The organism is Oscillospiraceae bacterium (assembly GCA_025758045.1).
In the GTDB taxonomy this organism is placed as follows: Bacteria; Bacillota; Clostridia; order Oscillospirales; family Ruminococcaceae; genus Gemmiger.
In genome coordinates, this window is sequence record CP107208.1 from 2,357,861 (window position 1) to 2,415,531 (window position 57,671).

General features: G+C 51.0%; 53 protein-coding genes (2 of these 53 running past the window's edge). 30 read left to right on the top strand and 23 right to left on the bottom strand.

Annotation, left to right across the window (positions count from 1 at the left end; all coding sequences use genetic code 11):
• The 7 genes from OGM81_11010 to OGM81_11040 all read right to left on the bottom strand — a co-directional run.
• Window positions 1–94, bottom strand: the beginning of a protein-coding gene (locus tag OGM81_11010; protein UYJ42862.1) for a hypothetical protein. It extends 290 nt beyond the left edge of the window; only the first 94 of its 384 coding nucleotides appear in the window; it begins with the start codon at window positions 92–94; its stop codon lies off the left edge, out of view.
• Between the two features lie 51 nt (window positions 95–145).
• Window positions 146–7,228 (bottom strand): SpaA isopeptide-forming pilin-related protein, encoded by a 7,083-nt coding sequence (locus OGM81_11015; protein ID UYJ42863.1) that lies wholly within the window; start codon window positions 7,226–7,228, stop codon window positions 146–148.
• 47 nt (window positions 7,229–7,275) lie between these two features.
• On the bottom strand, window positions 7,276–7,908 hold the full coding sequence (locus OGM81_11020; GenBank protein ID UYJ42864.1) for a class B sortase: 633 nt from the start codon (window positions 7,906–7,908) through the stop codon (window positions 7,276–7,278).
• A 131-nt stretch (window positions 7,909–8,039) separates the two neighbouring features.
• A complete protein-coding gene (locus tag OGM81_11025; protein UYJ42865.1) occupies window positions 8,040–8,441 on the bottom strand; it encodes a recombinase family protein in 402 nt (133 codons plus the stop codon).
• A gap of 11 nt (window positions 8,442–8,452) precedes the next feature.
• Window positions 8,453–8,593, bottom strand: coding sequence for a hypothetical protein (locus tag OGM81_11030; GenBank protein UYJ42866.1), 141 nt, complete (start codon window positions 8,591–8,593; stop codon window positions 8,453–8,455).
• The gene (locus tag OGM81_11035; protein UYJ42867.1) at window positions 8,577–9,374 is read right to left on the bottom strand and encodes a hypothetical protein; all 798 of its coding nucleotides are present in this window, start codon (window positions 9,372–9,374) and stop codon (window positions 8,577–8,579) included. The genes OGM81_11030 and OGM81_11035 overlap by 17 nt, the downstream gene beginning before the upstream one ends.
• Window positions 9,374–12,283, bottom strand: coding sequence for a PrgI family protein (locus OGM81_11040; GenBank protein UYJ44998.1), 2,910 nt, complete (start codon window positions 12,281–12,283; stop codon window positions 9,374–9,376). The genes OGM81_11035 and OGM81_11040 overlap by 1 nt, the downstream gene beginning before the upstream one ends.
• 257 nt (window positions 12,284–12,540) lie before the next feature.
• On the opposite strand from OGM81_11040, the gene OGM81_11045 reads away from it, so the two are divergent.
• Together OGM81_11045 and OGM81_11050 are read left to right on the top strand one after the other, a co-directional pair.
• Entirely contained in the window at window positions 12,541–12,843 is a 303-nt protein-coding gene (locus OGM81_11045; protein UYJ42868.1) for a type II toxin-antitoxin system RelB/DinJ family antitoxin, read from the top strand.
• On the top strand, window positions 12,840–13,151 hold the full coding sequence (locus OGM81_11050) for a type II toxin-antitoxin system RelE/ParE family toxin (protein ID UYJ42869.1): 312 nt from the start codon (window positions 12,840–12,842) through the stop codon (window positions 13,149–13,151). Before OGM81_11045 ends, OGM81_11050 begins: the two co-directional genes overlap by 4 nt.
• Window positions 13,152–13,203: 52 nt before the next feature.
• Here the strand turns inward: OGM81_11050 and OGM81_11055 are convergent, their stop codons facing one another.
• The 5 genes from OGM81_11055 to OGM81_11075 form a co-directional block, all read right to left on the bottom strand.
• The gene (locus OGM81_11055; protein ID UYJ42870.1) at window positions 13,204–14,424 is read right to left on the bottom strand and encodes a M23 family metallopeptidase; all 1,221 of its coding nucleotides are present in this window, start codon (window positions 14,422–14,424) and stop codon (window positions 13,204–13,206) included.
• Window positions 14,425–15,579, bottom strand: coding sequence for a hypothetical protein (locus OGM81_11060; protein UYJ42871.1), 1,155 nt, complete (start codon window positions 15,577–15,579; stop codon window positions 14,425–14,427). It abuts the gene before it with no gap.
• A gap of 12 nt (window positions 15,580–15,591) precedes the next feature.
• Window positions 15,592–16,302, bottom strand: a complete 711-nt coding sequence (locus OGM81_11065; protein ID UYJ42872.1) for a hypothetical protein — start codon at window positions 16,300–16,302, stop codon at window positions 15,592–15,594.
• A gap of 35 nt (window positions 16,303–16,337) precedes the next feature.
• The gene (locus OGM81_11070; GenBank protein UYJ44999.1) at window positions 16,338–16,643 is read right to left on the bottom strand and encodes a hypothetical protein; all 306 of its coding nucleotides are present in this window, start codon (window positions 16,641–16,643) and stop codon (window positions 16,338–16,340) included.
• Between the two features lie 611 nt (window positions 16,644–17,254).
• Window positions 17,255–18,097: an AraC family transcriptional regulator gene (locus OGM81_11075; GenBank protein UYJ42873.1), complete on the bottom strand. Its 843-nt coding sequence runs from the start codon at window positions 18,095–18,097 to the stop codon at window positions 17,255–17,257.
• A 305-nt stretch (window positions 18,098–18,402) separates the two neighbouring features.
• Between OGM81_11075 and OGM81_11080 the strand changes: the two genes are divergently transcribed.
• From OGM81_11080 to OGM81_11120, 9 genes are all read left to right on the top strand, one after another.
• Window positions 18,403–19,695, top strand: a complete 1,293-nt coding sequence (locus OGM81_11080; protein UYJ42874.1) for an ABC transporter substrate-binding protein — start codon at window positions 18,403–18,405, stop codon at window positions 19,693–19,695.
• Between the two features lie 139 nt (window positions 19,696–19,834).
• Window positions 19,835–20,728 carry a sugar ABC transporter permease gene (locus OGM81_11085; protein ID UYJ42875.1) on the top strand — a complete coding sequence of 298 codons (894 nt, stop codon included), beginning with the start codon at window positions 19,835–19,837 and terminating at the stop codon, window positions 20,726–20,728.
• A 15-nt stretch (window positions 20,729–20,743) separates the two neighbouring features.
• A complete protein-coding gene (locus tag OGM81_11090; GenBank protein ID UYJ42876.1) occupies window positions 20,744–21,601 on the top strand; it encodes a carbohydrate ABC transporter permease in 858 nt (285 codons plus the stop codon).
• 48 nt (window positions 21,602–21,649) lie between these two features.
• The gene (gene gnpA, locus OGM81_11095) at window positions 21,650–23,821 is read left to right on the top strand and encodes a 1,3-beta-galactosyl-N-acetylhexosamine phosphorylase (GenBank protein UYJ42877.1); all 2,172 of its coding nucleotides are present in this window, start codon (window positions 21,650–21,652) and stop codon (window positions 23,819–23,821) included.
• Between the two features lie 69 nt (window positions 23,822–23,890).
• Window positions 23,891–25,324, top strand: a complete 1,434-nt coding sequence (locus OGM81_11100) for an arylsulfatase (GenBank protein ID UYJ42878.1) — start codon at window positions 23,891–23,893, stop codon at window positions 25,322–25,324.
• Window positions 25,321–26,442: an anaerobic sulfatase maturase gene (locus OGM81_11105; GenBank protein ID UYJ42879.1), complete on the top strand. Its 1,122-nt coding sequence runs from the start codon at window positions 25,321–25,323 to the stop codon at window positions 26,440–26,442. The genes OGM81_11100 and OGM81_11105 overlap by 4 nt, the downstream gene beginning before the upstream one ends.
• A gap of 17 nt (window positions 26,443–26,459) precedes the next feature.
• Complete coding sequence (locus tag OGM81_11110; GenBank protein UYJ42880.1) at window positions 26,460–27,026, top strand: chromate transporter; 567 nt, start codon at window positions 26,460–26,462, stop codon at window positions 27,024–27,026.
• On the top strand, window positions 27,023–27,589 hold the full coding sequence (locus tag OGM81_11115; GenBank protein UYJ42881.1) for a chromate transporter: 567 nt from the start codon (window positions 27,023–27,025) through the stop codon (window positions 27,587–27,589). Before OGM81_11110 ends, OGM81_11115 begins: the two co-directional genes overlap by 4 nt.
• 22 nt (window positions 27,590–27,611) lie before the next feature.
• Window positions 27,612–28,700, top strand: coding sequence for an aminoglycoside phosphotransferase family protein (locus tag OGM81_11120; protein ID UYJ42882.1), 1,089 nt, complete (start codon window positions 27,612–27,614; stop codon window positions 28,698–28,700).
• 168 nt (window positions 28,701–28,868) lie between these two features.
• Here the strand turns inward: OGM81_11120 and OGM81_11125 are convergent, their stop codons facing one another.
• The 11 genes from OGM81_11125 to OGM81_11175 all read right to left on the bottom strand — a co-directional run bounded on the left by OGM81_11125 (window position 28,869) and on the right by OGM81_11175 (window position 39,969).
• Window positions 28,869–29,378 carry a hypothetical protein gene (locus OGM81_11125; protein UYJ42883.1) on the bottom strand — a complete coding sequence of 170 codons (510 nt, stop codon included), beginning with the start codon at window positions 29,376–29,378 and terminating at the stop codon, window positions 28,869–28,871.
• A 194-nt stretch (window positions 29,379–29,572) separates the two neighbouring features.
• Window positions 29,573–29,884: a hypothetical protein gene (locus tag OGM81_11130; GenBank protein UYJ42884.1), complete on the bottom strand. Its 312-nt coding sequence runs from the start codon at window positions 29,882–29,884 to the stop codon at window positions 29,573–29,575.
• 37 nt (window positions 29,885–29,921) lie between these two features.
• Complete coding sequence (locus OGM81_11135) at window positions 29,922–30,239, bottom strand: winged helix-turn-helix domain-containing protein (protein ID UYJ42885.1); 318 nt, start codon at window positions 30,237–30,239, stop codon at window positions 29,922–29,924.
• Window positions 30,226–32,628, bottom strand: coding sequence for a hypothetical protein (locus tag OGM81_11140; GenBank protein ID UYJ42886.1), 2,403 nt, complete (start codon window positions 32,626–32,628; stop codon window positions 30,226–30,228). Before OGM81_11140 ends, OGM81_11135 begins: the two co-directional genes overlap by 14 nt.
• Complete coding sequence (locus OGM81_11145; GenBank protein UYJ42887.1) at window positions 32,625–33,389, bottom strand: ATP-binding cassette domain-containing protein; 765 nt, start codon at window positions 33,387–33,389, stop codon at window positions 32,625–32,627. Before OGM81_11145 ends, OGM81_11140 begins: the two co-directional genes overlap by 4 nt.
• 55 nt (window positions 33,390–33,444) lie before the next feature.
• Window positions 33,445–34,785, bottom strand: coding sequence for a hypothetical protein (locus OGM81_11150; protein ID UYJ42888.1), 1,341 nt, complete (start codon window positions 34,783–34,785; stop codon window positions 33,445–33,447).
• A gap of 320 nt (window positions 34,786–35,105) precedes the next feature.
• Window positions 35,106–35,687 (bottom strand): hypothetical protein, encoded by a 582-nt coding sequence (locus tag OGM81_11155; protein UYJ42889.1) that lies wholly within the window; start codon window positions 35,685–35,687, stop codon window positions 35,106–35,108.
• A 178-nt stretch (window positions 35,688–35,865) separates the two neighbouring features.
• Window positions 35,866–36,207: a winged helix-turn-helix domain-containing protein gene (locus tag OGM81_11160; GenBank protein UYJ42890.1), complete on the bottom strand. Its 342-nt coding sequence runs from the start codon at window positions 36,205–36,207 to the stop codon at window positions 35,866–35,868.
• 612 nt (window positions 36,208–36,819) lie between these two features.
• A complete protein-coding gene (locus OGM81_11165) occupies window positions 36,820–37,686 on the bottom strand; it encodes a hypothetical protein (GenBank protein UYJ42891.1) in 867 nt (288 codons plus the stop codon).
• A 241-nt stretch (window positions 37,687–37,927) separates the two neighbouring features.
• On the bottom strand, window positions 37,928–39,274 hold the full coding sequence (locus OGM81_11170; protein ID UYJ42892.1) for a GHKL domain-containing protein: 1,347 nt from the start codon (window positions 39,272–39,274) through the stop codon (window positions 37,928–37,930).
• A complete protein-coding gene (locus OGM81_11175) occupies window positions 39,250–39,969 on the bottom strand; it encodes a LytTR family DNA-binding domain-containing protein (protein UYJ42893.1) in 720 nt (239 codons plus the stop codon). Before OGM81_11175 ends, OGM81_11170 begins: the two co-directional genes overlap by 25 nt.
• Window positions 39,970–40,160: 191 nt before the next feature.
• Between OGM81_11175 and OGM81_11180 the strand changes: the two genes are divergently transcribed.
• From OGM81_11180 to OGM81_11270, 19 genes are all read left to right on the top strand, one after another.
• Window positions 40,161–40,559, top strand: coding sequence for a helix-turn-helix domain-containing protein (locus tag OGM81_11180; protein ID UYJ42894.1), 399 nt, complete (start codon window positions 40,161–40,163; stop codon window positions 40,557–40,559).
• Between the two features lie 115 nt (window positions 40,560–40,674).
• Window positions 40,675–41,235 (top strand): accessory gene regulator B family protein, encoded by a 561-nt coding sequence (locus OGM81_11185; GenBank protein ID UYJ42895.1) that lies wholly within the window; start codon window positions 40,675–40,677, stop codon window positions 41,233–41,235.
• 51 nt (window positions 41,236–41,286) lie between these two features.
• Window positions 41,287–41,448, top strand: a complete 162-nt coding sequence (locus OGM81_11190) for a hypothetical protein (GenBank protein UYJ42896.1) — start codon at window positions 41,287–41,289, stop codon at window positions 41,446–41,448.
• A 452-nt stretch (window positions 41,449–41,900) separates the two neighbouring features.
• Window positions 41,901–42,278, top strand: a complete 378-nt coding sequence (locus OGM81_11195; GenBank protein ID UYJ42897.1) for a hypothetical protein — start codon at window positions 41,901–41,903, stop codon at window positions 42,276–42,278.
• 186 nt (window positions 42,279–42,464) lie between these two features.
• On the top strand, window positions 42,465–43,913 hold the full coding sequence (locus tag OGM81_11200; GenBank protein UYJ42898.1) for a ParB/RepB/Spo0J family partition protein: 1,449 nt from the start codon (window positions 42,465–42,467) through the stop codon (window positions 43,911–43,913).
• 282 nt (window positions 43,914–44,195) lie between these two features.
• Complete coding sequence (locus OGM81_11205; GenBank protein UYJ42899.1) at window positions 44,196–44,537, top strand: hypothetical protein; 342 nt, start codon at window positions 44,196–44,198, stop codon at window positions 44,535–44,537.
• Window positions 44,537–45,250, top strand: a complete 714-nt coding sequence (locus OGM81_11210) for an antirestriction protein ArdA (protein ID UYJ42900.1) — start codon at window positions 44,537–44,539, stop codon at window positions 45,248–45,250. Before OGM81_11205 ends, OGM81_11210 begins: the two co-directional genes overlap by 1 nt.
• A gap of 124 nt (window positions 45,251–45,374) precedes the next feature.
• Window positions 45,375–45,773: a PcfB family protein gene (locus tag OGM81_11215; protein UYJ42901.1), complete on the top strand. Its 399-nt coding sequence runs from the start codon at window positions 45,375–45,377 to the stop codon at window positions 45,771–45,773.
• Window positions 45,760–46,068, top strand: a complete 309-nt coding sequence (locus OGM81_11220; GenBank protein UYJ42902.1) for a conjugal transfer protein TraG — start codon at window positions 45,760–45,762, stop codon at window positions 46,066–46,068. Before OGM81_11215 ends, OGM81_11220 begins: the two co-directional genes overlap by 14 nt.
• Before the next feature lie 23 nt (window positions 46,069–46,091).
• Entirely contained in the window at window positions 46,092–47,966 is a 1,875-nt protein-coding gene (locus OGM81_11225; GenBank protein UYJ42903.1) for a recombinase family protein, read from the top strand.
• Between the two features lie 79 nt (window positions 47,967–48,045).
• Window positions 48,046–48,237 (top strand): transposon-encoded TnpW family protein, encoded by a 192-nt coding sequence (locus OGM81_11230; protein UYJ42904.1) that lies wholly within the window; start codon window positions 48,046–48,048, stop codon window positions 48,235–48,237.
• A gap of 133 nt (window positions 48,238–48,370) precedes the next feature.
• The gene (locus OGM81_11235; protein UYJ42905.1) at window positions 48,371–48,667 is read left to right on the top strand and encodes a hypothetical protein; all 297 of its coding nucleotides are present in this window, start codon (window positions 48,371–48,373) and stop codon (window positions 48,665–48,667) included.
• A 105-nt stretch (window positions 48,668–48,772) separates the two neighbouring features.
• A complete protein-coding gene (locus OGM81_11240; GenBank protein UYJ42906.1) occupies window positions 48,773–49,603 on the top strand; it encodes a hypothetical protein in 831 nt (276 codons plus the stop codon).
• An 82-nt stretch (window positions 49,604–49,685) separates the two neighbouring features.
• Window positions 49,686–49,979 carry a DUF3847 domain-containing protein gene (locus OGM81_11245; protein ID UYJ42907.1) on the top strand — a complete coding sequence of 98 codons (294 nt, stop codon included), beginning with the start codon at window positions 49,686–49,688 and terminating at the stop codon, window positions 49,977–49,979.
• Between the two features lie 242 nt (window positions 49,980–50,221).
• Window positions 50,222–51,727 carry a MobA/MobL family protein gene (locus OGM81_11250; GenBank protein ID UYJ45000.1) on the top strand — a complete coding sequence of 502 codons (1,506 nt, stop codon included), beginning with the start codon at window positions 50,222–50,224 and terminating at the stop codon, window positions 51,725–51,727.
• Window positions 51,728–51,743: 16 nt separating this feature from the next.
• Window positions 51,744–53,645, top strand: a complete 1,902-nt coding sequence (locus OGM81_11255; GenBank protein UYJ42908.1) for an AAA family ATPase — start codon at window positions 51,744–51,746, stop codon at window positions 53,643–53,645.
• A gap of 178 nt (window positions 53,646–53,823) precedes the next feature.
• A complete protein-coding gene (locus OGM81_11260; protein UYJ42909.1) occupies window positions 53,824–56,370 on the top strand; it encodes a DUF4368 domain-containing protein in 2,547 nt (848 codons plus the stop codon).
• The gene (locus OGM81_11265; protein ID UYJ42910.1) at window positions 56,367–56,711 is read left to right on the top strand and encodes a TnpV protein; all 345 of its coding nucleotides are present in this window, start codon (window positions 56,367–56,369) and stop codon (window positions 56,709–56,711) included. The genes OGM81_11260 and OGM81_11265 overlap by 4 nt, the downstream gene beginning before the upstream one ends.
• Window positions 56,712–56,846: 135 nt before the next feature.
• Window positions 56,847–57,671: the 5' portion of a conjugal transfer protein TraX gene (locus OGM81_11270; GenBank protein ID UYJ42911.1), read on the top strand. Its footprint extends 6 nt past the window's final position; 825 of the gene's 831 nt are visible here — the first part of the coding sequence; it begins with the start codon at window positions 56,847–56,849; its stop codon lies beyond the right edge, outside the window.

Consider the following 57,671-nt stretch of genomic DNA (forward strand, 5'->3'; position numbering starts at 1 on the left):
ACTCAATGTAGATGGTGTTGCGCCAATCGCGGCCTGTGGTGCGCAGGAACTTACAGAGGTGCGAATTGGTAGAAGTAAAACAGGAAACGGACAAAATATCACTCCATTCTTAAATTGTGCGCAGTGTAACAACTTGGCACAGTTTTTATAAAATGCTGCCGGTCTGCGGGAAAGTTTTCATAAGCGGCACGGGCGTATCGGTGCGCTCATCGTACATGGCAAGGTACCCCTCGGAAGATTTCTGCCAGCCGCCGTCCTGCCAGATGAATACAACAAGGGCATCGTTCATCTGCATGACTTTGAACGTGATACTCTCGGCAACCAGATAGCCGTCCGGGGCCAGTTCTTCCACCATCGTGTAGACGTGTTCGCTGGTGTCATCGGACAAAAGCAGCAGATTTTTGTGCGGGTCTTTGGCGGCGGAGCGCTCCGGCAGTACGCGAATGGCATGGTCGCCATCCGTGGTTGTCCAGCGATCAATGGTCGTGCCATAGGCATCGCGAATCGTCAGGCGGGCATCTGCCAGCTTTGCGTTGGTGACAATATCGCGTTTCGTGAGAATCAGCGAATGTGCCGGGGCATCGTACATTGTGACTTTCTGAATCTCTCCGGTCTCCCGCACGGTGAAGTGTACTTCCTCGCTGAGCAGATACCCGGCCGGGGCGGCAGTTTCGGTCAGCGTATACTCACCGGGCTTCAGGCGCTCGATACGGTGGGGCTGGCCGTTGGTCTCCCACTCGGCAATGGTGTTGCCGCTGGCATCGGTGATTTTCAGCTTTGCACCGGGCAGTTCGAGGCCGTCCGTCATGTCAGCCTTGGAAATTTCGACCTTAGTAAAGTCGTCTTTCATATCCACGCGCTGAATATCCCCGGTGGGGCCAACCTCAAAGGTAACGCTCTCGGCGCGGACATAGCCCTGCTCGGTGGGAGCCATCGTCTCGGTCAGGGTGTACGTACCCATCGGGATGCGCTCCATATAGTGAGGTGCGCCGTCCGTGACCCATTCAGCAACGATTTTGCCGTCTGCGTCCGTGATTTTCAGCTTTGCACCGCTGATCTCCTTGCCAGTGGCAATGTCGGTCTTAGAAATCTGCACTTTCGTGTAGTCGTCCTGCATGAAAACGTGCTGAACCTCGCCGTCATCCTCGACCGTGAACTGAACGGCATTGGCAGGCACATACCCGGAATTATCGGGTACGAGCGTTTCCTCCAGCGTATAGGTTTCGCCCGCAACCAGCACAGCCTCTATGTAGTGCGGTGTGTTTTCGGATACCCATTCGTCTACAACATTGCCGTTCTTGTCCAGAACGCGCAGCGTGGCACCGGGGATTTCTTCGTGAGTCGTAATGTCGGCTTTGCTGATTTTTACGCGGGTCGGGGCATCCAGCATTGTAACGGTCTGGCTGAACCCATCGGAATCCTTCAGCAGAATCCAACTTGCAGAGTAGGTGATTTCGGCATCGGTAGGTTTGTCGGCAACCTGCTTATCGGCAAAGAATGCAGGAGCCGCCGCGCCAGTCAAGTAGACCTTATCAAACGTCAAATCGGAGAAATCGCTCTCCCGCAGGCACTTGGCAATGGCGCGGTCATTGGCGGCATCGGTGAAATTCACCACCAGCATGCCGTTCACGCAGTACCAGTTGGCAATGACAACGCCGTCTGCATCGGGATTCTTGCCCAGCAACTTATCCCAGAAAGCACGCAGCTTGGCGGGAATCGTAGCCACGGAATCATCGGAGAATGCAGTGGGGGAGATAATACTGCCGGACTGGTACTCGGCATCTTCGGATTCATGCAGTACCCAGACCGTCGTTTCCTGCAAGTAGCTGTTATCGCCCGTGGCCTGCTCCAAGCGGAACTGAATCGAGCGGGCGGTGGTATAGCCGTCTGCCGGGCGGGTCTCGGACAGCGTATAGATTTTGGTGGTATCGCGGTTCCCGGCAAAGTCGTGGGAAAGATGCAGTCCACGAATCACATGAGCCGTGTCGCTGCTTTCCCAGCTATCCACCACATTGCCGTTCCAATCGGTCACGGTCAAGGTGGCACCGGGCAGGGCAAAGGTGGTATCAGAATCAGAGGCGAAAGCACGCTTGTCGATCTCCACGGTGGTCTGCTTGTCGGAGTGCAGGCAGTCAACGATCTGCCATGCAATAAACTGGTTTTCGTAGGTGAACTCCACCGGAATTACGCTCTGCTCAATCAGGTAGCCGTCCGGCACACTGATCTCGCGCAGGTAGTAGCGGCCACTGTTTGTCGTCCAGTCGTGGGCATCGCTGCTGCCGTAATGTTCGCCGCGCAGGGGAACATCCACGTCAAAATAGGCAAGGCCGTTTTGATCGGTGGTGGCTGTGCCTAGCAGCGTATCGGCGGCGGCCAGAAGCTCACCTGAGATGCTGTAAATGTCGTCTGCGGTGTACAGTTCATAGATGGATCCCGCAACCATCTTGGCATCAGCCGGGATATCGGCACGGTTGCTGCCGCCATTCAAAAGGGAAGCGCGGGTCTTACAGCCGTCCGAATAGGGCGCTTCATCGGTCAAATCGCAGGTGTCGCGGTCCAGCTTATACAGCCCGACACCGACTTTGCCCTCCTCAACGACCGGCAGCACACGGGCGTTCTCAAAGACGAGAATCTGCTTTTCCATCTGCTCGGCGCTGGCATTGCCTACATTTATAATAGAGTAATCGTAGATAACATCGCCATCCTGCGTGTGGTCAGTGACGGCTTTTGCAAGAACCAAGTCGTTGTACTGGTTATCCCAGTCCAGCACCACGGTGTAGGTGTGGTCGGTATGGACAAAACCGTAAGGAGCCTGCACCTCAGAAATTGTGTAGGTGCCCAGCGGCAGTGTGATGGTGACTTCGCCCTTGGTGCCATCGTGGGTTACTTTCAGAAAATCGTAGGTTGCAGTGGTTCGCGTGGGGCTGAACCGGACTTCGTCCACCTGTCCATCTTCGGCAGTGGTAACGGTGGCGACAAGGTCGCAATCTGCGTACCAGAGTGTGCCTTGATTGTCCGGCGTGGGAATATCGCCCTGCGCGTGGATCTCATAGGTGGCATTGGCAAGGTTATCGGACTCGTACACGAACTGTCCGTTCTCGTACCCGGTCAGCACGTTACCAATTTTGCGGATTTTGATTTGCCCCAGTGTCTCGTGGTTATAGTAGTTTTCGGTGATGACGTAGTCGTCCATGCCGTCGGCGCTGCCGCCGCTGACCTGATACACACGGTCCGAGGTCAGCTCAAACACGACATTGTACTGGCGGTCGTTGAAATACCCGCGTGGACCTTCGATCTCGACGATGCGGTACCTGCCCAGCGGCAGTTTTTCCGGGGTCTTCATTTCGCCGTTGGAATCGGTATAGAAAGTGCTGGTCTTTGCCCAGGCATTGCCGGATTTCGGGTCGTTCATCTCAACAAGGGTCTCACGACCGTCCTCGGCAATATAGTAAAGGTTGAACGCAGTGTCGGCAATTTTGACAGGCTTGCCCGTCTCAATGTCGATTTTGACAAGCTGCAAGTAGCCCTCTAATTCTTCGTCCAGAATGTTGTAGGTTATGTAGCTGCCGCTGGGCGTTGTGATGCTGCCGGCAGGCACAGTAAAGCTGCTCTGCGGGCTGGATGCATTGACATTGATAAGGAACGGTTCAGCCTGAAAAACATCCTTCGGTACGGTGGTTTCCACGACGATGTACTGGCCGTAAGGAAGCCCCTGCACACGCAGGATGCCTTCCTCGTTCGTGAAGATCTCGGATAAGCGATATTCTTGCGCATTGTTGGTCGGCACCCAGCCAAGACCCTGCCCGTTGGCAAAATCGCCGTCTGCGGTCAAGGTTGCGTTATAGCGGGTGACGACGGCGGTGTCACTCTCGTACATCGTTGCAACAGCCTGTTCTTCGTCAGAAAAATCAAATTTCAGCGTGTCCTGATCGTAGCTGGATTTACGGTAGACATCCAGAATGCGGGCGGTATCGTAACTGCCATCGGCGTTTTGGGCAAACTGGTCTGCCTTGCTCAGCAGCGATACACGGTACACTTTGAACCCGGCACCGCCCAGCTTAATGGCAGGGGAGGGCTGACCGGTGGTGGACACCAGCTTTTGCAGACTGAACCCGGATTTCAGTACTTCGTCCTGCGTCTGATCTTCAGCGCGGACAACGTAAGTGGATTCATCTGCATAAGTAAGGGATTGATAGTGGTTGACTTCATCACAGAGATAGCCTTTCGCAAAGGACAGGTAGTAGCCGTCATAGGTCTTGCTGCCGTCTAAGGCGCGACTCTCGGCAACAGCAGAATATTGGTTGCGGTAGACATAGTCGATGTATTCTGTGCCATTGCTGGCGAGGGCGGCATAGCTGCCGGTAGGCTCCAGCTTTTTGTTGAGCAGGGGATACTTGCCGGAAAGATAATACTGCCCGTTGGAATCCACGGGGATCACGATGCCGGTGGCGCGCTCCACAAGGTAGTAACGACCTAAGTAGAGATTAGAAAACGCCAGCTTGCCGTCCTTGATGGCGGCGGAGGCTACAAGGTAATCCTTTTTCAGCACCGGGAGATAGTCGGACTTCCATGCGCCGTTGGTAAGCACGGTGGTATGCCAGATGGGGTTGCCGCTGGAATCGGTGATCTTGGAGTAATCGACAATGCCGGAAACGCCGTTCGGATGAAGAATGTCCTCGGCGGCATACAGGTCGTACACGGCACCTTCAAGCGTTGAGTCGCCATTACTGCCTGCGGCCAGATACCGGGCGGCATCAAAGTCTGCTTTGGAGAGAGTGATGCTGCCGAGAGTGCGGTCGTTCTGCATGGTGTCGACATCGGCGTGCATGGTGTAGGAATCCTCGTTGCTGGCAATACCTGTAGGATCGGTGGTATAGGTCTTATCCGCATTGCGACTGCCAAATGTAATTGTGACGATGCCCTCGCCGGTGTCGATGAGCGTACCACCGCTGTTGGCCGTGGTAATGTCGGCGTTATAGTCCGCGTTGCCCAGCCAAATCGTCTGACCGTCTAATGCTTTCGTGATTTCAAAGGCATACGCCCGCTTACCCAGCACAGAGCCTGCCGTGCCGGGTTTGGTTACATCCGTCCAATCGCCATAGTACCCGCTGGGAGCATGGCTTTCCACGATGACGAACTTACCCTCGTTTCGCTGGGTGTAATAGATATTGTCAGAACCGTTGGCATAATTGCTGTGGTTGATGACTTTGTAAGTTCCATCTGCTTGGCGCTCAACCTTGTACTGGTTGTACCCACCATTGGGGATGTAGCACTGCCGGACGGTATCCCACTCGAAAATCTTAAACTCGGCATCGCCCTTGATGCGCTGCTTGGTTTCGCTGTCGATTTTGTCAATACTGACTTTGACCGACCACTCATCGTTTTTCATCTGGTAATAGTTCGAGCTGTTGGCAGGAACAGTAATCGTCTGGTGGCTGCTCAGAGCACCAGACGTGGTATCGAAGCCGTGCGGAATGGTGATTTCATCGTAGCTAAACGTAATATTTGCAAGCTGTGCCCGCGCCGAGGCGATGGCAGCATCTACCATACCTTGTGCTTCGTTTTTCAGTTGGTTGATGGCTGCATTTTTGGCAGCCTCGGCAGCGGCATCCGCTTCAGCCTGGCTGGTGAACGGTCCTTCCTGCCCGCTGAGTGTGCTTGTGCTGGTCTTGGACACCTCATAATGTACTGTCCATGTGGCAGAACCATCGCCGCCATTCAAATGGTAGTTGTCGTCCTGCGTGTGACCGCTGGTGGTAATGGTCTGCGCTCCGGCAGGAGTCATCTTCCAACTACCGCCGTCCACACTGCCGCTGGTCTGGCTTGGAGTGACGGTAATGACTGCACCATCCACTTTCTCCAGCGTATTCAGCTGATACTTATCGGTGTTGACGGTGAACGTCAGATCAAAGCTGCCTCTGGCGCTCTGTGCAGGAGCGGTCCATGAAGCAGAATAATACTGCGGCTCAGGAGCACTCGGCACGTCCGGAATTTCGGTGCCGCCAGCAATTTCCTCACCAACCAGCGCCACAATCTGCCATGCGTAGCCTGCGGGCGGATTATAAATGTAAGTGTAATAACCGTTCTCACCAGACTGCACCGCCGTGCCGTCTGCCAATTCTTCGGCGGCAGCAACATAGGCCTGCGCAGCATAACTATCAGGATAGTTGGTAATGATCCACTGCTGGGTTTCATCGTAGATCTCACTGATGAGGTCGGGCTGCTCTGTATCCGCGCTCATAACAACGGGCTTGCTGTCCAGCATATCGAGACTCAACTGACCGAGGCCGCCCCAAATGTTGATTTGGTTCGCGTAATGGTTGCCGGGGGTGTACTGGCCGGGCTCAAGGCGAGACACATGGTCAAAAGTGTAGGTCGGGCAGCCATTGGGCTGACCGTTCAGACCATGACTGCAACAGTAGGCTTCTTGTCCGTTGAACCAAATAAGCCAAGTGCCGCCCTCTTTGGCAATGCTGGTGATTTTGCCGGTGGCATAGGGCGGGGTAGGACCTGCTGCGAGTGTTGCAACACCGTTATCGGCATAAAGCTGTGCAGGGGCTGCATCATCCGACAATTGTACATGAATAGATTTCTGTAAAGTGGTGCCGTCCGGGCTGGCGTAAACAAACTGCGCAGTGAAGTCAGAAAAAGCCTTCACATAAAAGCCTGTTGCAGCCGCAGATTGCTCGGCGTAAGTCTGATGTAGGATTTTGGCTTGCTCGGCATCATCGGCAGAAATGAGGTCTGCATCAGTAGATGCGTAGCTGAGAACCTCCACCCCTTTCGGAAGTACAACTTCTGCTGTTGCACTGTTTGCGGGGTATTCGGTTTGTACCAACAGAGGAACTACCGCATAATCTGCATCGGGATTGCGGCCAACGATGACGGTGCTTTCATTTCCGTTCAGCGCATCGGCGTCCATGTGGGCATCGGTACCATCATACAGGTCAGATACCCATGCCGAGATGCTGATTTTCGTCTCACCGATTGCCACAGGCAGCCCCATGCTGCCGAGATAACTACCAGTAGGTGCATCGGGCAAATCGTTGTACAGATTTTCGGTAATCTGAGAAAGGTCTGGGGTTACGCTGTCCGTAATTTCGGGAACAAATGTATCTGCTATCTCTGGCGTGGAAATCTCCTCGGCCGAGGCAGCAGGAATCATCGTACAGCACATGGCACCCGCCATGAGCGCCGCAGATAAGCGGTGTTTGAGTTTATATTGCATTGCATATCTCCTTGTGTGGTTTTATACGTCAAAAGAGTGCGTGCGATTTAGGATTTTACATCTGCACCACCTCCATCAATCAGCTTGGCAACGACCAACAGGCGGCTGTTAGGGTCTGCCGTGCAGGTGGAAAGCGTCAGAATATGGTCATCAGTCGTCACGTCCACACCGTAGTCGAACGCACAGCCGGCAACAGCCTTGTCCAGAATTTGCTGAAATGCTGCATCGTCCGGGTCAGCCTGAATACAATCGGTATCATCGTTTGCATCGCAGACCCACACACTGAAAATCTGGTACGCCAACTTTTCATCTGCCAGCGAAACATAAATGTACGGGTTTTCCTGCCCGAACTCGAACACGCGGTATTTGTGCAGATCCTCAAACCCGCCGGTATAATCTTCGTCGGTAAACGTATGCCCGTAAAAAATCAGATTGCGAGAAACTTTTACGCTGCTGTCCATGCGGCAGGCATAGTCGGCGTAGATGCAGCCGTGGTAATCCTCGGACCCATTCTCGTCACGGCGCAGATAATAGTCATTGTCGCCGTACTGCTGCACAGGCGCGTCAATGTTTGTGCCGGGAATCGTGATCCACGCCACGGTGTCCGGGTTTTCTTTCTGCGCGGCGGCAAGTCGTTCATCGGGTGGCTCAACATGTTCGGCCTGTTCCCACGCGGGCATCACTGAATTTTCATTACCGGAACGCCCGAAAAGCAAGAACCCAGCCAACAGCAGCCCGACCAAAACAAAAATAATGACGAGTCGCAGCAAATCGGGATTGGCGGTATCGCAGAAGCGTTTGAATTTTTCTCTCACTGCGGCACCTCCGCAACATCATCTTCCTGCCACGGCAGGCGGGGCAGGGGCGCGTAGTGGCGGCCGTTCGGCTCGACCCAACTGCCCTGGCCGCCGGCAAAAATGTGGATGTTGAACGAGTTCAGCACGGTCAAAAAACTCTCCATGTCGGCGGCATCACAGCAGAGTGAATCCCGGTTGCCGATCAGCAGCACATCGAAGCGATGCTGCTCGGCATCCTGCAAAATCTCCTTGACGGCGGGGCGCATGAGCAGCGGCACAGGCTCGTTTGTCTCGGAAATGCGTTCTTTCTGTACGCCCCACTGCAATTTGCGGGCGGCGCGCTGGCAGGCAAGGCGCTGTCTGCCCATGCTGGCAAGATTCTTCGGGTCGGACTGGTAAAGGCATTGTGCAATCATTGTTTTCCTCCTTAATACTTCGGCTTGTGGTAAACTTCTTTATGCAGTGCCACCGCATGGCGGCGATCATACCATAGGAGCAGGTAGTGCAGCACCAGTCCGCTGCCGACCAGCGGCAGAAGGACTTTTGCCCAATCAGAGATTTTCTTCATCTTCATCCTCGTTTCTGCCGCCGAGGACAATATCCCCAGACGGCACATAGACTTTCGGCGCAGGTGCGGGCTTTGCAGGCTCAGCCGTATGGGTAGGTTCTTTGCGCAGCAGGTGGGTAATAATCAGCAGCACCGCGATAAAGAGCAGCGCGCAGGCGATACCCGTAATCAGCAGGGCAGGGGTAATGCCGCTTTCCGCCGCAGCAACCACCACAGGTGCAGAAATCGGCGCGTACAGCAGCGTGTAATGCACCGTTCCGGCCTCGGTGCGGGTGACCGTTCCAGCGTAATGCGCTGTTGCCATATAGGTACTGTCGGCCTGCAAAGTTTCGCCAATCGTAATGTCCTGCAAGGTCAGCGTGCCGGAAAAACCGTACTCGTCATCGTAGGCAACAGACTCTTTCACATCATTGCGGGCGGTTTCGGCATCGGCGCTGCGCACAGACAATTCAAAATCCTGCGTGACCTCTTTCTCCTCGGTCACACCGCCCTCCACAGACTGCGTAACGCCCCATAAGGTGTAATCGACGCCGTTCCACTGCATAGTGCTTTCGGTCAGGTCGGCAACGGTTGTGCCATACGGTACGCTGTACTGCTTGACGACAAGCAGCTGCCCGCCGTTTTCCTGCCACGAGATGCTGTCCGGGTAGAACAGCGACGCCGTATCTTCCGGCGGCAATCCCACCAACTCCGGGGCAGGGGTGGGTTCCTCGGCAAAGGCTGCGGTGGCGGTGCCCAGTGACAGCAGGCAGCACAGGGCAGTGATAACAGGTTTCTTCATTAGGATTCCTCCGTTTCGGGTTGATTTTGCATTTTGCGTTCTACAATACGGCGCAGCTCGTCCCGGTCTGTGGTGATCAGGTCTTTTTCCTCCTCGCTGCACCGCATATCAACGGTGACATTGTTGGAGTTTGTGACGATTAGCGCGCTGCCGCGCTCGAAGCGGGTGATGTTGTCGATTTCGGCATCTGTCAGCTTCAAAACACTTTGCACGCGCTGGGCTTCCTCTTCCTCCAAATTCAGAATGATTTTGATTTTGCAGTTGTTCAGGATGCCGCGACCGTATTTTCCATCTTCCAAGGAAAAGAAGTCGTTCAAATCCTGCGTGGCAACCAGAACCCCGCCGCCGTAGCCGCGAATGGTTTTGACAGCCTCGAATACATAGTTGGCCACCAAAGCGTTGGACGATGCGCCGATGATTTGCCATACCTCATCTATGAAAATCTGCTTGCGGCGGGTCAAATCCTCTTTCGCCTTATCCCACATATAATCCAGCCCGATGTACATGCCCACGGTTAGCAGGTCGCCGGACAGCTCGCTGATGTCGATGACGACATAGCTGTTGTCGAGGTTCACGTTTGTCTGGCGGTTGAAGCTGGATGCCGAACCGTGTACAAGGCGGTTCAGAATATTGGCGATACGCCGCGTTTCCGGGGCAGCGGACAAAACAGTGTGCAGGTCGCCTAATATCGGCATTTCACGGTACTGACCGGGATGTGCCGGGTCGTCCAGACTGGCATTATCATAAGTGATGCCCTTATTGCGGTAGGTTGTGACGATGGCTTCATCCAATAGCTGGCGTTCCTCGTTGCTCAAATCGGGAATCAGCAGCGAGAAGAAAATGTGCAGCTTCTGGATTTTGGCAGCCAGTTCCGACTGCTCCGGCATAGGACCATCCAGCAGTTCGCTGCTGGTGTGGTCGATTTTGCGAATCTCCATGACGTTGATGCAATCCGGACTGCCCGGCACGATGCGGATGATGGTGCCGTTCAGCGCCTTGGCCTGCCGGTAAAACTCGTGACCCTTCAACGGAGCGATGATGTAAACCGGTGTTCCCGCCAGCCGCATACGCCGGGCGATCAGCTGCATAGTGAACGTCTTGCCCGCGCCGGAGGTGCCGAGAATCGCCATATTTGCGTTTTTGTAGATATGGGTGTTGAAGTTGTCGAGGCTGACGAGGGAGTTATTGTACTTATTCACGCCCAGCAGTACACCGTTGGTGTCGCACAGTTCAAAGCTGACGAACGGATAAAAGCTGGCCGCGGTTGAGGTAAGGATATTGCGGCGGTATTTTTTGAACAGCGCCGCATCCGGGGCGCACAGCGGCAGGGAAGAGAGAAAAGCTGCTTCCTGCCGGAAACTGCACAGCTGCAAATTCATATCCTGCGAGACCATGAGCTTGCGTATCTCCCCGATGCGCCACTCCAAATCCTTGACGCTGGCGGCTGTGACCGTTACGAGGATGGCGGCGTAGTAGAAATCCTCGTTGTTGGCAAGACCGTCTTTCAGGTAGTAGCCGGAACGAATGGCGTTGGAGAGGTCATCGAAATCCGAGTTTGTGTCGCTGGTGTCCTTGATTTTGCTGCGGTTGATGCGGATCTGCTGCCCGATTTTCTGCATCATGCGTTCTTTGGGCTGTCGTTCCAGAAACAGATCCACATCAATGCCTTCGCCGGCATTCACCAGCAATGCCATCCACCCGGCCGTGACCTGTGCGCGGTAGCCGTCTGCGGGAATCATCAGGTAGGCATGGTAGGTGCCGTCCATGTAGAGATAACGTCCATGCTTCAAATCCAGCGAGGGCGGGATCATAAAGGCGGCGGGAGGTATCTTATCCAGCGCTGTGGTATCGTTCTGGGCCAAATAGCTGGCAAGCACATCTTGGATTCGCTCCTGCAACGGCACCTGTACCGCTGTTCGCCTATTTAATAAGGTATAGAAAACGTCCGTGAGAAACTCGTCCTCGTTCTCGTGTTCCACGATGGCGTTGCCGCACTGCGCTAGATAGGTGCGGAAGCTGCGGGCGGTGGTTTCGAGCGTGGAGACGATTTCGGCATAGGAGATATTCCGCTCGTTCGTGGGGGCTTCGTACTGGAAAATCACGAAGAAGCGACGGCTAACAGCATCGCGGGAACCGAGCCGCTTGACAAAGCGGATATAGCTCATGTGGCGCTTACGCACCGCTGCGTCCGGTTCGTTGGCGGCATCCCGCCGCAGCTTGTCCAGATAGGCATTGACATCGGCCTTGCGGGAGAATGACTTAAATTGCAGCCGCACTGGGCTGACTTTCAAAAGGCTGGCGAACGAGTAGATGACGCTGCGCTGCTCCCGTGGGGAGCGCAGCAGGAAGTTGATGGGCTCGATCTCCAGAATCTTGATGTGGCGCTCATCTGTGGTGTGCAGGATGCCGTTCTCGATTTTCTCGATGGGGAGCAAGTCGTAGAGCGTCTGCCGTTTTACCAGCTTTCCGTGGCGATCCGCCTTACGTTGCAAGACCTGCGCGTTGTGGGGCAGGGTATCGGAATCATCATAGTAGACAACACGGCATCGCTTACTGATGAGCCGTAGATGTCGGTGTCGGTTGGCTTCGAGATTGCCCTGCTGTGTAGGTGTGACGATACGGCGGCGCTTCATAAAGCGGAACCAATGTGCCACAAACTGCGTCAGGCTGTCACCGCCAAAACCGACTACACCAAACACGGCCAGCGGCACCGACACCGCAATGACGATCATCAAGCGGATGTTGAATGCCAACGGCAGATAGAACAGCGGCACCGCACTGCCCACAGCAAGCACAGCCGCCTCCACCGCATTGCGCAGCTTGACCGTGCCGCCAAGAATCGTACCAGTGTCCACAAAATTCTGCGGGATAAGGTAAACATCCCGCTCTTCGCGTGAAATTTCGACCACCTCCAAACAAAAAAAGCGCCCTCGAAAAAAGGCGCTCTTGCGTTTCTGTTCAATTTTGACGATACTATTATAGCAGAGTCATATTGCAGCAAAAAAGACTTTTGCTGTGCGGATGTTGTGCTGATTTACTGCATTTCGGCAGATAAATTTTCAAATATGAGCTTGTGGCATCAATGTAGCTACATAGATTGACAATCGAATGCCGTGAACGTATAATAAGGATAAGAAGAAAACCACGGAACGAAGGGAGTTTTTTTATGGAAAACATTGTTTCGGCAGCTAAAACGGATGTGTTCCGCGTTCGCATCAACCCGGAAATTAAGCAGGAACTGGAATCTGTGTATGCAAAGAACGGTCTTACCCTGACCGATGCCATCAACGTGTTTTTCCAGCAGTCGCTGAACGCTGGCGGCTTTCCCTTTGCCGTAACAGAGGACAACGCGGAGATCATCAAGGCAAAGGCTCTCTCCCGGCTGACAAAGCAGTTGCAGGAAGCGCAGGATGATCCGGTTTCTTACTCCGAGGATGAAGTATACAAGATGTTCGGAGTAGAGAAATGAGGGTAATCTATAAAAGAACCGCCGTTAAGGATATGGAAGCAACCCGTGACTACATCGCCGGGCGGCTGAAGAACCCGAAAGCTGCCAAAAAGCTGATGACCGCGCTGCTGAAAGCTATATCTTTGCTGGTAGATAACCCGTATATGGGTGCAGCACTGGCAGAAAAGTTTGAAATCACCACGGATGTGCGCTACTTTGTGGTGTCAAAGCAGTTGATTTTCTACCATGTGGACGAGGAACACAGCACAATAGAGATACTTCGGGTATTGGACGGCCGGACAGATTATTTGTCAGTACTGTTCGGATAAATAAAAAATAGGAGGGCCGCTCCTGCGTATGGCAGAAGCAGCCCTCTTTGTTTTAGTGCAGATACCCTTTTGGGTTGACGTAGACCCCGTCGATAATGACGCAGATATGCAGATGATTTCCGGTCACATCGCCGGTAGCACCGACTTTGGCAATGGTGTCGTATTTGTTCACCGTATCGCCAACCTGAGCCAAAAGCTGGCTGCAATGGGCATAAAGGGTACAGTACCCGCCGCCGTGGTTGATGACCAGATAATTTCCATAACTGACGTGATACCCTGATTTAATGACCGTGCCGCCCTCCACTGCCAGAATTGGTGTGCCATAGGGATAGGCAATGTCCAAGCCATTGTGGTTGGTGGTATCCTTGCCGGGAATGCCGACATCCTCGCGTTTGCCGAAGAAAGAAGTAATGTGCTGTTCCCAGTTCGGGTCATTGAATGGATTGCCGAACCCGCCGCTCGGAGCAGGGGAGGTATCATCAATAAGTGCATCGTTGATTTGCCCCAAAATCGTAATACCCTCATGTTCTTCTATTTCGTGGAGATAGACAGTCAGGTTATGCGCATAGGCATCGGCACAGCTTTTCTGCTTGTCGTCAAGCTGCCAGACCGTGTCGGCAAAGTAGTCATCGCCCACATAGGAGAGTGTGAAAACGGTGTAAGTGTGATCCTCTTGAACGGTTATGGTTTGCCCACGCACCTCTTTCTGCACAGGTTCGGTGCGAACTTCCTCGGAAGTAGTGTAGGTATAATATTCTGTCCGGTGCGCTTGTACCTGTGCGGAAAGGTCAGCCAGGCTGATTTTGGTATAGTCGTCCTCTCCTTGGTAAGCGGAGTACATAGAAATGAGTTGAAAGGCATTGTAAGAAACATGACCGCCCACGGAATCATCAATGTCGCTGTAGGTGAGGCTTGCACGCTCGGATTCTATTTCGGCAAGGGTATCCTCGTATGCAACCTGCAAAATATCCGATACGGCATTGCGAAGCTGCATCACGTTGGCAGCAACTTCCAAATCATCATTGACCGCAGTGCTGGGCTGTGTCAGCGTACCGAAAATCGCACCGGGCAGCATGAGCAGAACCAGAACCGGCAGCAGCAAGACTGCAATGGCAACGACCAGTATTTCCTTGCAATACTGCACCGCAGCTTCAGTAGCAGCCCCGGCGGGACCGCCCTGCACTCCCGCTTGCGCGATTTTGGCAAGTTTGGGCGCATTGTGAAGTGCCGTTGAGGCGGCCTGCTGAGAATTTTGGGTATCGTTTTCCATCATTTAGTGTCTCCGTGCGGGGGCTTTTGGCATGGCGGCCACTTTACGCTCATCATACTGCATACGCCCGCGTTCGTCCTGAACGGTAGGCGTTTTTTCTACGCGGGTTGTGGCGTAGACCTTATACCACTTTTCGCCGTCGCGGGAAGTCTGTTCTGTGAAGTGGCCCTCCGGCTTCTCATACTGACGGGCGTTGTACATGGCAAACTGAATCTGCCCGCGGCCGGGGATGATCTCGCGCCCCTGAATCTTGCCGCCGCCGATTTCTACATCTGTGACGCTGTTGCCCATCTGCCCCAGCAGCACACGGTTCATAGCGGCCTGTTGGATAGAGGACGAAGTGGGAATGGAGGTCTGTTCTGTAACAGCAGGACTGCCACCGGCGCGCATGGCAATTTCACTGTCCCTTGTAGGGGAAACGTCAACCGTGCTATCGCCCTCCAGCGCCAGCGGTGTGGCGGGGATAGGTGCATCCAGCACGGCATCGTTTTCTGCCGTTGCCATTGCGGTGGGGATATTTTCGCCAGTGGCAGGAACGGGCATAGCCTCAGCATCGCTGGTACCGGCAAAATAGCCATTGAGTGCTTCCACGGCGCTGTCGCCTGTGATGCTGCCGCTGGTCTGACCGGTGGCAATAGACCCGATGACCTTGCTGGCGAAGCCGCCGTCTTTACCGAGGCTGTTGTGGTACATGGCACCGCCCAAGGACACACCGATACCGCCGGACTGCCCACTGATGGAGCTTGCCGTACTTTGCTGCACATGGCGGCTCACCATGCCGGAAAGCCCGCCTGCAAAGGTATTGCCGGGTGTGACTTTTGTGGTGGCTGTTGAAGCGGCGGCTTTGGCAGCGCCCAGCCCCATAAAGGCTTTGCCGATTTCAAAACCGCGAAAAGCCAGTAGCGCCTCAGACAACATCGAGCCGGGCGAGCGTGAAACGCCGATGCCCAATGAGTGCAGAATACCGTCCAGCTTGGTGCTGACTTTCAGAAAAGCGATAGCACACAGCAACCACAGGAACAGATTGCCGGAGACGGCATCCTTGCCATGCGCGTCTACGGCCGCAGCAGCTTCATCCTCGGTCAAAGCAAAAGCGGCCGGACAGTACAGAAGCGCAAGGTTGATGGCGGTGAATAGGGTAAACAGAGTTTTTTTCATGTAAAAAATCTCCTATAAGGACAGCGGATTGGCGAGAAACTCACCGACCATATTGACGAACAGTTTTAAGCACCATGCGTTCATAATCAGCAGCAGAAGCTGCCCACTGAACATTCGGCACCAGCTTTTGAAAATGTTGTTTGTGCCGCGCGCCGCGCCCATAGCAAAGGCAAGGGGTGCGGTGAAAACCAGAATTCCCAGTACAACGTATCGCTCGGCGGCTTCCAAAAGCAGCTTTAAGTAGTTCCAAGCCAGAATCACAACGAGAATCAGTGCAATCAAGGCCACAGAACCGTTGGCAATCACGCCAATGATGATGAGTAGCACGGAATTGAAGTCTCCAAACTGCACGCCGGGCAGGCTGCTGTCCAGAATCCAGGTGTAGGGCGTGCCGCCGATCTGCAAGGCAAGGTTGACGATGTCATCGCAATACCAAATCAGAAGCAGGAAAATTACAGAGCGCACCACCAGATTGATGGGATTCTCGGTGTCAATGTCAAACCCTGCGCCATAGCAGCGGTAAAGCTGCCACACAAGGTTTAGCAGCACCAGCCCAATGGCTGTCCAGATAAAAATCTCGTACATGGACGATGCGGCAGGAAAGTACCGCTTGAACGTATCCATATTGCAGCCCAGCGCGCCAAGTACTGATGTTGATGCCAAATCCAGCAAATTCATCACCTGCGTTGCCAGCCAATCCACAATGCCATCTAAAATGCCCAAAGGCGTTCACCTCCTTGCTGCAATTCCGCGCAGGTTTACGGATTCCAAGTGCCGCCCTGGAAGAACGGCGTAACGTAGGCCATGATGAAGCCGAGACCGTTCAGAATCGCCCAGGTGATGGCAATGCGCTTAAGCCATGCGCGGGAATCATCCACGGTCTTGCCGTTCTTGGAAAAGTTCATCAGCAGCAGGGCAACGGCGGCGCAGACTACAGCTGTGACGGTGGAGATAGAGATGATTTGCGAGTAGACATCCTGCATGATCTCGCTGGCTTTCGTCCAGACGGTTGTGCTGGCTGCGGCGGTGGGAGAATTATCCTTGCCGGTTGCAAAAGCGGGCATTGCGGTCAGTACACTGCATAGGACAGCGCAAAGGGCTGTCCTTATGCGCTTGTGGTAAAAAGAATACGTGTTTTTCTTGATCATTGAAACCTCCTGTGTGTAAAAATGCTTTATGAGTTGCCAAAAGTAGACCATTACCATAATAACAAATTGGCTGTGCAGGAAAAAAGGCTTTCGCTCTGCGGATGTATTGCGGATGTTGTGCAGGTTCAATCAGGGGTAAGGAGATTGGTGATTTTCTCGCAATTTTGTAGCATAGGACAGTGATGCCAGCAACAAAAGATATTCAAACGTAGAAATGAAAATAGAGCTGTCATGAGACGGCAGCCCTATTTTTATCACAAAACCAGTTCCTGTACAAAATTCCTTGTGCGGTTGATACTTGGAGAGGCAAGACAGTAATATAGATATTCCCATATAACGCAAAGCGCCGTTACCGCAGGTGAAGCGGTAACGGCGGGGAAGTGATTGACTATATTGGCAGCGCAGATAACATTGGGCACCATCATTTCCGGTTTCAACTGATACAAAATGGTATTGGCGCAGACCCGATGGCAGTCTTTTGTGAAATTTCGGCCATAAAGGGAAAACCTATTAAACGAAAACAAATGTTAAAATTTCACCTGGTTTGCTTTCCGGTACTCTGTTGGCGAGGTTCCTTCTGCATTGCGGAAAGTTTGGGAGAAGTAGCTGGAAGAAGAAAAGCCCAGAATAGCTGCGATCTGAGAGAGAGAAAGGTCCGTCTCGGCCAGGAGACGCTTTCCTTCTTTTATGCGGCAGTTGATGATATAATTGATGGGCGAAACACCGTATTCGCGCTTAAAGGCGTGTACCATATAATATTTGGTGATGCTGACCTTTTCTGCCAGCTGGTCCAGCGTGATATTTTCCTTATAATGGTGGTCAATGTAGCGCTTTACCGTTGCACACTGGCGGTTGGCAGGCAGGCGGGAGTGGATCGGCACAGCCGAAACACTGGCGTTGCGCATCAGCTGTACAACGATAATATCCATGTAGGCCTGGCAAAGTATCTGGAAACTCGACTCTCGGTTCTGCATTTCCCGCAGGATCTTGCGCATACAGACCAGCACATCGTTATCCTCTTTAAAGGTATAAATGCAAAAGCTGCCCTCGGCGGCATCGGAAATCGTAAATTCCAGCCCTTCGATGCCAAGCACAATATATTCCAACGGGTGTGATTCAAAGCTGACTTCGGTGTGGATGACGTTGGGATTGACCACGACCAGCTGGTGCGCCTGCACGGGGAACAGCTTGTCATTGATCTGAAACTGCCCCTCGCCATCGACAATATAAAATAGCTCTGCGTAGCTATGGGAATGTGGGATGGAGGGCCAATCGCCGCTGTATTTTGTAGAGGCTATATTGCGCAGCTTCATCTTGTCGCGGGGGAGTGCGTCATCCTCCGGGTTGAAAGCATAGTTGATGTGGCTCATGGCGAGGCCTCCGAACTTTTTGATATATTGTCATAATTCTATTATATGGCACACGTCCGAAAAATGCAACGAGTTTTTTGGGCGATTTTATCAATATGTTGCTTTGTTTCGAAATACAAACGTGTAAAGTGCACAATTTTCAGACGCGAAAGTCGGACGTTGTGCCGAAAAAACGGTGAATAACAATATTGCTAAAATGATGAGCAATATAATAATTGATAAATGATGTGAAAAGCACTACACTTAAGTCACCGCGAAAGGGATGAAATCCCGACATAGAAATTACACTTAGGAGGAAAATACAAATGAAGAAAATCGTTGCACTTTTGATGGCTTCTGCTATGGCAGCATCTCTGGCTGCTTGTGGTGGCAGCGCTCAAAGTTCGGAAGCTACCTCTACTGCTCCGGCTGAATCCACGGCTGCCGAGTCTACGGCTACTGATGGCAAGAAGTATGAGGGCGTTGAGTTGACCATGTGGTCTATGTGGTCTGCCGGTGAGGTTCAGGCAAATGCAATTCAGGCCGCCGCTGACGCTTTCGAGGCTGAAACTGGCGCACACGTCAACATCGAGTGGAAAGGCCGCGATGTCAACACCCTGATTTCTGCCGCGCTGGAATCTGGCGAAAAACTGGACATCTTCGAGGATGATTACAACCGTATCGGCCACGCTTACGCTCCCTACACCTACGACCTGACCGAGATGGCAGACGCTGTCGGTTATGATGACTTCAGCTACGCTTGCTTTAACGATCAGTCCAAAGAATGGGCTGGCTACCTGAACTCCATCGTAGAGCAGCCCCAGATTGGCGGTATCTTCTACAACAAGGACGCTTTCGATGCCTGTGGCATTACCGACACCCCCAAGACTTGGGATGAGTTCCTGACTGTCTGCCAGACCCTGAAAGACAACGGCTATGAGCCGCTGGCGCTGGACGGTGCTTACGCAAACTTCAACTTCTACAACCATCTGGTTCGTCATCTGGGTGAGGACGCCATTGCTGAACTGGGCAAGAACGGCGGCTGGGCTGATAATGAAGCTGCTGTGGCGGCTGCGCAGGAAATCATTGATTTCGTGAACGCTGGTTATCTGGCCGAAGGCGCACCTGATGCCTACCCCGCCAGCCAGACCAAGGTTGGCCTTGGCACGGCTGCTATGGTTGTTTGCGCAAACTATGTCACTTCTGAGGTTGACGCTGCGGTTGGCGAGCCTGTAAACTGGGGCTTCTTCAACTATCCCGAAGTCGAGGGCAATGTTGATGCTTCTGCTTACGCCGGTGCAAACTCTCTGGCCATCTCCTCTAACTGCGAGAACCCGCAGGCTGCATTTGACTTCATTATGACCATCGTTACCGGCACTTGCGGTCAGGAACTGGTTGACAACGGCGGCCAGATTCCCGCTGACACCCGCCTGAAAGAGTCTGTCCTGGCCGGTTCTGTTGAGACGCTGAAGAACACCACCACCCCGATGAGCTGGTGCGGTTCTCTGAACACGCTGGACGGCTGGTCCTCCATCAAGAGTTCCATGATTGAGCTGTTCGAAGGCAAGTACGCAACCGGCGCTGACTACTGCGCTTACTTGGATACCCTGTGCGGCTAATCCTATAATAAATCACGGTACGCCGTCAAGCGGTGCGGCTGTAATGGATTTATTCAGGATTCCCTCAATCTGAACAGAGGCGGCACCTGAATGGGGGCCGCCTTTGCTTATGACATTTCATTTTTGAGGTATTACCAGTATGAAAAAGAACAAGACAATGATTTTCCTATTCATTCTGCCCACCGTTCTTTGCCTGTTGTTCATGTATGTCTATCCGGTCGTTCGGACAGTTATCATGAGTTTCTTTAAGGTAGAGAGCCTTACGGCATCTACAAGCACATGGAGCTTCTATGGGCTGCAAAACTATTTCAAAATCCTGCGCAATGCCGGTTTTATCAGTTCCATAAAAAACATGGTGATGATTTGGCTGGTAGGCGGCATCATTACCATGTGCCTGTCCATGTTGATGGCCGTGATTTTGACCAGTGGCATCCGCGGCGCAAAATTCTTCAAGGCCGCCATTTATATGCCCAATATCATCAGCGCCGTGGCACTGGCCACCATGTGGATTCAGTATGTGTTCAACTATGATTATGGTCTGCTGAACCAGATCGTCAAAGCATTCGGCGGCGAGAATGTCCGCTGGCTGGGTACGGACCTGATTTTCTGGGCTATGATGATTGCTTTCATTTTTGGCAGTGTTGGTTACTATATGCTGATTTTCATCAGCGGCATCGAAGGTATCCCGCAGGATTTGTACGAAGCTGCCACTATCGACGGCGCGAATATCTTTGACCGCTTCTTCCAGATTACGCTGCCCCTGCTGAAAGGCGTCATCCGTACCTGCGTTACTTTCTGGAGCATCAATGCTACCACATTCTTCCTGTGGACGAAGATGTTCTCCCCCATTAACACGGAAACGGCCACCATTGTGCCCGTTGTGTACCTGTACGATACGGTGTTTGGCGGCAAGGGCGTTGTCGAGCGCGATGCTGGTGCAGGCGCAGCGATTGGCGTTGTGCTGACTTTGATTATCATTGTTGTGTACGTTATCACCAACCTGATCTTGAAAGACTCGGATCTGGAGTATTAAGGTAGGAGAGCAGTTATGGGAAAATATCACGATAGAATCAACTGGAAGAAAGAGCTTCAGCTTCTGCCCGGTTATATCATTGTTTGCGCGTGGGTCGCGCTTACGGCTGCCATCCTGTTCTGGATTGTCTGCGCCAGCCTTTCCTCAACAAAGGAAATTCTGACGGGCCGTGTTATGGACTTTTCCAATGGCCTGAAGTGGGATAACTACGTCACAGCTTGGAACACCCAAAATGTATCGCTGTATTTCTTCAACAGCTTGGTTTATGCTATTGTTTCCTGTGTGGGCGTATTGCTTATTTCCGCGCCCGGTGCTTATGTGCTTTCTCGCTGGAAGTTTGTCGGCGGTAAGGCCATCCGTATCGGCTTGGTCATTGCCATGAGTGTTCCCACCATTATGATCATCATGCCTCTCTACTCTTTGGCTGTGCAGTGGGGCATCAAGGGGCGCGTGCTGTTGGTTGTGCTGTACATTATGCTGCGCGTACCGTATACCACGATTTACCTACTGGATTTCTTCTCCTCACTGTCCCGGTCTTATGAGGAGGCGGCCTACATTGACGGATGCAGCCATTCTCGGACGTTCTGGCAGATTATGCTGCCGCTGGTTCAGCCCGCCATTATTACGGTTACGATTTTCAACTTCATGTCTGTGTGGAACGAGTTCTTCATGGCGTTGATTTTCACTACCAGCGATTCTATGACCCCTGTTGGTGTCGGTTTGTTGCAGATTGTCAACGCAATGAAATATTCCGGCCAGTACGGTGCTATGTTTGCCGCAGTTATCATTGTGTTCATGCCTACTTTCCTGCTGTATCTTTTCCTGTCTGAAAAGATTATTGTCGGTGCTACCAGTGGCGGCGTTAAGGGCTGATTTGACTTTCCTCCATTCAAAATATTACGTTTCAAGGAGAATCCTTATATGAATGATGTAAGAAAAATGGGCCGCGTGACGATTCCCACTGATACGGACGCAGTGTCTGAAACCCTCGACCTGTTGAAGCGCTGGGGCGCGGATGCCATCCGCGACTGCGATGGCACTGAGTTCCCGCAGGAGCTAAAGGACACCGGCGCAAAGATTTACGCCACCTATTACACTACCCGTAAGGACAACGCATGGGCAAAGGCCAACCCCGACGAAACCCAGCAGTGCTACATTATGACGCCGTTCTACACCGCTGAAGGCGGTGCGCTGACCATCCCCCTGATGACGGGCATCAGCCGTGAACTGATGAAAGTCAACGACCATGACGATATTGCCCGCTGGTGGGAGGTCATGGACCGCACGACGGGCGAGCCTGTCCCCACCGCCGACTGGCACTATGATGCCGCCCGCGAAAGCGTTGTCATCGACCCCCCCGCCGCCTACCACGAGTACACGGTCAGCTTTTTGGCGTACCTGATCTGGGACCCTGTTCATATGTACAACTCCGTCATCAATGACTGGAAGGATGTCGAACACCAGATCCCGTTCGATGTGCGCCAGCCCAAGACCCACGCCTACACCCTGCGCCGTCTGCGCGAGTATCTGGAAAGCCACCCCTATGTCAACGTTGTGCGCTTTACGACCTTCTTCCACCTGTTCACGCTGGTGTTTGACGAGCTGCGCCGCGAGAAGTACGTGGACTGGTACGGCTATTCGGCTTCTGTCTGCCCCTATATTTTGGAACAGTTTGAGAAGGAAGTCGGCTACAAGTTCCGCCCGGAGTTCATCATCGACCAGGGCTACTACAACAACCAGTACCGTGTGCCGAGCAAGGAATATAAGGATTTCCAGGCATTCCAGCGCCGCGAGGTCGCCGGGCTGATGAAGGAAATGACCGACATCGTCCACGCCTACGGCAAGGAAGCCATGATGTTCCTGGGTGACCACTGGATCGGCTGTGAGCCGTTTATGCCGGAATTTCAGCAGTCCGGCGTGGATGCCATTGTCGGCAGTGTCGGCAACGGCAGCACCCTGCGCCTGATTTCCGACATTCCCGGCGTCAAGTACACCGAGGGTCGCTTCCTGCCCTACTTCTTCCCCGATACCTTCCACGAGGGCGGCGACCCTGTGCGCGAAGCCAAGGAAAACTGGGTCACCGCACGCCGCGCCATCCTGCGCAAGCCCATTGACCGCATCGGCTACGGCGGCTATCTGAAACTTGCCTGCGAGTTCCCGGAGTTCCTCGACTATGTCGAGAGCGTCTGCAACGAGTTCCGCGAACTGTACGAGAACATCAAGGGCACCACGCCCTACTGCGTCAAGACTGTGGCTGTGCTGAACAGCTGGGGGCAGCAACGCGCGTGGGGCTGCCACATGGTCCACCATGCGCTGTACCAGAAGCAGAATTACAGCTATGCGGGCGTGATCGAAGCGTTGTCCGGCGCACCGTTTGATGTGAGGTTTATCAGCTTTGACGATATCAAAGCCGACCCGAAGGTGCTGGACGGCATCGACGTCCTCATCAACGTCGGCGACGGCGACACCGCCCACACCGGCGGCAAGGTCTGGGAGGACCCGGATGTTTCCTCCGCCGTCAAGGGCTTTGTCCATCGCGGCGGCGGTCTGATCGGTGTCGGCGAACCCGGCGGTCACCAGTATCAGGGGCGCTATTTGCAGCTGTCCGCACCGCTCGGCGTGGAGAAAGAAACCGGCTTCACGCTTAACTACGACAAGTACAACTGGGACGAGCACCGTGACCACTTTATTCTGACCGACTGCCCCGACCATGACGTGGACTTCGGCGAGGGGAAGAAGAGCATCTTTGCGCTGGAAGGCACCGAGATTCTGATTCAGCGCGACAAGGAAGTGCAGATGGCCGCGCACGAGTATGGCAAGGGCCGCGGCGTGTACATCAGCGGCCTGCCCTACAGCTTTGTGAACAACCGCGTGCTGTACCGCGCTATTCTGTGGGCTGCCCACGATGAGGCCGACCTGCACAAGTGGTTCAGCACGAACTACAATGTCGAAGTACATGCCTACGTCAAGAACGGCAAGTATTGCGTGGTAAACAACACCTACGAGCCGCAGGATACCACCGTTTATACCGGCGATGGCAGCAGCTTCGACCTGCACATGGACGCGAACGAGATCAAGTGGTATAATCTGTAAAACAGACAAAGGCGTGCCGTGTTTGTGCGGCACGCCTTTACCTGCAAAAACAATGATAAGGGGTTTATTATGGATAAACGTCCCAATATTATCCTGCTTATGGCAGACCAGATGCGCGGCGACTGCCTGGGTATTGCCGGGCATCCGGATGTGAAAACGCCGTTTTTGGATGCCCTGGCCGCCGAGGGTGTGCGCTATGAAAACGCCTATTCCGCCTGCCCGACCTGCGTTCCCGCCCGCGCCACGCTGTATACCGGCATGTCCCAGGAGCACACGGGCCGCGTTGGCTACGAAGATTTGATCCCGTGGGAGTACCCCCACACGCTGGCTGGGGAACTGAGCAAGGCGGGCTACTATACCCAGTGCGTCGGTAAAATGCACGTCCACCCGCTGCGCAACAACCTGGGCTTTAACGATGTGCGACTGCATGACGGCTATCTCCATGCCTACCGCCGCCCCACCACGCCCAGTTATGAAGACCAGCGCGTGGCCGATGATTATTATTGGTGGCTCAAACAGCAGCTTGGCGTGGATGCAGACCCCGTAGATACTGGCTTGGACTGCAACAGTTGGGTGGTCCGTCCGTGGATTTACGAAGAAAAGTACCATCCCACCAACTGGGTCGCCAGCGAGTGCAGGGATTTTCTGCGCCGCCGTGACCGTTCTAAACCGTTCTTCTTGATGGCCAGCTTCGTGCGGCCGCACCCGCCGCTGGATGCCCCGGAATACTACCTGAATTTGTACAAAGATAAGCCGCTGGCCGAGCCTTGGCGCGGCGACTGGAACGACTGCGTCCGCTGGGAGCGCGACGGCCACAGCTACCATGCCCAGACGGCACCCTCGGATGAGAGCTACATCCAGCAGCTGCGGGCGGGCTACTATGCGGCGATTACCCACATGGATCACCAAATCGGGCGCTTAGTCTCCGCGTTGGTGGAGGAACAGATTATGGACAATACGATTATTCTGTTTGTCTCCGACCACGGCGAGATGCTGGGTGACCACCTGATGTTCCAAAAAGCCAAGCCGTTTCAGGGCAGCATCCATGTGCCGCTGTTTATCTCCGGGCCGGAGCGTTATGTCGGCAAGCACGGCACGGTCCGCACCGATTTGGCCGAGCTGCGGGATGTTATGCCCACGCTGCTGGAACTGGCGGGCACACCGATCCCCGAAACCGTGGACGGCACGAGCCTGCTGCACCCTGTTGAGCGTGAATATCTGCACGGCGAGCATACGCTTGGCGAGGATTCCATGCATTTCATCCTGACAAAAGAGGATAAATACATCTGGTACTCCCAGACCGGGCGGGAGCTGTACTTTGATTTGCGCAACGACCCGCACGAGAACAAGAATGTGCTGGACGAACACCCAGCGCGCGTAGCCGAGCTGCGCGAACTTCTCATCAACGCACTGAAAAACCGCGAAGAGGGCTACACCGACGGCCACAGCCTGCTTGTGGGCAAAACACCCGTGACCGTATTGCAGCATACCGAGGTGCTATGAAGCAGCTTCAATTCCTGATAAAACCAGCCGCAGGCTACTGCAACATGCGCTGCCAATATTGCTTTTACCGGGATGAGCAGCAAAACCGCGTGAACCCCGAAGACTGCATGATGACGCGGGCGACTGCCGAGACGCTGATTCAGCGCTGCTTTGTGGAAATTGAGCAGGGCGGCTTTGTTTCGTTTGCCTTTCAGGGCGGGGAGCCAACCCTGGCCGGGCTGGATTTTTTCCGCTTCTTTACGCAGACGGTGCGAAAGTACAACCAGAAGCGCGTCACCGTACAGTACGCCATCCAGACAAACGGCCTTGCCATTACCGAGGAATGGGCTGAATTTTTCAGCAAAGACCATTTTCTCGTGGGCATCAGCTTGGATGGCACCCCGGATGTCCATGATGCCCTGCGCCCGGACGCACAGGGGAACGGGACATGGGATAAAATCACGCAGACGATCAAACTGCTGCGCCGCTGCGGCGTGGAGTGCAACCTTTTGTGTGTCGTCACCAAGCGGCTGGCCAAAAAGGCGGAGCGCGTGTATAAATCCATGAAAGCCACGGGGGTGCGCTATTTGCAGTTCATTCCCTGTCTGGACCCGTTGGATACGCCGCAAGGGCAGCAGAACTACTCCTTAACACCGGAGCTGTACGCGCAGTTCCTGTGTGCCATGTTTGATGCCTGGTATCGGGACTGGAAAACCAGCACCTATATCAGCATCCGTTTGTTTGAGGATTATATTCATCTGCTTATGGGCAGCCCTGCGGGGACCTGCTCCACGACCGGTACTTGCGGTGCCTATATGGTTGTGGAGGGTAGCGGTGCCGTGTACCCGTGCGACTTCTTCTGCCTGGATGCCTATAAACTTGGAACTGTGCAAAACGACACCCTGCAATCGCTGCTTACCGGCAAGAAAATGCAGACATTTATCACAGACGGCTGGCAGATCCCCGCAGAGTGCCGGCAGTGCAGATGGATCCGCCTGTGCCGCGGCGGCTGCAAGCGCGACCGCAATGCTACCGACACTGCGCAGCGCAGTTACTACTGCAAAGCCCTGCAAAAGTTTTTTGCCTATGCGGAACCGCGCCTGTGCGAGATGGTCCGCGCCGTTCAAATGTACCGCTGAAAAGGAGACAGATTCTATTGGACAAGAAAAATAAATACTGGCAGCTGTTTCTCTCTACCTTTAAGTTGAGCGCCTGCACCTTCGGCGGCGGCTTCGTCATTATCCCCCTGATGCGCGAGCGCTTCGTGAAAGAACTGCGCTGGATCGAGGAAGAAGAAATGCTGGACCTGACGGCGATTGCCCAATCCAGCCCCGGCTCTATTGCCATCAATGCCTCGATTCTGGTGGGCTACCATGTGGCAGGCATCCCCGGTGCGCTGATTACCGTGGTGGGGGCAGCCTTGCCGCCGCTTATCATCATTTCCATTATCTCCGCGTTTTATCAGGCGTTCCGCTCCAACAAGTATGTGAGTATGGCGATGGCCGGTATGCTGGCCGGTGTGGCGGCGGTTGTCTTTGATGTGGTCATCAATATGGCGTGGCCCATCCTGAAAAAGAAGCGCTGGCTGCCCATCGCGGTCATGCTGGCGGCTTTTTTGGCGACCCGTTTCTTCTCGGTGAATATCATTTTAATTATTTTGGTCTGCGGTGTCATCGGCGCACTGGATACTCTGTATCTGCAAAAGCGGGAGGACGACAAATGATCTACCTGGAACTGTTCTGGAGCTTTTTCCAAATCGGCCTGTTCAGCATCGGCGGCGGCTATGCGGCCATGCCCCTGATTCAAAACCAAGTCGTGGATATTCACCCCTGGCTGACGATGACGGGCTTCGCGGACATTATGGCCATTGCCGAAATGACCCCCGGCCCCATCGCCGTAAACGCTGCTACGTTTGTTGGTATTCAGGTGGCGGGTCTGCCGGGGGCACTGATTGCCACGATCGGCTGTATTTTCCCGTCCTGCGTCATCGTCATGACGCTGGCCTACGTGTATTACCGTTTCCGCGGTCTAAGCGTTATGCAGGGCATCCTGGCCGGGCTGCGGCCTGCTGTTATTGCCATGATCGCTTCCGCCGGCATCTCCCTGTTGTGCATGGCCCTGTACGGGCAGCGCACTTTCCCGGCTGATTTGGGCAGCATGGATCTGATTGCCCTGGCTGTTTTCCTTGTGGGCTTCTTTATTCTGCGTAAGTGGAAGCCCAGTCCCATCAAGGTCATGGCGGGGGCTGCCATGGCCGGTGTCGTGCTGTACAGCATCGCGGCATAAACAAAAACTGAGAGGATATTTTATGATGAATGAGATTTTAGCCGCCTGGCGGTGGAACGGTTCGGTGTCCGAGCCGGTTCCCTATGGCGAGGGGCATATCAACCAGACGTATGCCCTCACGGTAACGTCTGCGCAGGGCGCAAAGCGCTACATCCTGCAAAAGATCAACACCGATACCTTCAAGGACCCCGCCGGCTTGATGGAAAATATCTGCGGCGTAACGGATTTTCTGCGTGAAAAAGCTAAACAGCGCGGGGCTGACCCTGCGCGTGCCACGCTCCATGTAGTGCCTACTGCGGCAGAAAAGCCTTATTACCAAGCCGCCGATGGCAGCTGCTGGCGTGTCTATGATTTTGTGGAGAACACCGTCTGCTTGCAGCAGGTGCAATCTGCCGAGGATTTTTACCAAAGCGCCGTTGCGTTCGGCAATTTCCAGCATCAGCTTGCCGCTTATCCGGCCCACACCCTCCATGAGACGATCCCACACTTCCACGACACACCCAAGCGCTTCGCTGATTTCCAGCGCGCTGTAGCCGAGGACCGCATGGGCCGCGCCGCCCAGGTGCGGCGCGAGATCGAGTTTGTCTGCGCCCGCGAAGCTGATTATCATGTGATGGTGGATCTGCTGGCGGCGGGCAAGCTACCGCTGCGCGTCACCCACAACGATACCAAGCTGAACAATATCCTGCTCGACAAAACGACGGGGGAGGGCCTTTGCGTCATCGACCTTGACACCGTCATGCCGGGCCTTGCCGCCAATGACTTCGGCGATTCCATCCGCTTCGGTGCCAACCATTGCGCCGAGGATGAAGCTGACCTCTCGAAAGTGAATTTTAGCATGGAACTGTTTGAAATTTACACCAAGGGCTTCTTGCAGGCAGCAGGGGAGGCGTTCACGCCTTTAGAGAAACAGACCCTGCCCTGGGGCGCCAAGCTGATGACAATGGAATGCGGCATGCGCTTCCTCTCCGATTATCTCGAGGGAGACCACTACTTCCACATTAACTATGAACAGCAGAACCTTAACCGCGCCCGCACCCAGTTCAAGCTGACCTCCGGCATGGAAGAAAACTGGGATGCTATGCAGAAAGTAATTGAGAAATACTGCTGATAAAAACCTGATACCCCCTTCTCATTCTGCGTTTTGCGTAAAGCAAAATCGCGGTTTCTCCTTTTTATAACGCCCGCGCCTGACAAGCGCGGGCGTTTTCTGTTCTATACAGAATAAAGTCGTCGGCACAGCTTTGCAACGCAGATTTATTGCGAAGGTTGTGTAGGGTCAATCGGGTGTCAGCAAATTGGTGATTTTCTCGCAGTCCTGGGAAGTGTAGCCCCACAAAATCGAACTGAGAACCTCAATAGCTTCATCCCGGTGAACATAGTAGGTGCGCAGAGAAATGGAGATACCCTTGGTTTCGAGCAACTGCAAAATTGCACCCGCATTCTCGCACTGCTGCGGGGAGAGATAGGCATAGTACAAAATCCAGTAATAAAACTCGCCCTTTTTGTGTTTGCGGCGCATCAGGTCAATCGCGGTGTCGATGATCTGCATCATTTTTTTGCTGCGTTCCAAGGCGCGGGCATAGCTTTCCAGCCGGTTGCCGCCCTTGTTGACCTCGCTGTCAACAAACAGTGCGTCCGTGGACAGCCCATATTCGGCCTTGAATTCCTCTTGCAAATCGAGATCTGATACTTCCAAATTCCACATGACATCCCGGTACTTCCGCAAAAGCGTCCGTGTGTCGTGATAATGCGGGGATACATTGGATTTCTGTCTTTTGAATGGCATAAAAATACTCCCTGTTTTAGTTTGTCGAAAGAATTCTTTCAACTACTAAACAGAGAGAAATCAATGATTTTGACGCACAATTTGCAAAGAAAAAGAAAAAATCCGCATCGAAATCGCACATGTCGGCAATATCGATGCGGATTTTGGTTTTGTTTACAAGGGCATTGGTAAGTTGTGCAAGGACCAAGCTATTATTAGAACCCGTCAATCGCACGCTCAATCACGGTGGGAACAAAAATGGACATCACAACCAACCACACAGCTGCAATGGCTTGAATAAGGTTGTCGGGCATCCCAATAAGAATGTCAGGAAACCATACAAATGCAGGGGCAACAAGACTCCGTATAAGGTAACCGACAAATTCGCCGATGCTGAACACACCTAAATAATCAATTGGCTTATACGGATCGCGTTTGCGCCGTGTGTAGCCATCCACATACATACGTTGCTCAATATACCAGCCTATTGCAAAAATTACGACAGCACCCCAGTATAATTTATCCATCTTTACCTCCATATCGGCAATCAGAATAAAGCGACTCTCATAATGAGCGATTTGCTCTACAGCTTTCGTGCATAGAAAGTGCATACCCCCGTCCCATTACGGTTTTTAAATCATCCGGGCCTAGATTCAGTTTCTTCCGCAGCTTTGCGATATGCACATCAACCGTTCGCGTCTGAATCGGCACGGTGATATTCCATGCAGATGCCAGCAGAAAGTTTCGGGAGCAGATGTGCCCAGAATGGTCGAGCAGCGTAATGAATAGTTGATATTCTGTGGTTGTTAGGTGAATGCGGCAGCCTTGCCTTTGAACGGAGAAATTACTTTCATCGATGGACAGATTTTTATAATACTTCATCTGGAACACCTATCATGTCATAGTCATCAATAAGGGCCTGACCAATCGCCCATGCGAGGAAGAATGCTGCGCATACCAGAAAAATCGGAATCCACATTGCGTTGTAGCTTTCTCCGTTGGCGTTATAGCCTTTGTTTTGCCAGAGCGCTGCAGCATGGAATAGAGGATAGAATCCCAGCCACTCGATACCATTTTTCATTCCGGAAAGGCTCAGCAGCGCGGGCAGGCAATAGGCAACTGCACTGATAAAGAGCGCAGTCAGCAAATTCCCCAATTTCTGTCCAAGCCATAAGGTGATCCGGCTCATGCAGAGGCAGGCGGCAAAACGGCAGATTAACCAGAAAATCAGCAAATCCGACAGGGTTATAAACTTGGGTACAGCCTGCAAGTCGGAAATACTCATCGCAGGTCCCAGCAAAGAGGGCAAGCCATAGTCACGCAGCACCTGCCACAGGTGGGGCAGAACGGTTCCGAACGATATAACCGCTGCCACAGCGGTACTTTGCCGCAGCTTTGCCTTTACAGTGTGTTTGCGGCCCAGTGATGTGGTTGCCAGAATCTCATCCATGCCGCCTTTGCGTTCCATTGCAAATAAGCCGCTGAAGCACAGCGCACACAGTAGCCCCGCCAGAAGTGTATCCTGTACATCGCCGGTGCCGGTAAAGCCGAACAGCTTTTTATATCCGGTTTCATAGACAAGCCATGCACCGGGATTCTCTTTCAGATAGTAATTGATGTTGGACTGCACTACACGCTGATAGACAGAATATTTCTGCTGCAGTGAACTGTAGGCCAGCAACGCATCACTGCTCAATTCGCCGCTGTTGACACGCTTCTGTGTCTCCAGCATGGGAATAAACTCGTTACGCTGATTTCGTATCCAGTCGCGGCTTTCTTCGCTCCACGGGCCGGAAATATGCTTCATATAATAGGCATAGTAAATTTCGTCCGCGTCTATGTAGCTCTCCGCCGTCACGCCCTGATAGATTCCAAACACCAGAAACGCTGCCAAGAATACTGCGGCTCCATTCATCAGCAATAACTTCCTGCCCTCTTCATGGGTAACAGAGGTCGCACGCGTTTTACGGGAAAACGGAAGTGCAAAGCTGTGCTTGGCAGCCGGCAGTAGCTGTGCCTTGGCAAATACCGTACAGAATGCCACAAACAAGCTGCCGCCAAAAACGGCTGCCGTCAACCATTCGACCAACGGCAGGCTGACAGGATTACCAAACCAGAAAAGATTCCGGTAGTTTCCCAGCAACTCATTGGTCTGCAGCAGGCTTACCATATTGGCATACTTTATGACATTCAAATGGCTCGTGGCAGGAATCGCAGCACGGATGCCATACATCGCCAAAGGCAGCGCCAACGCACCAATCCAACCGGCCGCAGCACGTTTGGCGATAAGGGCAGCCAGCATGACCCACAGCCCCATCACAAACGCACCGGCCCACTTAGCAAGTAAAAACCGAAAAAGATACTGGCCAACGGTAATCTGCATGGTACAGCGCATCAAAGCCGGAACGCTTTGAATCGTGCGGCTCATGGGGCCAAGGCTGAACAATGCCGAACAGTATGCAAGATTGACCCCATACAGCACCATCAGAACGACCAATAAGCTGGCAGCAAATGCCGCCAGCTTTGCAATGGCCGTTTTCAGCCGCCCACCGGGGAGACTACGAATCAAACTCAACAAGCCGCTGTCGCGCTCTTGGCGCACAAGAATCAACGCAAGTAAGAGCATAGATGCCAGCAGGATAAGGTCGGTGAACGCATAGCTGATGGCCGTGTACAGACCTTTCTGCGGGTAATAATCTATGGGTGTCTCGGTTAGTCCGGCGTAAACCTGTGCGGTCAATTCGATGTTTTTCAAATCGTACCCGGTACGGTCGTTTTGAAAAATTGAGATGCCGGACAGTTGGGATGCCTTGGTCTGAACGCCATCCAGAAAGTCGCTGTAGGCCGCCACGGTGTCATATTCGCTTTGCAGCTGGCTGAACAGGCGGTACTCTGTGTTCAAGTTATCCGTGAACAGAGTATAGGTCTTATCTGTGTACTCTTGTTCATAGGCATCGAACATAGCGGCGTTGTCCTGCCGATACTGAGTGAGTCCATAGCCGCCGTAAGCCTGTTCCCGATAATACTGCCCGATTTTCACAAGGCTTTCTATCTCAGTGTATTTGTCGTGAAGAAAGGTCCCTTTTTCTTCCAGGGTTTTATCGGAAAGCTCGGCACCTACTGCGTGATAGGCTGATGCGGGAGGCTGTTTGGCCGTGGGGCGAGTACCCATCCACAGCAGTAGGAGATTGGCAGCCGCCAGTATAGCCAACAGGGCAGGGAACACTCGGCTGCCCCAGACTTTGCGGAGTTCAGCAAAAAACAGGCTCATTTACCGTCTCCCTCACCAAACACGTTCAGGTACACATCTTCAAGCCCTTGGCCGGGAGCGTATTTTTCAATAAGCTCCGGCACAGGTGCAGCATCCACAATCTTGCCGGCGCGCAGCAAAATAACTTTGGTTGCCACCGTTTCCACATCCGAAACAACATGTGTTGCCACAAGGATGATTCGATCCTTAGCCATATCTGCCAGCAGTTCGCGCAGACGGACGCGCTCTTTAGGGTCAAGGCCTGCCGTTGGTTCGTCTAAAATCAACAGCTTCGGATCTCCAAGCAGAGCGGATGCCAACAGCAGGCGCTGCTTCATACCGCCGGAATAAGCAGAAAGGCGCTTGTCCAACTCGGCGGTTAAATTTACGGCGGCTGCTACGCGATCCACCTCGGCTGCAACAGCTTTTCGAGGAATTTCTTTCAAGGCGGCCATGTAGGCAAGAAAACGCCGCCCAGTATAGCTATCATACAGCCCCTGCTGCTGCGGCATATAGCCAAGAATGCGGCGGAAGCCTATACCCATTGCTGGCTTGCCGCACCAGAGAACCTCTCCGGAATCTGGGGCAAGACTGCCAGTTATGATATGAATCAAGGTGGATTTTCCCGCACCATTAGGGCCGAGGAGACCATAAAGACCAGAATTAAGTTCAATCGAAATTCCAGCTAACGCTTTCTTGTTGATTGAGCGGCTTTTAGGATGGGATAGTTTTGTGGGCGTGAAGAATGTCTTCCTTAGATCGCTGATTTTTAACGAAACCATACAGCTCCTTGGTATTACAAATCATTAAAAACGGAAATAATGGTACATGAGTTTTTTACAAAGCGTCATTGATAGGGGTATAAGCCGAGACACCATTCCAATAATCGCTTTTTTGAATAAGAGCATATTGAGGGATAGAAGCCATTAAGCTACTGGGTACACCGGTGTTGTCAACAACGGTAATTTCTTTCTCTTCTACCCCATTACGGACAAGAAAAGCATCGCTTGTTTCAGCTAAAATATAGACATTTTTTTCATCGCCGTCAACAGTATACTGAAGGGTATTAGTGACGCAGTCACCAGTTGACAGGTCAATATTATATTGTATATGTGAAATGTTTGATGTGTCCCGAGTGTCAGAAGTCTCAATGATGGCATGATTATCAAAGAAACCAGATAAGTTTGTCGAATCAGTGTTGTATATAACTATATTGGAAGCAATGCATTTTTCTACGCCGGTATCTAAATCTATGCTGAATAGAGAAAATAGATCTTCATGATCATAGCGAAGACTATATACATATTTGCTATTTACAAGTTCGGTTCGCGTCTCATCATTATAGTTATAAGAGTATATGGGGGCGCTTTTCTGCTTTGTAATGACATCGAGAGTATAGTAGCTTCTATTAGTATCGGTGACCTCCTCTATAACGAGATTGTTAGCGTAAGCACCAAAAATGCGCTCTCCATATTGGTCAGTTGTATAGATAACACTGGATTCACCGTTGCTAAGGTCGAGACAACGTACTTCCCAATGACTTGAACTCGTGTTTGAATCAACCACTTGGATACTTACATATAATTTTTCGCCATCCGAGGCAGCTGTACCATAAAATTCTTCATTACTCTGCAATCGATATAGTACTTTTCTATTTGCACCATTTGCATCGAATTGGTAAATCGTTCCATAATTTTGCTCATCAGAAATGGAACCAGCATTGTCCGCGTATCCAGTTGTAACAAGATAAATTTTGGATCCATCAGCAGATGTGAAGGGATAAGCGCTTCCTAAAAAAGAAAACCAACTGGTGCATGTATCGCTATTATGAGTGCAATCTGGATCAGCACATAAATATGTACGAATATCAGTAGCATAGTCGGTGTAAAGAATATTGAGAGAGTTATTCTGAGCACTCATTATTTCATAATAACCAAATGACGTTCCTGCTCCATTACGGAAAATTCCTCCATATGGATCTGTGATTAGGGACAAATTACCCCCCTGTTGCGATTCGGCAGCTGGAAGAGTCTCGCTTTCAGAAATGGGGGAGGAAGTAACAGAATCATCTTTTGGTGAAACGCTATTTTGTGAGGAAGAACAAGCACCAAGTGATAATGCCAGTGCTAGCAATAAAATGGTGACAGTGATTTTTGATGCCTTATTAAATGTATTCATGAGAGTAGAATGTCCTTTCTACAGCAATTTGTTCTCCTTTGTTTTGATGAGAAATATAGAGGATGAGCAATTTAATCATAGTAGATGGGCGAAATAAGTGAAATGCAATGGGAAAAAGCCATACCAAAAGATCAATCCCAAAATCATTTCAAAAAACGATTTGCAGCAGGGCAAAAAAGTTCGGCTTCTGCTAGCGGAGGTAGTTGATAATTTGATATGGCATCGCTTTAGGGTGGCTTCTATTTACGATATTATAGAAGCACTATTGCTTTTCGAACGGAAATAAGAATGCTTTTACCATAAATAGAAGTTGTGATAGATTAGCGATTAGTAAAAATGCGCCACAACTGTTTGGTCTCCCCAGTGGAGGACTGCCAGTTTACGTTGCTACCATTAGTAAATCCGGTAGGTGTTAAGCACAACGCGTATGCAGGAAGGACAATACCAAAGCGACTACTACCCTCATCAACACATTTAATTGTGCAGTCATCAGCACTGTTGTTTGCAAAGGGGAACAAATCACAGTTATTGTTTACGCGATAGATGTTTAGGGCATATTGGGTATTGGCGTAATTGCGGATGTAGCAGAGGTTTTTGGTGGTGTCAATAGCACGCAAATCCCAACGTTGGGTGTCGGAATTGGTGTTTGACCACATGGTGACGTTTGTATGGTCGGTCGGCTGAGACTCACAGGCTGCATTCAAGTTGGGCATTGAATTTTCGCAGTTGTAAATCCAAACACGCGCGCTGTAAGGAGGTGATGCCGCGAACGTGGGCAGCGCCATTGCCACCATCATTGCGAGAGCGAGCAGGAACATGGGGATGCGTTTCTTCATCGTTGACATTTGATAAGCCAATCTAATGGATTTAATAGAGTTGATGTTCGGACGATATTTCAGCATCTGCGCGCCGATGCCTAATACGGAGTAGGAAACGATTGTAACTTGTGCGTTATCTTGGCATCAAAATAGCACAGTTTTCTACAAAAGTCCACTAAACCTGCGTATACGCAAAAAAATGTGCATGAATGCAAAAATCCCCTTGTGCGAGTTGTCCTGCACAGAGGATTAAAGGCCATTGTCAGCGATCAGAATAAAGTGACTCTCCTAATGAACGACTTGTTCCACAGCTTTTTTGCATAGAAAGCGTATACCCTCGTCCCATTACGGTCTTCAAATCATCCGGGCCTAAATCCAACTTCTCCCGCAGTTTTGCGATATGCACATCGACCGTCCTCGTCTGGATCGGCACTGTGATATGCCATGCAGATGCTAGTAGAAAGTTTCGGGAGCAGATGTACCCGGAATGGTCAAGCAGCGTAAGGAATAGTTGGTATTCTATGGCTGTCAGATGAATGCAGCGGCCTTGCTTTTGAACGGAGAAATCACTTTCATTGATGGACAGATTTTTATAATACTTCATCCGGAACACCTATCGTTAATAGAATAACTTGGTGGCCAAGAAATTTCGGGAGCAACAAGGATAAATAGTTTGGCCTCTGCAGACGATGGGAAAGCGATTGTAACTGATTCTGGCCATGTGGGAGTGCCTAAATAGCAAGGTATGCCATTGATCGTGAATGATTCGACAGCCTCGCCAAAGATTTCTCCATAATACAAATATAGTGGTTGGGTTGTTCGATAATCATCAGCAGATGGAAAGAGCGTCATTGTAAGGTATACCGGTAACTGTTCATCGCGCCCAGCATCTGGATTAGGCCACGGTTTGTGTGGACCTTCCGATTTTACAATTGTGTACCAAACCAAATTAGATATGGAGGTCCTCTTTAGGATATGGCAAAATATATTACCAACCTTATCACAGGTGAATGCAATTACATATTGGTGATAGTTATACTGGTAGATAATGTCACCTTGCGATATGTTCGACAATGCGCGATCAGGTGTGCAATGCATCTCATATGCCACAAACATGCGATAGGCGATACAGATAGCTACCAGTATGAATAAGAATATAATTGCATTCTTCACAATCTTTTTTGTTATGCGCATGAAAATTGATAACGTCTTTTAGTTAGTAGGGAATGCCATACAGCCGAACGGAAAGCGGCCATTGATTGGCAACATTACTAATCGAAATTCCTGCACCACTAGCGGATATACTGCCGGTAACATTATAACTTTGATATGTATGGATATAGGTGAAATACAACTCAGTAGTGTTTCCGTTTCCAGTTAAACTGCTTTTTGACATATTGAGATTAAAAAAGACATTTTTGATATATTTAAAAGCCTCTTTCTCAGTGAAATACCAAGCAATCGCTTCGTTAGAGGTCCCACCAGCAAGAGTTACCGTTGCAGAAGAATTGTCACCATATTCACCTCGAGCGGTAGTCTCACCGGTGCTAATATTTCCACCCCAATGAAAACCAGCTACATCTGCACCACTGGAAGGACAGGCTGACGGATCTGATCCAGTGCCACTCCAATTGCCCATTGCGGAAAAAAATGCCGTTAGGGAATTGCCAGATGTAGAATAGGAACCATCCATGCGAATCGTCAACTTACCTCTAGTGTTGGACACTTCTCTTGTTAGGGATGGAGCACCTTCGTCAAAGTTTTCTTTCCCGATGGCATTAACTTCATCTTCAGATAGTAAGCGACTGTCAGTAATAAACAAATTACCCTGAGAGTCATACTTGTAATGCTCTTCATAATAAACGGTTACAGAGGCACCGCTCAAATGAGTCGTTCCGTCTCGAGCCATAAGTGTGGTGCCGTTTTCAATTTCAATGTAAGCCTGCGGGAAAGCTTCAGATTCCGCACTTATCTGCATCGGAGTATATGATTGGGTGTCGTCCGCAAATGTAGGCAACGCTACGGCTGTTACCATTGCAAGGGAGAGCAGGATCGCAGAAATACGTTTTCTCAGTATTGACATTTAATAAGCCTCCAATCTAATGGATTTAATAGGGTTGATGTTCGGACGATATTTCAGCATCTGCGCGCCGATGCCTAATACGGAGTAGGAAACGGTTGTAACTTGTGCATTATCTTGGCATCAAAATAGCACAGTTTTCTACAAAAGTCCACTAAACCTGCGTATACGCAAAAAAATGTGCATGAATGCAAAAATCCTCTGTGCGAGTTGTTCTGCACAGAGGATTAAAAAGCAATATTGGTTATGAGAGAATTGATGTGTTCGCAGATGGTTCAGCTATATCAGGCCAGTCTGCGCTAAAAATAAATCGTCCGTCATCATAAGTGAAAAGGTACTCGGCATGATACTTTTCTAAAATGTCTTTAACGTTTCCAATGCCGAAGCCATGAAGCAAAGGGTCTTGTTTGGTTGTAGGAATGTGGCCATCGTTGATCTGAACGATATTACTGGGATTGATAATTAAAATAGAAAGCATATTCTCGCTGTAAAGGATCTGAATACTGACCCAGCGGTTTGGATCGGACAAGCCTGCACAAGCTTCCATGGCATTATCAATCAAATTGCCCAGCACAATAGTCACATCTACACGAGGAAGCCTCAGCGCGGAAAGATCATTGACACGAAACCGCATATCAATGCCTTGCTTCTTCCCAATATATCCCTTTTGGTTTAGAACCGCATCAATAGCAGCATTATGGCTGTTGACAAGCAAAATCCGCTCACTTTGGCGCACATTCAACTCGGAAAGGAATTCCTTGGCATCGTCAACACGTTCACTTTCCAACAATTCAGATAAAGTCGAAAGGTTGGCTCGGAAGTCGTGCGTCATTTTTCTTTGCCCTGCATACGCCTGACTCAAAGCCTGAATGTTTTCGTCCTGAACGTGGGCGCGTTCGTTGGCAGCAATCAGCTTCTCGCGATTTTCCGCGTTTTCTTCAAGGTAGTCTAACAAAATTAAAGCGGCAATATCAACAAGATTGAGAATCAGCAAACAAATCTGCCATACACGTTGTTCTTCCGAATAGGTATATACCTGCCTGAGTACAAGCAGTGTGCAAACAGGGAAAAAAGCTGATAAAGGGACCCAAGCCCTTGGCTGTATTCTTGCACGTAGCGGTTGGTGGTACTTATTTATTAGAAATGCAAATGCTAAGATAAACGAACAACGGAGAAAAAAGAATATAGAATAGAGCGGAACATTCCATATATATTCTTCGTAGGTAAACCCACTAATACGCATACAGAGTTCATCAAACCAGTGACTATAAGAAAATAAAACAGAATATACCGTTACAACGATAAACAACCGCCGATCCCAGCGACTTTGGTACAAAAACACACAAAACAGATATATTAAGGCGACTTCTTGCAGCATTTTGAGTGTATATCCGAATTTTGTACCAACAAATATAGATAAGAATGTGGCAATGACCCAGCACAAAAGAATATAAAGCCATCGCTTTTTTCTACTTTCATTGCGAGGGAAAAAAGCGTCAAATACAAGAACCTCGACTGCCAGCGCAACCATGTTGCCTATAAAGCTGAGAATATTTCCCCAAATTACTACCATAGTTGCTGCGCCTGCCATTTTACAAATTTTTGCTTATTGTCGCGATAACTACGAGCCCCCACAGGAAGCGTTTGACCGACTGTCAGAACTGCACTTGTGCTTTGAAAAGACTGTAGATACGCCATATTTACAAGATAACTCTTGTGGATACGTAAAAATCCATGAGGGACAAGCAGGTCCTCAAGCTGCGTCATGGTTAATCGGGTAATTAGCTGCTCACGGCATCCGCCTACCAAATGGAGATACTGTTCGCGCCCCTGGCTTTCTATCCATGCAAGAGATTGGACCGGAATAGGCACACTCTCACCCTCACAGAGAATCTCTACTTTTCGCTGCCGGGTGCGGCACATTGCCAGTGCATCTTCAAAATATGTAGGCAGCTTCTTTTCCAACTCGGATTTGGCAAGATAGCGAAAGGCATCCACTTCATACCCTTCAGGGGCATATTCGCTGAAATTTGTTACGAAAATCAATACAGCTTCCGGATTCATCTTGCGCATCTTTCTTGCAAGATCAATCCCGCTTTCTTTACCGAGGTCGATATCGAGAAATAGAATGTCATATTGCGCGATAGTGTCAGCACTCATTTCAGCAATATCAGTTAAGCAGCTCAATTTCATGGATTTGCTGGAATAGGCCGGCAATGATAGGATCCTTTTGAACATTGACTGTGCGAATGTTTGATCATCGTCACAAATAAGAATCTTGACCATACTCTCTCCTATATAGGCTCGACTGCCAATCTTTTGTTTGGGGTATGTTTTCAAAATAACGAATCCTCCGGGTTTTGTCAATAGATTTCTTTTTATATACCACGTTTGTGGAATTTAATCAAGCGGATTCCATAATTAAAACGGCGCCGAATTGTAAAATATTTATATTGTGCAAGGAGGGTAAAACGCTTATGTTGTATGATTTTGGGCCACGCCTGTTAAAACTGCGAAAAGACAAAAATCTTACGCAGCAGATGGTGGTTGAACGTGCAAAAGGGTTTGATCCGAACCTGCGACTTTCAGATTCAGTGCTGGGGAAATACGAAAGTGATCTTGCCGTTCCGCGACTGACGGAGGCAGCTGCACTGGCAGACGTTCTAAATGTTTCGTTGGATTATTTGACAAGCGGTGAGAAATGTAATGTCCTATCGCTTAAGGAATTAAGCCCAGAGCAAGTGCAATTGCTTATGGACTTGACAGCGTACATTCGAACCAAGAAAAGAAGATCTCAAGGACACAAAAATGCTCCGAAACCAACAACCGAGGAAACGGAATTGATCACTCGGCTGATTGCTGAGATTTTGTACTGAGTGCTTCTCCATCTTTCAAATTTTGCGTTTATGTCATATTTTTTGCGTTTGTGACATTTTTGTGGCGGGAATTATTTTCTGCTGATAAAATGAACAGCGTAAGGAGTTGACGTAAATGGAAGCATTGGCGGCAAGGATAGCGGCTTTTTGTTTACAAAAGCACTATATCGAACCAGACCAGATTGCTTGGCTGCAATATGGTTTGATGCGCCGCCTAATGGGAATGGTTACATTTCTTCTTCTGCTTCCAGTAGGTGCATTTTTTGACGGATGGAGGAGCACTTTCCTTTTTCTGCTGGTCTTCCGCTTCATTCGTATGCGGACAGGCGGATACCATGCTAAAACGCCAGCAGGATGCCTTTTAGGTTCAACATTTACAATGATCGTGTCACTAGAGTTTGCAAAGAGATTGCATCATGTATCAAATCTAATTTGTCTCGCTGCTGCTTCTATCTTAATTTTAAGATTAGCACCAGCAAATAATGCTGCACTTCATTTGAACGCGGAAGAACTTGTTGCAGTACGCAAAGAAGTGAAATTAAGATTAGCAATCGTTATGCTTTCGGCGTGCCTATTGCTATTTTTTAGAGAACCGATAGCATATAGAGTGACTTCTGCGATTTTGGCTGTTGCGGTCACACTATTGATTTCTAAGCTCGGCTTTGGAATGCAATAATGCATTCTATTGATAAAAATTTTAAATATAAGGACGAAAGGGGTAATAATTATGGCATCAAAAGAAACCTTTACACAGCATCTTGCCCATGAAATGGCACAGGCAGTTGTTCATCGTGAACGCTATGGCTGGCCGCCGGATTCGCAGTGGGGTATGTTTCAGCCTACTCGCCCGGAAGAAATGAAAAAGCCGGCTGCGAAAGAAGATCACTAAAAACATTCACGTAATTCGCATGTCAAACGGCGGGTAATATTCTGCCGGAAAGATTCTGACATAGCCCTTAATACCAGTTAAGGAGAGGTTTCCTTGGAAGCCTCTCCTTGTTTTTTTCATTTGGAGGTATACAACAAATTCAAAAGATAAAAAGTACCTTGAGGTCTCTTTTCTCAAAGTGCGGTTATAAGCCATTGCCTATAACTTAATAGGCTTTTCCTCTATACGGAGAACCGCATTATGAGTTTGTCGAATGAATAACTCTGGCAATTCCACGCGAAAAACGAAATGGAATTACCACTGCCATATGCGAATCCTGACGGTACATGATCCACACAGGTGGACATATACTGAAGAATTTGCGTGTGTCAATTTTCAATTCGACAAGATTCTTTGTCGCTGTCGTTCACCACCAGTATTCCCATCGAAGAAAAAATGATGGGAGTACAGAGATGATAAAAAGGAACGATGGTATATCCAAAGATGATATATGCCAAAACCAATTTACTGCTTATGTGGTTTTGGCAGTAAAACGAAAACGCCAATCTTACATAAAGAAGAAACAGAGAGAGCATGAAAAAGAAACCAGAACTAAAAAGGAGGCAGAACAATCCGAATTTAGAACCGCCAGGTATGATATGTGGAGCAGAATGGAGCCGCAAAATGAAAAACTGATGGCTGCTATGCAGCAATTAAGTCTCAAAGAGAGGTTTGTTGTCACAGAGTATGTCCTAAAAGGAAAGCCCTTTAAGGAAATTGCTCAAGAAACAGGACTCAAAGAAAAAGGAGTGGCATCTGCCTATGATTACTTCCTATTAGGAACACTGTAAATACAAGGCTTTTCGGAGCCTACAAACCAGAAAAAATAATATTTGATCTATCACATTACGCAAAAAGCCGTCCGGCATGAAAAACGGGCGGCTTTTTTGCGTGGATAGACGGAAAGGAGGCGCAAAAATAACTACAAAATTTTAGCGTTCAAATTTGTGCAACTTTAACGAAAAGGAGGATCGTAAATGGCCGATGAAAAATTGAATACTGGCCCTGCGGAGAATATTTCCCCGGAGGCCGCCGAGCCTATCATTACACCCGAACAGGCCGCAGCGTCTGAGCCCCAGCAGGAACAGACCGGGCCTGCCATACCTGAGTCCGGCGATGTGGTTGTGTCCTTTGACAAAATCAATGAACTTATGGCGGAAAAGAGGCAGAACGCCCGCGCCGAAGTCGAAAAGGCGGAAACCCCCGAAACGCCAGAGGCGGCAGCCCCCGGAGAAACACCGCAGCCCGCCAATACGGAGGAACCGAAAAAGCCGCGCCGTGGCCGTCCGCCGAAAGCGGAAAAGGCTGCGACTGAAAATCAGAAAGCGGAGAAATCGGCTGGGGCCCGCAAGGGCCGCCCACCCAAGGCGGATAAGGCGGCCCCTGACAAGCCCAAGCCGTCCAAACGAGACAAAGTGTCCCGAAGCGATGGAAAGGCCCCGGATGCCAAGGAGCCCATTAAGCCCGCACAGGATACGGCACTGAAGGAAACTGCCGCTGTGGAACAGACGGCTCCCGAGCCGACTACACCGCCCCGCCCGGTTGAGGAAGGCAAGCTGGTTTATCTGAAACTTTCCGAGGTTCATCCGTTTCACACATTCCGTCCGCACCCCTTTAAGGTACGGGACGATGCGAAGATGCAGGAAATCGTTGCTTCTATCCGCGTAAACGGTGTAATGGTTCCCGGTCTTGCCCGCCCGGAGAAAGATGGAAACGGCTATGAAATTGTAGCGGGCCATCGCCGTACCCACGGCAGTGAGCTGGCTGGACTGGAGGAAATGCCCTTTATCGTCCGTGAAATGACCGACCACGAAGCGGTACAGGCCATGAAGGACAGCAACAAGCAGCGTGACGGGATGCTCCCCAGCGAATTGGCCGCGCTGCTGGAACTCGAGGTTGAGGACATCAAGCATCAGGGCGGGCGGCTGAAAGGTGTTGCGGAAGGCGATGTCGGGAAACGCTCGGTTGAGATTGTAGGCGAGGCGCATGAAATGAACTATAAAAAGGTCATGCGCTACTTGCGGCTCAACTCCCTTGTGCCGGAGCTTCTGGATAAGGTAGACGATAAAAAGATGGGCTTCATGCCTGCCGTGGAGCTTTCCTACATCAAACCGAAAAATCAGAGGCTTATTGCTGTTTCCATTGACGGGGAGCAGGCTTCGCCCTCTCTGGCCCAGGCTAAACGGCTCCGGGAGCTGGATAAGGAAGGCAAGCTCAACGGCGATGTCATTGACGGTATCTTATCAGAACAGAAAAAGGAGGATCGAGGCGTGATTATTTCTACTGCGGAACTGGAAAAGTATTTTGGCAAGGAGGTCACTCCCGCCAAAATGAAAGAACAGATTATGTCCCTGCTGGATGACTGGAAAGAAAAACAGCCGCCGGAGCTGGCAAAAGCCCCGAAAAAGCAGGAACTTGACAAGTAACAACTTCGAGACACTTTGTCCCGAGGGCCCCGCCCTCGCGCAGAGGCTCTGGTGGTATATATCCCCCGTCGCCGCCTGTTTTTTAGTACAGCCGGGAGTGGGCCGTCAAGGGTGCAGCGCACCGCCGTTTTCGGCGGCTCGCCCTTGACGGTCTGCCCCGGCTGTGCTATTTCCCCGGCAAGCGGCGGGGATATATCCTCCAGAGCCGCCCCTTTCCCAAGACTGGGAAAGGGCGTGGGGTTTGGGTTGAACTTTCTTATTAAAATATCGGAGGTATGAACGATGAAACGACCCCTTGCTTATATCACCGCTGCATGGCTCTGCGGCGATAGCGAAAACGCAGAACTGGCGGCGCAGTATTGCCGCACCGTGTATGAGGCAGGCTTTTCTCCTATTTGTCCGCCTTTGTACTTGCCCCTGTTTCTCAATGATGCTGTTCCCGAGGAGCATAAAAGCGGCATCGACATGAGCCGTGACCTGCTCCGCCGTTCTCATGTGCTGGTTGTCTGCGGGCACAGTATGACCGAATCCATGAAAAATGATATTGCCGTGGCCCAGCGGCTGGGAATTACGGCAACAACCCTTGAGGGCATCCTGACCGTCAAGGGACAGGGCCGCCGCTAATGGCAACCCTGTTTGAAGCCTACGTTACCAACGCCGGAAAGTACAGCGAGGGCCAGCTTGTGGGTGAAACACTGAAATTTCCCACAACCGCCCAGGAGGTGGAGGCTCTCTTGAAACGGATCGGCGTGGATGGCGTCCGCTATCAGGAAATTTTTATTACCTCTTTCGATGGGGATGTGCTGGGGCTCTATGATCATTTGAGCGAGTATGAAAATCTGGACGAGCTTAATCATCTGGCCTGCCTGCTTTCCGAGCTTACCTCATCGGAGCTGGAAACACTGGAGGCCGTCCTCGACAGCGGCGATCACTGTTCCTCGGTGCGGGACATCATCAATCTGACACAAAATCTGGACTGTTACGGCTTTTACCCCGGCGTATCCGATGAGGAAACGCTGGGGCGTATTTATGTGGACGATCTGGAAATGTTGGATGTGCCGGATCAGGTAAAACCGTATTTCGATTATGAGGCGTATGGCCGGGACACCTGCATCCACGAAAACGGCCATTTTGCCCCGGGCGGCTATGTTGTCAAAGAAAGCGATCATTTCGTGGAAGTGTATCACGGCTTGCAGGATATTCCCAAGGAGCATAAGGTATTCTCTTTCCCGAAGCTCTCTATCCGGGAGCAAATGGCCGCTTATCAGGAAATCATAGACGGTTCTTCTTTGGAGGGCTACCGTCAAATGCAGAAAAAAGACCGTGGGGATCGGTGATGGCACTTCGAGACAAATTGTCCCAAGGAAGGAGGCGGTGTAACTGATTGATGAAGATATTTCCCGGCGCACGATAGCCATATCCGTAAAAACAACCAAGCTGACGGCGCGGGGACTGGCGTATGTGCTGGGCATGGTGGGCCGGAAGATCCGCAAGGCATACCGTGGGCGGCAAGTACCGCACGGAAAACAAAGTGTGCGAAAGCTCATGGCCCACGGTACAGCCACCAACAGCATTGAGCTATCCGGGGATGCCAAGTCCTTTGACCGCGTGGCCCGGAAATGGAATGTAGACTATGCGTTCTATAAAACCGGGCCGGACAAATACCTGCTGTTTTTCAAGGCTGGACAGGCAGACGCAATGACCGCCTGCTTTTCTGAGTATTCCCGTAAGGTGTTAAGCAAAGCAAAATCGAACCGTGTTCCCATCCGGGAACAACTGCAACAGGCGGCAGATCAGCTTTCCAAAGAAAAGCCGAAACAGAAAGAACGTGCAAAGGAGGTGGCCCATGAGGACAGATAAGATTAGAAAATATCTCATTCCAAACATTCCCTATCTGTTCATCCTGTGGGCGTTCCTCAAGCTGGGAACGGCCTACCGGCTGGCGGCGGGTAACGATTTTGCACATAAGCTCATCGGGCTGGGCCAGACGATTGGCCCGGCCTTTGCTGACTTTGCGCCCGGTCTTGCTCCGCTGGATTGGCTTGTCGGTATTGTAGGAGCCGTTGGTTTCCGGCTGCTGATCTATTTCAAAAGCAAGAACGCTAAGAAGTTTCGGCGGGATGCAGAATATGGCAGCGCCCGGTGGAGTGCATAATTTTAAGTGTAAATGACACATACATGGACGCACAGGAGGTTATGCACATGACTGATTATAGCAAAATTACAGCCCTTTACTCCCGCCTTTCCGTGGGCGACGAGGACAGGGACGGCGGCGAGAGCAACAGCATACAGAACCAAAGAATATTTTTGGAGAACTATGCCAGAGGGCAGCACCTAACCAATATCCGGCACTACATCGACGATGACGAAAGCGGCAGATTTTTTGACCGTTCCGCCTACTCCCGCATGATGGACGATGTGGAAAACGGGAAAATCGGTGTCTGCATTATGAAAGACCTCACCCGCTGGGGGCGTGACTATCTCCAAGTCGGCAACGCGATGGAGATATTCAGACGGAACAATGTGCGCTTTATCGCGGTCAACAACGGGATAGACAGCGAGAAGCCCGACACATTGGAGTTTGCGCCCTTTATCAATATCATGTCGGAGTGGTACGCAAAGGACATCAGCAAGAAAGTGAAAACGGGCATTAAGACCAAAGGTATGAGTGGAAAGCCGATTGTCACCGAAGCCCCTTACGGCTATGTCAAAGACCCGGACAACAAGGATTTTTGGATAATCGACGAAGAAGCCGCCGAGGTTGTCCGTTTGATTTTCCGTCTGTTTATCGGCGGGAAAAACCGCAACCAAATCGCCGTACATCTGACACAGGAGCAAATCCCAACCCCCACTTTCTACATGAAAGACCGCGGGCGGGGAACCTGTAAAAATAAGACGCTCAACGAGGATAACCGCTGCAAGTGGAACAAAGTCACCTTGACCAATATCCTCACACGGCAGGAGTATTGCGGCGATGTGGTCAACTTCAAGACCACAAAGCATTTCCGGGATAAACATAACCACTATGTAGACCGGAGCCAGTGGCACATCACAGAAAATGTGCATGAGCCGATTATCAGCCGCAGCGATTTTGAAACCGTACAGCGGATTTTGGAAAACGCACCCGTCAGACGCCCCAACGGGGACGGGGAAATCCACCCTTTATCCGGCTTGCTTTTCTGTAAGGACTGCGGCGCAAAAATGCACATTCGTATAGATTACCGGAACGGCGGCAAGCGGCACGTTGCTTTTTGCAGCGAGTACCACAAGGGAAAAGCCAAGAACCCCAAATGCCATTCCCCGCACATCATGGACGCGGACTTGCTCATGCAGACCATCGCGGAAGTGCTGAAGAAAATCGAGGACTATTCTATCAGCAACCGGGCGGAGTTTGAAGCATTAGTGAAAAAGAACCTTGCCATGCAGCAGACCGACCAGACCAAAAAGCAGCAGAAGCGTATTCCGCAAATCACGACGCGCCTTGAACAGATTGACAAGGTGCTGAACAAGCTCTATGAGGACAACGCCCTCGGCACGATCCCGCAAGACCGTTATGAGCAGATGTCGCAGAAGTATTCGGAAGAATACTACACGCTGAAAGCGGAGCTTGCCACGCTCCAAAAACAGCTATCCGCTTATGAGAACGCGGGAGGACGGGCGCAGAAGTTTTTGAAGCTGACGGAACGCCATGCCGCCTTTACCGAGCTTACCCCCGCCATTCTCAACGAGTTTATCAGCCGGATTGAAGTGCATGAGCGCGACCAGAAAAGGGCGAGATACGCAATCCAGCACATCAGCATATATTTCAATTATATCGGCAAGTTTGAGAACGAAGTGACACAGCTTGCAGAGCCGACCGAGCAGGAAATCCGGCAAATGCGGGAGGAAATCGAAGAAGCCAAAAAGGAAAAGAGCCGCGCCTACCACCGCAACTATTCAAGGGAATACCGGGCGAGAAATCTTGAAAAGCAGCGGGAGTATGACCGCATGAAAGCGCGGGAATACCGGGCAAAGAGAAAGGCACAGGCAGCCGCCGCACAGCCCGCACAGTAAAACAGAATAACCGTCAACCAAGAGGGATTTTCCGAACTACGGGAAATCCCTCTTTTGCGCCCAAAGAAAGGAGCCGCCTATGGCAAAACAGACCCCCGACAGTATCATCACGACCCAGAGGAACGGGCAGACCATTGTTGCGGAGTTATTTTTCAATCACAGCAGCACAGAAACATTCCGCGACAAGCTGCTCAAACTGGTGCTTGCCGACAGTTCGCGTTTATCCGCGTTTGACGGTCAAGAACCGGAAAAAACGGAAATCTTGCGATAACAGCCGCCCCGACGATACACTCCCCGTCTGGGCGGTTTCTATTTGAAAATCCTCATTTTCCCCAAGTCAAGAGCCGGGAAAAACACCCGAAAAATGCCCCTATTGCGTAACAGGGGCGCAGAAAGGAGAGTTTATGAGAACAGGGCTTACGAAGCAGGAAAAGACCACCGATATTTGGTTTGACGAGAAAGACCCCCTTATCCATATCCGCACCCACAACACCGACTTAAAGAAGCGGCTTGCCGCCTACGCCGGACAGCACCCCGACCAGTGCCGCCAGACCGACGCAGACCCCGAAACGGACTGCATGGAGTTTGATATTGCAAAGGGGCGTTTCTCTTTCCGTCTGACCGCCCCATACAACGAGGAACGGCGGGAAGCTGCGCGGCGGTCTGCCAGAGAAAACAAGGCCACTGACAGGCTGAAATGAGGTGGATTTATTCATAACCATGTGCTATGATATTTATAGATAGTGAAACTTCCTTTCAATTTTTTCGTCTATACAAGTAACAGAGAAGAACAGGAGGCTTGTTCCATGAGAAAAAAGAGATTGATGATTGCAATAGCTTGTATCATTTTAGTAGGTATCGCGGTAATCGTATTTTTTTCACAACAGGGGAAAAAACCGTATAAGGATTTGGACGCAGCGCAGATTGTTTCCGCTAAAGTGTTATTAACACCGCCAGACAAAACGATTGAGATTGAAAATATCCAAGAATTAGTTGAATATTTGAATGATGTTGTTGTCTATAATGAGGATAATTCTTACACAGAGTATGATGGACAAGGCGTTGTTTTTACCTTGACTATGGTAGACGGTACACAAACAGATATTATGGCGTATAACCCATTTATTGTCATTGACGGTATCGGTTATAAGACAAAATATGAGCCATGTGAAGCACTCAACAGCTATGCAAATGAATTACTAAACTCTGGGACTGCCAATATAATTTTGGAAGAACCGCCCACATTAAGCGTTGTGAGTGACGAAACCGCTATCGGCGCAGTATTAGGAACTTATTCGTGGCAAAAAACAAATATTGACGGAACTGCTGAAAGCACAATAGCTGATAGCCCACACCCGTTAGAGTGCAAGGATCTGTTGTCCCCGCCATTTGAAACAACAGAAACAACAGCTACATTAAGATTTACAGAAGACCCAGATACAATTTTAAGTGTGCAGTGCTGGAGTGACGAACATTGGGGAGAGCCTGCTACAAACAGCGAAGATGTAACTATTGTTGGAAACGTACTCACTCTTAAACTGGGCGGATATATTTATGAAGTAACAGCTGAATGGAATACTGAAAATGGCTATGGCGGAACAGCAAGCTATTTTATATATTTGAAAACAGCAGACTGAAATTGAATAGCCACCCACAAGGGCAGCCGAGAAAATCGACTGTCCTTTTTCTATGCCGACAGGCAGAAAGGAGCGACCACCCATGACGAAACCGAGAACAAAAACCTTTGAAGAACTGACCGCCGAGATTGAGGACGGAAAGAAGAAAATTCGGCAGTTTGAGAACCGGGAAAAAATGTTGCGTCAGAAGTTATCCAAAGAGGAACGCAGAACGCGCAGCCACCGCCTTATCGTCCGGGGCGCAGTCTTTGAAAGCATTGTGCCGGAAGCAAAGAACATGACCGACGAGGAAGCCACAGCACTTCTCCGGCTTGCCTTGACGAGTGAACCAGCGCGGGAATATCTGAAAAAACGAGCCGAGGGAGCGACAAGCTGAAAATCCCTTAGGAACTAAGGGCGCACTTATACACCCTTGCGGGCGTGTGCGCTCTGCCGAGGGCTTATCTCCGCACAGGGAGATTTCCCCGCGCTCCGATATGGCGGCTTTGCCGCAACAAGGGGCTGCACCCCTTGCGCCGCTTTGCGGCTATCCCTGCACACCCACAAAAACAGTACACCCGCCGTTGGCGTCTGTACCTTTTTTGCGGGTTTTATTATCCTATCCGGGAGGTGATACCCATAGCCATTTACCATTGGAACATCGGCATTGTGAGCCGAGGAAAAGGCAAATCAGCCGTTGCCGCAGCCGCCTACCGAAGCGGCGAAAAGCTGACAAACGAATGGGACGGAATGACCCATGACTACACCCGCAAAGGCGGCGTTGTCCATACAGAAATCATGCTGCCGCCCCACGCGCCACCCTCATTCTCTGACCGTTCAACCTTGTGGAACAGCGTGGAGCTTTACGAGAAAGCCGGGAACGCCCAGCTTGCCAGAGAGATTGACGCGGCGCTCCCCATAGAATTATCCAGAGAGGAACAGATCCGGCTTGTCCGGGAATACTGTTCCTCTCAATTTGTTTCCAGAGGAATGTGTGTGGATTTTGCTATCCACGACACCAACAGCGGCAATCCCCATTGTCATATCATGCTGACTATGCGCCCCCTTGACGGGCGCGGCGCGTGGGCGGCGAAATCCAAAAAGGAATATGACCTTGATGAAAACGGTGAGCGTATCCGCTTGCCAAGCGGCAGATACAAGACGCACAAAATTGACCTTACAGGCTGGAACGACAAGGACAACACCCTTTTGTGGCGCAAGGCGTGGGCTGACTATACCAACGACTTTTTGGAGAGAAACGGAAGCCCGGAGCGTATCGACCACCGCAGCAACGCCGAGCGCGGCATTGACGAGATACCCACCGTCCACATGGGCGTGGCGGCTTGCCAGATGGAGAAGAAAGGTGTAGCCACCGAGAAAGGCGAACTGAACCGAAATATCCAAAAAGCAAACCGCCTTATACGGGAAATCCGGGTGCAGATTGGGAAGCTCAAAGAATGGATTGCCGACCTGTTCAAAGTGTGGGAAACCGCCCCGAAGCAGCCGCCGCAATCTCCCAACCTTGCAAATCTGTTGATGAAGTATTTGAGCGTTCAGAGAGAAAAGAGCCGGAAGTATTCGCAAAGTTGGCAGCACCAACACGCAGCCGACGAACTGAAAACCATAGCGGCAGCGGTCAACTATCTTTCCGAGCATGGTATCTCTAATCTTGACGAGCTGGACGCTTCTCTTTCCTCTGTCAGTGATAGAGCCTATTCAATCCGGGAGGGAATGAAAACCGCCGAGGAACGCATGAAGAAGCTGCAAAAGCTAATTGAATACGGGAAGAACTACACAGAGTACAAGCCCATTCACGATGAACTGAAAAAGCTGCAAAACGGCTGGACAAACAAGCGCGATAAGTACGAGGAAGCCCACCGCGCCGAGCTGACCCTATGGAACGCAGCAAGTCGCTATCTCCATGCAAATCTGCCGAAAGGAACAAAGACCTTGCCTATTGCGGAATGGGAACAGGAATATGCTGACCTCAAAACACAGAGGGACAGCGATTATACCAAACTGAAAGATACCCGCACCAATGTTTCAGAGCTTCAAAAAATCCGCAAATGCGTGGATATTGCACTCCGCGCCGACCAACCGGAGCAGACGCAGAGCCGCACCAAACGGCATGATATAGACCGCTGAAAGGAGTTGAACTTTTATGTATTACACCCAAGAACAGATAGACCGCGCCAACCAAGCCGACCTTGTTTCTTTCCTGCAATCACAGGGCGAGCAGCTTACCCGTGCCGGAAATGAATACCGCTGGAAGCGGCACGACAGCTTGACTATCCGGGGAAACAAATGGTACAGGCACAGCCAAAGCAAAGGCGGCGGCCCCGTTGATTTTGTCATGGAGTTTTTCGGCAAGAGCTTCACCGAAGCCGTTGAACTGCTGACAGGCGAAAAAGGAGCCGCCCCGCCGCCGGACAGACCAAGCCCCGCGCCCCTATCCGACTTCCGACTGCCACCCCGCAGCACCGACAACCGCATAGCGAGGAACTACCTCACAGCAGCCCGCCGCATTGATGAAGATGTGACGGGCTTTTTCTTTTCCACCGGGGATATTTACGAGGAAGCCGCCCACCATAACGCCGTATTTGTCGGCAGAGATGAAAGCGGCATACCGCGATACGCCCATCAGCGCGGCACAGCCGGGAGTTTTCGGCTTGATGTGAAAGGCAGCGACAAAGCCTTTAACTTCTGCTACCGTGGCGAGGACGAAAGGTTGTTTGTCTTTGAAGCCCCGATAGACCTCTTATCTTTCCTCTGCCTGTTCAAAAAGGACTGGCAGAAGCAAAGCTATCTGGCGTTGGGCGGCGTGGGAGAAAAAGCCCTGTTGCGCTTTCTCTCTGACCGTCCGAACATCAAGACCGTGTACCTCTGCCTTGACAGCGATCAAGCCGGAAACGACGCTTGCAGCCGCCTTGCAGAGCTTGTGCCGGAGGGCTTGACCGTCCATCGGCTTATCCCTCTTTTCAAGGACTGGAACGAGGTATTGCAGCACCGGGCAGAAATCACAGACGGGAAGTATTTGCGGGAAGCAATCTACGGCTTGAAAGAGCCGCCGCAGGAAGAAACCGTTGAGATTATCCGCATGAGCGAGGTTGACACACAGACCGTTGAATGGCTATGGGAGCCGTATATTCCCTTTGGGAAAGTAACCATTGTGCAGGGCAATCCCGGCGAGGGCAAGACCACTTTTGCCCTACGCCTTGCCGCCGCCTGCACCACCGGGGGAACGCTGCCGGGAATGAAGCCCTTGCCGCCATTCCAAGTAATTTACCAGACCGCCGAGGACGGGCTGGGCGATACCGTCAAGCCACGCTTGATAGAAGCCGCCGCAGACCTTGACCGGGTACTTGTGATTGATGAAGCCAAGCGGGAGCTTACCCTCTCCGACGAGCGCATAGAAAAGGCAATCACGCAGAACGGGGCGCGGCTGATTATCCTTGACCCCATACAGGCGTACATGGGCGAAAAGACCGACATGAACCGGGCAAACGAAGTGCGCCCCATGTTCCGCCGCCTTGCCGATGTTGCCGAGCGTACCGGGTGCGCCGTTATCCTTATCGGACATCTCAACAAAGCTGCCGGAGGGCAGAGCGCATACCGGGGCTTAGGTTCTATCGACTTCCGCGCCGCAGCAAGGAGCGTCCTGCTGATCGGGCGCGTGAAGCGAGAGCCGAATGTGCGCGTTATCGTCCATGACAAATCTTCCCTTGCGCCGGAGGGCAAGCCCGTTGCCTTTTGCCTTGACCCGGAAACGGGCTTTTCGTGGATAGGCGAATACGACATCACCGCCGACGAACTGCTGTCCGGCGCGGGCGGCAACAACGCCACCAAAACCGAGCAAGCCGAAAGGCTGATACTTGACCTGCTTGCAGACGGGAAAGAGCTTGCCAGCGAGGACATTGTAAAAGCCGCAGCCGAAGCCGGAATATCCGAGAGGACGGTACAGAACGCCAAGCGCAACATGGGCGGCATTTTAGGCGCAAGGCGTGTCGGCGGTCAATGGTACAACTTCATCAAGAAGAAGCAACCACCCGAACCCGCAAGCTGAAAGTGCAAAACGCAGACCCTTTGCACTTTGCACTTTCGCACTTTCACGATAATTTGCGTCAATAACTCAAAAAAGCACTTGACAAAACGCTTCATGGGGAACGGAAAAAGACATCAAACCGTTTGTTGATCCAAGGTTTGAAAACAACGTGATTTTGACCGGGACAGAGTTTCTCACGATGAACACCCGCCCGAAAATCCCCGCAAATGCCAGAAACCTGAATTGCTGCATCATCGGCTCGTCCGGCTCCGGCAAAACCCGCTTCTGGCTTACGCCCCAGCTTTTACAGGCTCATTCCTCTTATGTGGTGGTCGATCCGAAAGGCGGTGTGCTGGGACAGGTCGGGGGGTTCCTGCAAAAACGCGGGTACAAAATCAAGGTATTCAACAGCATAGATTTTTCAAAATCCATGCACTATAACCCGCTGGCGTATATCCGCAACGAGGCCGATATTCTGAAATTCGTGGATGCTCTGATTTCCAACACCAAGGGCGAAGGCAAGGAAGGCGATCCATTCTGGACAAAATCGGAAACGCTTTTGTACTGCGCCCTGATTGCCTACATCATTTTCGAGGGGCCTGCCGAGGATCGGAACATGAATACCCTTGTGGATATGATTTCCGGCATGGAGGTCAAGGAGGATGACGAGGATTTTATGAACGCGGTGGACTATATGTTTGCCGGGCTCGAAAAGCGCAAGCCGGATTGCTTCGCGGTCAAACAGTATAAAAAGTACAAATTGGCCAGCGGTGTTGTATGCTCTAAAAGACTTCTTAATCAAGCGGTTGGGAAGTCTCTTAGAACACACAACCTAAAACCGAAGAAAGGAGCGCAAGTTATGAGAAAAAACGAGAAAATCACTGCTCTGTATGAACGATTGAGCCGTGATGACTTTGGCAAAGATGATGACCAGCAGCGTGAGAGCAATTCCATTTCCAATCAAAAGGCTATGTTGGAGGAGTTCGCCGCACGGCAGGGGTTTACGAACATTGTCCATTTCACGGACGATGGCATTAGTGGTACTTGCTTTGACCGTCCCGGATTTTTGGCAATGATGAAAGAAGTGGAAGCCGGGAATGTGGAGTACCTGTGTATCAAGGACATGAGCCGCATGGGTCGTGACTATCTGAAAGTCGGTCAGATTATGGAAATTCTGCGTCAGCGTGGCGTTCGCCTTATCGCCATCAATGACGGCGTGGACAGTGCCAGAGGGGACGATGATTTTACCCCTTTCCGCAACATTATGAACGAGTATTACGCCAGAGACACCAGCCGTAAAATCCGTTCCACTTTCCAGTCCAAAGGCAAGTCCGGCAAGCACCTCACAGGCACGGTCATTTACGGCTATCTCTGGAACGAAGCCAGAGACCAATGGTTGGTTGACCCCGAAGCCGCTGATGTGGTCAAGCGCATCTTTGCCATGACGATTGAGGGCTACGGTCCGTATCAGATCGCCAGCAAACTGAAATCGGAAAAGGTGCTTATTCCGTCTGCTTACCTTGCCCAGCACGGCGAGGGCGTGAACAAAAACAAGACTTTCAAAGATATGTACGGCTGGGGTTCTTCCACCATCTGCAACATTCTTGAAAAGCGTGAATATCTGGGACACACCATCAATTTCAAGACCCGAAAGCACTTCAAGGACAAGAAAAGCCATTATGTCCCGGAGGACGAATGGACAATTTTCGAGAATACCCATGAGCCTATCATTGACCAGCAGACCTTTGACCTTGTGCAGAAAATCCGTGGGAATGTCAGACGCTACCCGGACGGCTGGGGCGAAGCAGCTCCCCTCACAGGCTTGCTTTATTGTGCCGATTGCGGCGGCAAGATGTATGTCCACCGTACCAACAACGGCAAGCGTATTTCTCAATATACCTGTTCCCAATACAGCAAAGTCCCAGTTGGAAAGCTCTGCAAGACCCAGCACCGTATCAATGAAGATGTGGTACTGTCCCTTGTTTCCGAAATGCTCAAAGCCATTGCCGAGTATGCGAAGCATGACCGAGCCGAGTTTGTCCGAGTGGTACAGGAAGCGCAGTCCAGCCAGCAGACAGCAGAGGTTAAGAAACAGCGGATACGCCTTGCCACCGCAAAGCAGAGAGTGTCCGAACTGGAAGTCCTGCTCTGTAAAATCTATGAGGACAACATTTTAGGAAAGCTGTCCGACAGCAGATACGCCACTCTGGACGCTCAATACGAAAAGGAACAGTCCGAGCTTACCGCTGAAATCTCTGCTCTGGAAAAGGCTATCAGGAGTTATGAAAAGCACGAAAAGGACGCTGATCGTTTTATCGCTCTGATTGACAAGTATGAGAACTTCGACAAGCTGACCATTGCTATGCTCAACGAGTTTATCGAGAAAATCCTTGTGCATGAGCGTGACCGCAAAGGCAGTATACAGACCACACAGGAGGTCGAGATTTACTTCAATTTTGTCGGTCGATTTGTTCCCCCGGCGTTTGGTGAAGTGGAGCTTACCCCGGAGGAATTAGAGGAAATCCGCAAGCGTGAGGAACGCAAGGACAGGCTTCATCAGAACTACTTGAAGCGGAAAGCCAGCGGAGCGCAGAAGCGATACGAGGACAAAATCAAGGGGAGAAAAAAAGCAGAAATCGAAGCCAAGAAAGCCGCCATTCGTGCGGAGGACATTGCAAAGGGCGTGTTCGTCCCTGTCAGCAGTTTACCGCAGAGAGAGCCGATGAAAGGAGTACAAACAGCATGAATATCACTTACACACAGAACGGAGATTATCTTATCCCGAACATCGTTATCCGCAAGACCAAGCCCCTCGGACACTACGGCAGACTTCGCAAGGCGTATCTGGAAATGCACCGCCCGATACTGTTCAATGAACTGGTACTATCCGACAAGCTCTTTGAGCATTGCGCCGAGATTGGCGAAGCGGCACGAAACCGCATGGAGCTGATCGTGCGGTCACTGGCAGAGCAAAACGGCGTGACCGAGCAACTGAAAGCCGAAAACCAAATGGAATGGGTGCGGCAGATGAACGCTTGCAAGGCACAGGCAGAGGAAGTTGTGAAAGCGGAATTGATTTATGATTGAGCGAGGAAGTCCGGGCAGAAAACTGTTCGGACTTTTCTCATATAGTCCAAAGTTGCGATAGAATTGTTCACGAGTTTTATGGTATAATTTGAATGCGAAAAATCGTAGAATTGGAAGTTGGTAGGAGGTTGCTTTATGAGCCTTGATAGGAAAATAAATCGCATTCAATTTCTCTCAGGAAATTCGCTAAAGGTTATTGCTGTACTGACAATGCTTATTGACCATCTATGTAAAATTGTGCTGCAATGGCTGCTATCAAACTACTGGGGGGCTATGGCAGATAACGGGCAAATGTCGTGGGAGAGATTCCGAGAGATAGATTATTTCATACGGTTTGATTTGCAAAGCATTGGGACGATTGCTTTTCCGCTATTCTGTTTTTTGCTGGCAGAAGGATTCCAACACACAAGAAGTAAAAAACGCTATATTGGGTTGATGCTTGCATTTGCCCTTATTTCGGAAGTTCCATTTGACATAGGTTTCTTTAGTGCGTATTCACGAATGGAAGATACATTTCCGTTTTACTTGAAGTATCAAAATGTATTTTTCACCTTGTTTTTAGGCTTATTGACATTGGTATGCCTTGAAAGATTTTCGTGTAAATCAGACCTACCGGTGGATAGAATAAAATCAGCAGTCCTGCAAGTTCTCAGTGTAGTGCTTTTTTCCGGCATTGCGGAAGGAATCCATTGTGACTACGGTATGCAGGGGATCTTATTCATATCAGCATTTTATATTTGCCGTAATCACCGAATCTATCAAGTGTTGCTGTTCCTTTTGGCTTACATGGGGACAACGGGGAATCAACCGCCTTTATGTACGCTTCTTGCCTGCTTGCTTATTCTGCTATACAACGGAAAGCGTGGTAAACTGAAGCTAAAATACTTCTTCTATGTTTTTTATCCAGCACATATCCTTGTCCTATATTTGATTCAGATAGGACTCGGAAAATACTTACTG

Excerpts from the sequence above, each read along its gene's own strand:
- OGM81_11240 (UYJ42906.1), top strand. The coding sequence starts at position 48,773 with ATGAGAAAAAAGAGATTGATGATTGCAATAGCTTGTATCATTTTAGTA.
- OGM81_11070 (UYJ44999.1), bottom strand. The coding sequence starts at position 16,643 with ATGCCCGCTTTTGCAACCGGCAAGGATAATTCTCCCACCGCCGCAGCC.
- OGM81_11245 (UYJ42907.1), top strand. The coding sequence starts at position 49,686 with ATGACGAAACCGAGAACAAAAACCTTTGAAGAACTGACCGCCGAGATT.
- OGM81_11185 (UYJ42895.1), top strand. The coding sequence starts at position 40,675 with ATGGAAGCATTGGCGGCAAGGATAGCGGCTTTTTGTTTACAAAAGCAC.
- OGM81_11050 (UYJ42869.1), top strand. The coding sequence starts at position 12,840 with ATGAGGGTAATCTATAAAAGAACCGCCGTTAAGGATATGGAAGCAACC.
- OGM81_11105 (UYJ42879.1), top strand. The coding sequence starts at position 25,321 with ATGAAGCAGCTTCAATTCCTGATAAAACCAGCCGCAGGCTACTGCAAC.
- OGM81_11165 (UYJ42891.1), bottom strand. The coding sequence starts at position 37,686 with ATGTCAATACTGAGAAAACGTATTTCTGCGATCCTGCTCTCCCTTGCA.
- OGM81_11085 (UYJ42875.1), top strand. The coding sequence starts at position 19,835 with ATGAAAAAGAACAAGACAATGATTTTCCTATTCATTCTGCCCACCGTT.
- OGM81_11030 (UYJ42866.1), bottom strand. The coding sequence starts at position 8,593 with ATGAAGAAAATCTCTGATTGGGCAAAAGTCCTTCTGCCGCTGGTCGGC.
- OGM81_11225 (UYJ42903.1), top strand. The coding sequence starts at position 46,092 with ATGGACGCACAGGAGGTTATGCACATGACTGATTATAGCAAAATTACA.
- OGM81_11195 (UYJ42897.1), top strand. The coding sequence starts at position 41,901 with ATGATAAAAAGGAACGATGGTATATCCAAAGATGATATATGCCAAAAC.
- OGM81_11060 (UYJ42871.1), bottom strand. The coding sequence starts at position 15,579 with ATGAAAAAAACTCTGTTTACCCTATTCACCGCCATCAACCTTGCGCTT.
- OGM81_11015 (UYJ42863.1), bottom strand. The coding sequence starts at position 7,228 with ATGCAATATAAACTCAAACACCGCTTATCTGCGGCGCTCATGGCGGGT.
- OGM81_11035 (UYJ42867.1), bottom strand. The coding sequence starts at position 9,374 with ATGAAGAAACCTGTTATCACTGCCCTGTGCTGCCTGCTGTCACTGGGC.
- OGM81_11150 (UYJ42888.1), bottom strand. The coding sequence starts at position 34,785 with ATGAATACATTTAATAAGGCATCAAAAATCACTGTCACCATTTTATTG.
- OGM81_11255 (UYJ42908.1), top strand. The coding sequence starts at position 51,744 with ATGTATTACACCCAAGAACAGATAGACCGCGCCAACCAAGCCGACCTT.
- OGM81_11260 (UYJ42909.1), top strand. The coding sequence starts at position 53,824 with ATGAACACCCGCCCGAAAATCCCCGCAAATGCCAGAAACCTGAATTGC.
- OGM81_11020 (UYJ42864.1), bottom strand. The coding sequence starts at position 7,908 with ATGCCCGCGTGGGAACAGGCCGAACATGTTGAGCCACCCGATGAACGA.
- OGM81_11220 (UYJ42902.1), top strand. The coding sequence starts at position 45,760 with ATGAGGACAGATAAGATTAGAAAATATCTCATTCCAAACATTCCCTAT.
- OGM81_11180 (UYJ42894.1), top strand. The coding sequence starts at position 40,161 with ATGTTGTATGATTTTGGGCCACGCCTGTTAAAACTGCGAAAAGACAAA.
- OGM81_11100 (UYJ42878.1), top strand. The coding sequence starts at position 23,891 with ATGGATAAACGTCCCAATATTATCCTGCTTATGGCAGACCAGATGCGC.
- OGM81_11155 (UYJ42889.1), bottom strand. The coding sequence starts at position 35,687 with ATGCTGAAATATCGTCCGAACATCAACTCTATTAAATCCATTAGATTG.
- gnpA (UYJ42877.1), top strand. The coding sequence starts at position 21,650 with ATGAATGATGTAAGAAAAATGGGCCGCGTGACGATTCCCACTGATACG.
- OGM81_11090 (UYJ42876.1), top strand. The coding sequence starts at position 20,744 with ATGGGAAAATATCACGATAGAATCAACTGGAAGAAAGAGCTTCAGCTT.
- OGM81_11170 (UYJ42892.1), bottom strand. The coding sequence starts at position 39,274 with ATGGCAGGCGCAGCAACTATGGTAGTAATTTGGGGAAATATTCTCAGC.
- OGM81_11140 (UYJ42886.1), bottom strand. The coding sequence starts at position 32,628 with ATGAGCCTGTTTTTTGCTGAACTCCGCAAAGTCTGGGGCAGCCGAGTG.
- OGM81_11125 (UYJ42883.1), bottom strand. The coding sequence starts at position 29,378 with ATGCCATTCAAAAGACAGAAATCCAATGTATCCCCGCATTATCACGAC.
- OGM81_11115 (UYJ42881.1), top strand. The coding sequence starts at position 27,023 with ATGATCTACCTGGAACTGTTCTGGAGCTTTTTCCAAATCGGCCTGTTC.
- OGM81_11025 (UYJ42865.1), bottom strand. The coding sequence starts at position 8,441 with ATGATTGCACAATGCCTTTACCAGTCCGACCCGAAGAATCTTGCCAGC.
- OGM81_11145 (UYJ42887.1), bottom strand. The coding sequence starts at position 33,389 with ATGGTTTCGTTAAAAATCAGCGATCTAAGGAAGACATTCTTCACGCCC.
- OGM81_11130 (UYJ42884.1), bottom strand. The coding sequence starts at position 29,884 with ATGGATAAATTATACTGGGGTGCTGTCGTAATTTTTGCAATAGGCTGG.
- OGM81_11075 (UYJ42873.1), bottom strand. The coding sequence starts at position 18,097 with ATGAGCCACATCAACTATGCTTTCAACCCGGAGGATGACGCACTCCCC.
- OGM81_11175 (UYJ42893.1), bottom strand. The coding sequence starts at position 39,969 with ATGGTCAAGATTCTTATTTGTGACGATGATCAAACATTCGCACAGTCA.
- OGM81_11210 (UYJ42900.1), top strand. The coding sequence starts at position 44,537 with ATGGCAACCCTGTTTGAAGCCTACGTTACCAACGCCGGAAAGTACAGC.
- OGM81_11080 (UYJ42874.1), top strand. The coding sequence starts at position 18,403 with ATGAAGAAAATCGTTGCACTTTTGATGGCTTCTGCTATGGCAGCATCT.
- OGM81_11235 (UYJ42905.1), top strand. The coding sequence starts at position 48,371 with ATGAGAACAGGGCTTACGAAGCAGGAAAAGACCACCGATATTTGGTTT.
- OGM81_11055 (UYJ42870.1), bottom strand. The coding sequence starts at position 14,424 with ATGATGGAAAACGATACCCAAAATTCTCAGCAGGCCGCCTCAACGGCA.
- OGM81_11120 (UYJ42882.1), top strand. The coding sequence starts at position 27,612 with ATGATGAATGAGATTTTAGCCGCCTGGCGGTGGAACGGTTCGGTGTCC.
- OGM81_11135 (UYJ42885.1), bottom strand. The coding sequence starts at position 30,239 with ATGAAGTATTATAAAAATCTGTCCATCGATGAAAGTAATTTCTCCGTT.
- OGM81_11190 (UYJ42896.1), top strand. The coding sequence starts at position 41,287 with ATGGCATCAAAAGAAACCTTTACACAGCATCTTGCCCATGAAATGGCA.
- OGM81_11205 (UYJ42899.1), top strand. The coding sequence starts at position 44,196 with ATGAAACGACCCCTTGCTTATATCACCGCTGCATGGCTCTGCGGCGAT.
- OGM81_11230 (UYJ42904.1), top strand. The coding sequence starts at position 48,046 with ATGGCAAAACAGACCCCCGACAGTATCATCACGACCCAGAGGAACGGG.
- OGM81_11265 (UYJ42910.1), top strand. The coding sequence starts at position 56,367 with ATGAATATCACTTACACACAGAACGGAGATTATCTTATCCCGAACATC.
- OGM81_11160 (UYJ42890.1), bottom strand. The coding sequence starts at position 36,207 with ATGAAGTATTATAAAAATCTGTCCATCAATGAAAGTGATTTCTCCGTT.
- OGM81_11200 (UYJ42898.1), top strand. The coding sequence starts at position 42,465 with ATGGCCGATGAAAAATTGAATACTGGCCCTGCGGAGAATATTTCCCCG.
- OGM81_11045 (UYJ42868.1), top strand. The coding sequence starts at position 12,541 with ATGGAAAACATTGTTTCGGCAGCTAAAACGGATGTGTTCCGCGTTCGC.